The sequence below is a fragment of the Sporosarcina sp. Y1011 genome, assembly GCF_057669885.1.
Window position 1 is genome coordinate 1 of record NZ_JBYHFP010000015.1, and the last position, 57,671, is coordinate 57,671.

The following is a 57,671-nucleotide window of genomic DNA, read 5'->3' on the forward strand; positions in this document are numbered from 1 at the left end:
CCACCTATGGAGGTGAGAGTCTTCTGCTGAATAAAGATAAAAAGGCTCTCAACTTTAATACTAGTTGAGAGCCTTCGGTTAACCGATTAGCCACTTTTGTTACCTATTAAGTTCAGAAAGAGATACATATGCATGCTGTTTAACCAATCGATATGGACCTCTTTCAATAACCAAGTAACTTGATATGTTTTGTTTGATTAATTGGATTATAGCGCATCATTTCTTTTCTGTCTAGAGGTTTTTAGAAAAAATAATTCCTTTTGTCTTTGTTTTCAGTTTTTCTATTAAATCTTGAAACTGCCATTTCACTAGGTTGGTTTCGGTCTGCTATTGGTGAATTAATCGCGACAGTTTTACCGAGAGGCAAGAATGTCCAGAAGTGACTTCGTCACTTCTAGCCATATCCTTTTCGGAAATCCTGTTGTGATTAATTACCTGTCGCAGACCTACACTATTCAAGTGAAAAATGCGGTTGCTTTAATAGAAAAGAATAGAACACTTTCTATAAAGGGTGTAAGTGCCCGAAGATGCAATTTCGGGCACATTAGCACGTTTTACATAGCATTCTTTGATTACAATTAGCTTAGAATATGTGATGTTATGTAAAAAAGTTACATTTCTCTAAAATAAAAATAGAGAAACTATAGAAGAAGATTTGAGCGGTCAAAATTGTATCTTTGACCGCTTTTCTCTGTGTGAGAAGAGAGTTATTCTATCGTCCCGAAAAGCTTCGGCACTACTTGTAGCTGTGTTTTGGGAAAGTGACGAATGAATAACCACCATACGATTATAGAAAAAATAAGTAGGGATGCGACTTCGTCGCATCCCTACTTATTAAGACATCTCGATAATGGTATAGAAGTCGTTCAATCCAAAGCAAACCAAAACAAACGATACATGTAGTGTCCAATTTGTGATCAAGTTATCCACTGGTTATTTTTAGTTAATCACCTAGTTAACGCAAAAAGATAATAACTGAAAAATTTCTACCTGCGGTATTTCCGTCCTGGGAAATCGCCTCTTTATGTTTACTCAAACGGAAAAGCATAAACAGTATTCCCTTTCCGCCCGGTTGTCGTTACTGCCTGTGACAATGAATTCAGGATTGCTTCTTCTGTAACTTCAGCTGCACCCAGGAAAAAATCATTCATGATTGGATGATCGTCTCTCATTTGTTGTCTGGTTTCAACAGTTCCGGTTGAGAAATGCGGGATTTTATTAGCGGTTGAAAAAGCGATGACAATGTCGCCACTGCCATTACTGAAATGGCTGCCCGTTCTTCCGAGCCCGATGCCACATCTTTTTGCTAGTCTGCGCAATTGTCTACTGCTGAGCGGTGCATCTGTAGCTAACACAATCATGATGGACCCGTCAGCCGGTTTCGGATAGCTAGGAAATTCCTGATTATCATTCAGTTTATATTTTTCATATTGAAAATCTTCTTTTCTCCCAAAGTTACTTAGAACTAAACAGCCGAGTATATAGGACTCCCCACTTTCGTCGTCATAGATAATTCGTGAAGACGAACCAATGCCACCTTTATATCCGAAACAAATCATGCCTTTTCCAGCTCCGACTGCCCCTTCCAATGTAGCATCAGTGGAAGCTCCTTTGATAGATGCAATCGCTTGGCTTGGTTGAACCGGCAACTCGCGGATTGAGTTCAACCTGCTGTCATTACATTCCCCCACAACCAGATTAATGGTGCCAGTTGTATCCCCAATCACCGGATTTTCATCTAACATATACTGTAGCGTCCCTTGTGAAACCGCGGGAACGCCAAACGTATTTGTCAGCATAATCGGTGACTCAATCTGACCTAACTCATCTACTTGGACAAGCCCCGATGTTTTTCCAAAACCGTTCAGTACATAGCTTGCAGCCACTACTTTATGCATAAATAAATTGTCGCCATGCGGTAATATAGCAGTCACGCCCGTAGCTGCGTATTCGTCCCCATCCAATGGATTATCCAGCGTTACATGTCCAACCTTTACACCTTCCACATCCGTAATACAATTCTTCATGCCTACCGGAAGACGACCGATTATAATTCCTCTATCTCTGATTTTTTTGGGATTTTGTAGATTCAATTTACATCACTCCAAGTACGATTATTTTTACTATTTTTCTCAAATATCTATTGAATTTTTCCAGTCAGAATATACACATTACTATAAAGCTCATTTGTCGATAAGTGGTAAAAATAAACAGCTTTAAACCTACTCTAATTAACGTAAAATACAGACAGTATTTTAAGCATTTACGCGCCGTTTCTCTCTGTGGATAAAGTTACTAACAGAAAAGCAACCGTCTTTTCTATCATTTTGTGCATAATATCGCTGTTATACACAACTTATCCACCACAAATGTTGATAAGACAAAGAGTTGTGCACTAGTAATTAAATCCAATTAACCCTTGCTAGTTCCCGACTTTCTATCTATTATATAGAAAGAGAACAAAGAAAAAAGGGCATATTAACGATTGAAAAAATCCATTCTATTTTTATTACTATTCATCGCAATATTTCCTTCATTCACAGAAGCTTCTACAACGAAATCGATTAAAATCACCGAAGCAGCACCTGTATTTGATCGATACCAAAAGGTTGCAGTTTTCAATAAAGGCACTTCACACACGGTAATGAATGAATCAGAACTTTTTTATCACACGGTGCAGGCGCATAAAAGTGATAGCCGAAGCGTCTATTCTGGTTAATCCACATAATCGGGTAGTTTACTAATACGCCAACCGGACTTTTTCACGTATTCGTATGTGACTTCGAATTTATCGTAAGTACCCGTATAGCCTATCGGCACGCTTAACTCAAATATATACTTGTTTTTTTTCGATTTCACCAACACCGCTGTTGCTACTTCCCATTCAAGAAGTGATCCTCCATCCGACTCAATTTGCGCCAACTTCTTATTTTGTTTAATAAAACCATGCTCTTTTATATAGCGTTTAGCAACTTTTTTTGTTAGCCACTTTTCAAGTTCAGCCCGTAATTCCTTCTTTGTGTCCAATTGACTGGCCATATATCGATACGTCTTCCCTTTATCATTGAATCTCTGATATTCCCCCTCTTCATAGACGCCGCCTGCCTGCACTATACTTTCCGTCGCTGCCCACCCTGCGGCAATCTCCACCGCTTGCGCCGGAGGAACTTCAATTTTTGTGATTGCTTCATCACTCGATTGTTGGCAAGCAGTACACAAAAAAAGCAGAAGCGATATGCCAAGTATCCAACGTCTTTTCAACTTCATGAAGCCACTCCTCTTTTTTCATTCAATGAAATGGATGTACGGTTTTCCCAATGATGTTGCAGCGCTTGGATTAAAGTCCTATGATGATAAACTCAGACGATTATATATATGCGGGATAGTAGCTAGGTAATTTCAAAATGATTCGAATCTAGCGGATAAACGGTGAAAACAAAAAACGCAGCGCGCTTTATATATGCGCATTGCGTTTTACTCTCCAAAATGAAGTAGCAATTCGTAAAATTAACGAATTACATGAATGTTTCTCCATTGTCATAATTAACTTGCCATTCAATTCCAAACTTATCCGTTACCATACCGTAGCTTTTGCTCCAGAACGTTTCTTGAAGTTCCATGCCTACGTTGCCGCCTTCCTTCAGTTTACCAAATATGGCGTTAATCTCATCCTGGTCTTTACTGACTACCGCAAGGCTTATATTGTTCCCCGCAACAAAGGGCGTATTGGGAAAAACATCTGAGAACATAACATTGCTCCCTTGAATATTCAAACGAGTGTGCATAACCATGTTTTTCGCTTCTTCCGGAAGGGGATATTCCGGATTAGGTGGTGCTTCTGCAAAAGTCATTATTTTGGGTTCTTCTGTTCCAAAAACCTCCGCGTAAAACAATACCGCTTCACGACAATTTCCGTTAAAATTTAGGTAAACATCAATAGCCATTCCATTCACTCCTTCGATTTACATTACATTTATTTGTCACACTATTATAACACTTCGATGATGTGGATGTCCTGTGGGTTGTCTAGAACTGGTGAGTGAGAGCGTCGCGGTTTATCAGGAGTGATTGGTCCTTAGGACTACATGAATCTGGCTGAAGGTGGATGGTCAACCGAAGAAACTTAAACTGATTAAAGCGGAATATTCTAATTCGGGTTTTGATTAATACATAATCACAAAAAGCAACATTCACAAACCGTCGATAAGTTTGTGGATGTTGCGCTTTCAATAAGAAAATTACAGCAAATTAGATTTGCTTGATGCCAAATGGACTATCCCGGAATTCGACTGATTCCAGGAATCCATTTGATTTCATTTTATCCAAAAACGCCATCAGTTCTATTTTCATTTCATATAAATCTATGTCTTTTAAGTCAACTTCAATTTTGTCATTTGGTGTCTCCATGGGCATAATCTCACTCCCTTCGAAAGAATGATAAGCTAGAAAACATGCGTTTCACCATACAGGAAATCACTTTTGGGCTGCGAACTCGTATTTCTTTATTCCTAAGTTGGATAGCAGCTTTTCCACTTTTCTTTCGCATAACAGCTTCATCAAAATAAATGTCCTCAATTCGCATGCGTACTATCCCTCACTCTCTTACTCAACAATATCATTCACATGGCTAGAATAACATTCAATTAAGTTGGGACATTTTTTTCGGAATTATGCATTTTTTGAGTGTTTCTCTAATTTATTTCCCACATTAAAATGGTATGATTAATGCTACGTATGAACTATGATTTAAAAGAGAGGGATTCGCTAATGAAAGTTGGACATTTAATAAGGGCAGAAAGAATCAGACAACAAATGAAACAATTAGTTTTAGCAAAAGGGATCTGCACGCCTTCTTACTTATCCAAAATCGAACGGAATTTAATAATCCCTAGTGAAGAGGTCGTTACGTTATTATTTAATCGATTAGGTATAGATCCTTCGAAGTTACAAAAAAATGATTTGCAAACTGAGCTAGATTTTGAAAAAATGCTCAATGAGACCTATAAAGAAGTAATTACGAGTCGAGACGTGAGCTTGACTAAACAGAAACTGGATTATCTACTGAATTGTAGTCCACTATTTGAAAACCAATCGCTCTACCACACTTACCTTCTAATTGTTTTACGGTTCCGAATCATTTCAGGTTCGGATTTTGATGAATTCAAAAAGGAAATAGACTACTTAGAAGAATTATGTAAGGACTTTAATCCACGGCAAATTTACTTATTTACTGTAAATAAAGCAATCTATAATTATTCAACAGAAAATCGCAATAAATCGATTGAGTATTTCGAAAATGTGTTATTATTAATTGATAATATTTTACTAGAAGATTGGGAAAAAGCAGAAATGAATTATATGATTGGGGTAGTCTTTACGGCGGATGGCCGTATTTTTACCTCCATTGAATATATTAGAAATGCACTCGAATACTTTAGAGAAAATTTTTTAATGAAGAGAGTATTAGAGTGCTATATACTAATTGGAATCACCAAAAAGAAAAATGAACAATTTCAAGAAGCATATGAATCCTATCTAAAGGCAATGCAAATATGTGATGAATTTAATTTGAACCATGAAAAAGGAATTGTTTACCACAATCTCGGTGCACTTTCCAGTATAATAGGTAACAGTGAAGATGCTATAAGTAACTATAAAAAAAGTATTGAATTTAAAACCGATGATGAAGATCCGCTACTTTCAATACTATGTTTAGTAATTGAGTATTCGAAGTTAGATAACAAGAAGCTTGTAAATGAGTGGTGTAATGAAGGTATGCTTTTGATGTCCCGTTTGGAAGACAATTACTCCATTTCGTATTACCACCATTTTAATATATTCAAATCAATTTACAGTGAAAAAGGTTTGTCCGAAAAAATTACCGAAACAGCGATTGAGTACTTCAAGGAGATACAAGATTATCAATATGTTCATAAATACTGTATTGCACTCGCCGAATGGTATTACCGTAATCGAAAATATAAACTATCATCTATTTACTACCAAGAAGCAAATAGATATGGATATTTATATAGAAAAATACAAACATGGGAGGATTTATGATGAAGAAAATTTTAGCAACACTATCACTTGTATTGATTTTGAGTGGTGTTATGGGCAGCCAAGCTTTTGCATCTATTGACAAAGTACCTAAGCTATTCAAAACATCAAGCTTCACAGTCGACCAAAGAGTATAAAAACAACAAAAGGAACAACTCTTAACGAGTTGTTCCTTTTGTTGTTTTATTTGCTTTACTAAAACAAAACCAATCGGCTCATCATGCTCCCTATTGCGTAGTCACCTAAAAGGATATACAAAATGGAAAAAGCAATCCCAATAATGATGATATAAACAGCTACGCAATAGAGTGGATCCACTGCCGATAAATCTTGACCCACGAACTTGATAAGAATGTACAATGGCACAATAAGAAATGCAATTAGAAGTGCGAAGGATAGTAATACGTTTCCGAATGCATACGCTTTTAACAGGAGGAAAATAAGTGCGATTAGAATCAGGAATGTCGATGGGATTAGCTGTGTTCCGTAAATGCCTGCAATGTTTTTTAAGGACTGATTGGGCCCAAGGAATTTAAGCGTGATAAACAATGAACCGATGGAAATCGCCGTACATCCAAAGCTAAGTAATAACGATTTTCCCATAACCTCACCAAATGAGGCTTCGTACGGAAACCCATAAATAAAAATTGGTATATTATTCATGAAAGTGAACAAGAAAAGCCCTATTAATATTAATTGAATGACGATAGTGACAATGCCGTTTCTTAATTCCTTTTCCCCCTGGTCCATTGCATCAGAAGGACGCTTCAAATGGTTTACAAAATAGACCCAGTACGCTTTCATGGCCACTTTGACCAATTCAATCTTTTCTTTCGACTTTATGTCAGGTTTCGTTGCCGTTCTGCTCATTGTTTGCTGAACTTCGATGACTTCGGTGCTTAATGCGTTTCCGCACGTTGCACAAAATTTCCCTTCACTTTGTTTATGTCCACAATTTATGCAGTGCAATCCGATTCCCCTTCACTTTTTACTTTTCCCCCTACTCGCTACACTTTACCTCCCCCTACAGGCACACTATTTTCTAACTATCTAACACACGCATTACACCAATCTATTCTTCACCGCCCCCCTTATATGATTAACAAGCTAATTCGATTCGTATGTAGACAAAAAAAAATTCCTTCAATTCGCGGAATGGACTCAAAAGGATTTATTAACTAATCAATTACGCCTCGGCGTAATTGCGTCCAGATTTTGAATCGAGCTTGCTCGATTGACTCCTTTCAAAATCTGTGACATCCGCCGGAGGCTTTATTTTTTCAGCTGGCGTTTGGAGACCACTGAACAGGAAAACTAAACCGCATTCATCTTCCACCTTTGGAGTTGAGGGATGAATGCTGAATAAAAATAAAATGTTTCGACAAATTTCGCAATTCCAACAACTGTGGATAAGGTTATTAACCTTATACCCATGGCTAGCAATGCTTTGCCACTCATTACGAACATGTTTTGAACAGCTTATCCACCACCACCTGTGGATAAGAGAACGGTTGTTCTTGGTCCTAATCTTTGGTAGATTTAGAGTACAGCTTAGTTCTGCCCTATTCTCCAATCTATGTCTCAACATTTCAGTTTAGTACACATATCTTAAAAAAATCGGAGGTGCAATCCCAGTTGAAAAAATTACCTAATGACTTATTGATTAAATCTTACTTCAAAGCAAAAGACATTAAGTTAAATCCTCACTTTATCGAATTGTTGGAAGAAGAAATTCATCGGCGTTCTTTAAAGATCTAATTTGACTTTTATCTGAATGGAAGAGGATAGCCCCTACAAAAAAGCACCAGGATTTCTACCATCTCATTATTAAATGAGATTGCCGAAAACCCGGTGCTATCTTATTTTACGGATACATCCAAATAGACGCCTTGTTTCATCCTTTTATCTTGTGTGTTTTTATAAACTGGATGAATCACAAGTAGATAGGTACCCCCTGCTAGTAAAGACTTTTTCGGAACGACTGTAACTGTTCTATCATCTATAGCCCCTACGACTACTTCAATCTCTTCTCCACCTAGTTGGAGAAGTTGAATCGCTGTTTTATCACTATTTTTCCAATTCATTTTCGTGTTCATCTCTACCTTAAACGATTTCTTGACCGGCACATTTGTAAGTGCAGGAAGCTGTTTATATCCTTTCATCTTTAACAGCAACTGATCTCGATGGGCTACTTCAAGTTCTGTCCCTATCTTCGTTACGATGTTTGGCTTCACACCTACTTCATCCACAGCCTGACCGCCCGGCGAATAAAACCTTGCTGTCGTCATTTTCATGACACTGCTGTCATCGAATCCATACATCGATTGCATCGTGCCCTTGCCGTAACTCGTCTGTCCGTAGAGTGTTGCCGCCTTGTTCTCCTTTACAGCTGCAGAGACCATTTCAGAAGCACTGGCGCTGTATTCATTAATGAGAACGTGAGTCGGCCCTTTGAACTTTTGTTTTTGAACAGTAGATGGATAGACCATTGGCTTCCTGTTCTTTTCTCGTAACTGAAAGGCACTGGGTGTATTCGGAAAGAACCCTGCAATGTCCTGTGCAGCCGTGATATAACCGCCGCCATTATTGCGTAAATCAACAATATACCCGTTTGCACCGGTTAATGATTGAATCGCTTTGTCCATTTCTTTCGAGGATTCGGTTGCAAAGCTGTTGAGCCGAATGTAAGCAATATTGCCACCAAGCATTTCGGATTCAACATTCGGCAATATAATCTCTTCTCGCGTAATCGTTTTAATGAGAGGAGCTTGGATTCCTGTACGTACAATCGTCAAAGTGATCGTCGTTTTGTCTATCCCGCTAATTAACGATACAGCGGTCTGAATGGACTTGCCAACGACGCTTTTTCCATCCACATGCGTAATGACGTCACCCGATTGGATGTCCGCTCGTGATGCCGGTCCTGTTGAAATGACCGAAATTACTTTGATCCCTTTCAAATCTTCTTCAAGGACAACACCAATACCTACAATTCGTTGTTCGATTGCATTGACGAATCCCGCGTATTCCTTCGCACTCATATAAACAGAATGAGGATCGAGTTGCTCTGTAATTTCCTGAATGGAGCCTTTCGATAACACAGCTTCAGGCACGTCATCGACATAATAATCACGCACCAATTGCCGAATTTCATCGAGCGGTTCTGATGCAGCTAACGTTTCTAATGGAAAGAAGACAAATGACATTGCGAATAGTAATAGGAACGATCTGATAACCTTTTTCACCAAGTTTGCACCCCTCTCCCCTGTTTTTAGTTGTTGTTAGTGACTAGTGTTTTAAAAAGATATGTAGTTGATCAATTAGGTAGTATTTCACGGATGACTGCCGATAAACACTAACTACCTGTTATGAGTAATTTCATTATAACAAATAGTTTTAAAGTTGCATTGAGTTTCTTTTGATAGACTAATAGACACGCTATTAAAATGGAAATCACTTAAGGGAGGAGAGATTGATGTGAAAGTTTTCGACATCCATTCAGATCTTTTTACGGACATCGCATGGAGAAGGAGCAAAGGAGAAACTGATGTATTCGACCGAATTCATTATCCGCAATTGAAAAAAGGCGGTGTCGATTCAATTTGTTGTGTGATTTGGGTTGAACCCGCCTTCCGTCAAGATCCTTTCACACGTTTTCAGACGATTTTAACGCATGTGTTGGATGATTTGCGTTCGTCTAAACATGCTAATGTTTGCCTAATTACCGATGACATGAAAGACGCGACGCGTTCGGGGAAGATTAATCTCTTTTTAGGGATTGAAGGAATGCGTTTTCTTGAACACTGGGGACAAGATTCATTCGAAAGTAATATCAATGCCGCTTTCGAAGAATTACATGCTAACAAATTCAGACAGTCCATTTTCGTATGGAATGAATGGAATCTTCTTGCAAGCGGTACGGGTTCAGTAGACGAACCTGCGAAGAGAGGACTGTCAGCTTTAGGTGAGCTCGCAGTGCGGAAAGCGAATGAGCTAAATTGGATCCTCGATGCTTCCCATTTGGACGAAAAGTCTTTCTGGAATATGCATGCGATTTCCAATCAGCCGATCATTGCATCGCATAGCAATGCAATTGCCCTATGCCCGCATGAAAGGAATTTGACGGATGCTCAAATGAAAGCAATTGCCGAGGGCGGCGGAATCATTGGATTGAATGCGTTCAGTGGTTTTATCGACAAAGTGAATCCTACGCTGGACCGTTTTGTCGACCATGCGGTGTACATAGCGGACCTTGTTGGACCTCAACACATCGCGCTTGGTTTTGACTTTCTCGATTATTTATCTGCGTATGATTTAGTATCCAAATCACCGCGTACAGTCGGACTGGAGGACTGCACCAAAATTCCCGATTTGCTGGAACGCATGGCAGTGAGAGGTTTTTCCAAAAATGAGCTGGATGGGATTAGCTTCGATAATGCTTTTAACTTTATGAGTAAGAGGTTGAAATGATGAGGTAATGTGTTGCGGACTTCTACTTGGCCACTTTCGGTTCGCTTTAGACAACGTGACCGATACAGGATTATCGATAGACCAAGGGCTAAGAGTTGTGACTTCGTCACTACTCTTAGCCCTCTTTTCGGTAATCTTGTACCCGTTAGTTGTCCGTCGCTCCCTTAAAATGGGCTAGGTAAAAGGGTGTTTACTTTTTAGAATGAAAGAATAGATGCTTCTCAATCTATTTTCAAAGCGCCCGAAGATACAATTTCGGGCGCTACCGCCACTTCTCTGGTTTCCCCATCGCCAAGAAATAACCAGCGCAGGCGCGTAAAAGTGGTAGCCGAATCCTATTTTAACGGGATTTCTAATGTCTGGCTTTATTCCCCGAATTTAAAATCTACACTCCCCCTTCCTCTTTATGAAATTGCTTCCATCTTTCTTTCAATCCTGAGTCAATCGTGTTACATCACGTTTCTGACTACGAATTGGTAGTACAATGGAATCAGGTCATTTTTATGAGGAGTATGATTATGAATAAGAAACGTTTATCCTGGGTGGATGTCACGAAAGGATTTTTAATGATTCTTGTCGTCATTGGTCATTATCCCGGTCAACTCGATTTCCCGCTCGCAAAATATATATACTGGTTCCACATGCCGGCTTTTTTCATTTTGAGTGGTTTGTTTTTCAAACCCGCGTTAGAAAAAGGGCTTATGAAACTAACGATTCACAAACGCTTTATGCAATTAATTGTACCCTATTTGTTTTTCCTGCTAGCAATCACGACAATCCGTTATGGAATCGAAATTGGTTCAGGCAATATGGAACTGGCTTGGTATGCAAATGACTTTTGGACACTTGTAGTAGGCGGTCGTTTTGCACGTGGCGCATACGGTGTTTTCTGGTTTGTAACTACACTATTCTTTACGTACCTATTCTTCTTATGGATGACAAAATACTTTAACCGCACAAAACAGATCGTTATCTTATCGATTTTCTATATCGTTGCCCATTTTGAAAGTATTTTTGCCATGCAAGTCATAGGTGGTGCCCCGGATACAGCTTCTCAAGCGATTCCGATGATTTGGAACATTGATGTTGCGCTTATGGCGGTCGTCTATTTTGCACTTGGTTATTATTTGAAGTCGATTTGGATGAATGTCACGAAGTGGTGGTTACTCGCTGGATTGACTGTTAGTATATCAGCCTATTTCCTAGATGAATTCCATGTAATTGACTATCATTTGAGTATGAAATTTCTACGTTATGAACATTTTGTGTTAGATTTGATCATTCCCTTGTCATTCACGCTCGTTCTGGTGGGCGTAGTTCAACTCATTGCCGCTCGCTTGTCACTCAACTGGCTACAATGGATTGAGAAACACTCACTGACGATTATGTACTTGCACATCTTTACAGATATTTTGTTAAATGATTACTTTACGTATGGCATTGTTGGATTCACAGCATTTGGATTAATCGTCCCAATCTTTGTTTCCATCATCATTCAGAAATTGCTGCCACACGGAAAACTGCTCCTCGGTGGATTTACACCGAAAAAGCGTACGCCTTCCGTAACCACATGAAAAAAGCTGAACCTATATTTACAAAGCTCAGTTGAGTGGTATAAAATATAGCACGAAAAAGACCGCTAATTCACATATGAATTAGCGGTCTTTAAAATGCCTATATATCAACATTTAAGCACAAATAACACCTATTTCAACAATTAAATTGACACACGTTTAATCAAACGTTCGACATTGTTTTTCGATTTCTTCTTGCGAAATATGTTTCTTTATTTTTACGTTTGTCACTTGTAACCCAGTTAGGTTAGAATCACTTATAGAAAAAGTAAGTTTATCGAAATCTCCACCGTGGTGTCCTGAATAGTTTAAAGCACTAGCAAAAATGAGATGTCTTCTAGGATCCCCATCAATCGGTTCAATTTTGATTTTTGGACACATGAAAAATTCCGAATAAGATGGGCCCAACTGATATAAATAACGTGTAAACAATGCTTCTTCAAGTAACTCTTCTTTAGTAAGTCCGTCCACTTCTTTTCTCCACCCTACCATGAGCCAATCATAGAGAGATTGTGATTTTAATCGCACTTTTTGTCTATTTTCCGAAACGATTAATTCCCCTTCTTTAGCTGTGCAGGTTTTGCGTTTATTTTCAACTACACATGTATAAGCGGGTTCTATAATGTTCACTTCACCATTTGCCATTTTCAACGTCAATTTATTGGATGGATTATCTACGGGTACCTCGGTTGTTCCCTTCACTCGGGCAGAGTTATTAAGCCAGAACACCACTTTTCTGAGTACACGTTCTTGAAAACCATCATTGATACTGAATACACGCTGAAGTCCGGAATTATTTTCAACTTTAATGTTTTCAATATCATTATGCTCTAATGAATGTGCCTTCAATTGTTCCATAAAAGGTTGATTGGTATCCTTCTTTGCTTCAGCCACTTGGCTATCTGAATTAATTAAATTGACATCAAAAAAATACTTATTAATATCTTGGTTAGGTGCAGCTTGCTTCGCAAAAACACCCGTATTATTTGCGAGAAATAGGATACAAAAAAGGACGTAAAGTGTTTTCTTCAAAAGTGTCCACCTACCTTTTCTTTAAAGGTATCTTTCCCGAATAATCTTCAACTTTTCTGCCCATTAAAATTGCGCCTCTACTTGTTGTAGAAACGCACCCGTTTACTTAATAGCAAATGATCACAACCCGCTATTTCTCCCAAAGCTCGATAAGTCGACCTTCAGGATCTTTAATCCAAATAAACTTTCCGTATTCACTAACCTCTTTTTTCTTTTCAAGAAGTACACCAATATGTTCAAGATGCTTAATAGTCTCGTTTAGATCATGTACTTCGAAATTTAACATCACTTGTTGTTCTGTTGGAAAATAACTATCATTCTCGGTAAAGAAAGAAAAGATAGTCTCATTTCCTAATTGGGGTTTAATCACAGTCCCATTCCAATTTTCTATTTCAGTCTTCAACACTTCACTGTACCATTTTTTCACAACATCCATATTCTTAGTTCTCCAAAATATTCCTCCGAAACCTTTTATCATCGTATCTATCTCCTGTCTGTCTTTTAATCTATAGTTTTCGATTTAATGTAAAGTTTCTTCTTCTACTGCCACTAGGTTGGAACAAGAACAGTACTTTGTTCTTTATTCGGCCCCCATAATACGAATACCTTTTTATTAAACAAATGGAAATGGTTGAATCATTTACTTTTAAAAGGGAAAGTCATGTCCATTGTCGAATAGATACTGATTGAGTAAATGAATGATTTAAACTTTTCTGAAGTGAATGATGTGGTTGTGTGAATTTCATACAAAATATGTTATTAGGGGTGCATGAATGATGAATAAACAAGTGAATGGAGCAAGTCTTAATGATGCTGTATACATCGGGATCACAGAAGCTGAAGCACTTACAGGCATACCAAACGCCACTCTGAAACGCTATATCCTAAATCACCCGCAATTCATCCACTTTAAGAAGATTGGAAGAGAATACAGAATCAGAATTACTGAAATAGAAAAGCTGAAGATTATCAGGAAGCTGTATAACGACGGTCATAAATTGGATGTCGTCAATGAGAAGCTGGAAACTGAAGGACTGCCCATCACCATAACGTCCAATTCAGAAGATGGTTTGAACCTGATTTCAGTTAATGAAGAAGTTGCCGAATTGAAATCTATGCTTGTATTACAGAATCAGCTACTTCAGCAAGTTGTTTTGAAGCTAGATGATGTTGAAAAAGAAAGAGTTGAAAGGGAACGGCTTTTGCTTCAGGAACTCCAAGAATCAAATCAGCTTTACCAGCAAAATATAGGGGAATTAAAGCTTTTGTTAAACCGTCACGAATCGGAAAGGGTTTCTAATTTACGATTAAGCATGGAAGAAGTTTCTGCAACCGTGGAAGGTATCAAAAAAGAAGTAGAATTGAAGGAGGAAGCTGCACGGAATAAAAGTTGGTGGCAAAAAATTTCAAGAAGGTAAAATAGGGAATTTCTTTACTTTCCGGATACGATTCCACTAACGGATTTATGTAAAATTCCTTTTGCCCCTCTCAGCTGAACGCGTTATCCATTTACGACGTTCAGCTTTTATGGTTTGAATTTATAAATTCTACGATCCGCCTTCCTAAGATTGCGGAACCTTCTTTACCTGGATGCAACCCATCTGCTGTAAGACGAAAAACCCCTTGCAAGTAGTCTGTCTCTAAATCCAAATCAGTCACTTCATGTAAATGAAAACATGTTATCGCATGTTCTTTACATCTATCAAGAATTGCATCGTTATATTGCTCAATGGTGAGTGGATGGGTTTTCGTCGGTTTTGGAACGCGATTCAAAAGTGTACTGACAATGATAACTGCATTTGGAAATTTGTATTTGAGACCACTTAGTACAATGTTAAACGAGCCATAAAAATTGGTCGTCAATGTACTGTCTCTGTCTCCAAGGGGAACTTGTGCTGCATAATCATTCGTTCCTATCAACATGAAAACAATATCCGCATCCGTATTCATCGTTTGCCAACGCGACACAACAGGAGGTAATCTGTCATCCAGTCCCTCTCCCGGGTATAAGTGATCCCGGCTTGCAATCGTTCCGCCACTAATCCCATAGTTACGCGCAGTTCCAAGCTCTAAGGATTGATCGACAGTGGTCACATAAGTCACAAAGTTTCTTTTAGCGGTACCGCTCGTAATGCTATCTCCGAGAAAGTTAACTTTCTTACCTGCCCAACGACTTTCGATAGGTTGTTGTTGTTGTTGTTGTTGTTTTGTGAAGTATTTTTTTATTATAGAACGAATGATTGGCATTCTTTTCAACCCCTCGGATTAATAAATGTCTAATGTCTAACGTCTAGTTTAACTTGAGCAAAAGAGGTCCAGCAACTTTCATCTGAATATAGTTCATTTCCTCAACATTGTCACTGGAAACGACAGCTGATTTATAGGTTAATACAAAAAAACTCAGCCCTTTACTTACAAGGCTGAGTACAATTCTTCACGCTGTCATTTCAATGAAAATTCTATAAAAAGTTAGTAAGCGTACTTACAATTTCATCAATTTAGCACTTTAATTTTAACGGTTTTACGGCCCCAATTAAGCGCATCTTGTTCATTTTCCATAAAGACATCAATGGTATTTCCTTTAATCGCACTGCCTTTATCTCCAGCGATGGCTTCTCCATATCCTTCAACCCATACACGCGTTCCAAGTGCGATTACTGAAGGGTCAACTGCGATAACCTTTTGGTTGGGATTTGAACGCAAATCAATTCCCGTCGCCGTCACGCCTGAGCATCCGTCACAATAAGCTGTATACGCGGTCGCTGTCACAGTCATCTCTTTTGCTGCCGGTGAAGCTGCAGCTACTTTTGTTGTCTGTGCAACAGATTTAGATGATGCAGGCGCTTTTGATCCTCCAAAGACTAACTTGTCGCCCGGACGAATTAAATCACTTGAAAGATTATTGCTCGTCATTAAAGCATCCACTGAGACATTGTGAGCCCCTGCGATTTTGAACAATGTATCGCCTTTTACGACGACGTATGTTTTCACCCTGTCTTCTACCTTGTCTTCTATTTTAAGACGTTGTGACGGATAGATAAGAGTAGACTCTAATCCGTTCCATGCCTGTAATTTTTCGACGCTGACATTAGCATCTTGTGAAATAGACCATAATGTCTCTCCTGATTCTACCGTGTGGACGCTAGATGCAGATGCTTGACCTGCCGAACCTACTGCTAATGTTGCAATTGCCGCTAGTGCAATGATGTGTTTTTTCATAAATTGAATTTCCTCCTTTTCATTACCAAAACAAAGCATAACACCCAAAGATTTCATGGACATTGCAGCTATGTGTGTAGAAGATATCAATTGTGTGACACAATTCGGCCCCTTGATTTATTTGCAATACTCTGTATAACTGTCAGTTATTTTGCATATACTACTAGTCACAGAGACGCGGCACTTCTCTGTCCCGCGATAGGGGCACCTTCGACGGAAGCTGAAAAACAATACTACGCCAAATCCGACTGGGGATTACCCAGTAGTGCCGCAAAATACATAGTATAGAAAAGCCTAGGGCGCCGCCCAGCTCCGATAGGCATAAGGCGGACCAACGGAGCGGTGAACTTCCGCATAGTTGGGCCGACTTATGACTCGAGGAGTTGGCGCCCGGAGCTAGATCACATGAAAAGTGGAGGGCGCCGCAATCTCCTATTCACCATTTCAGGTTCGCTTTGGACAAAGTTAACGCTACACGATAAACGACAAACAAAGCGCTACGAGTAGTGACTTCGTCACTACTCGTAGCGCTCTTTTCGGTAATCCTTTTTCCGTTATTTGTCCGTCTCTCTCCTAAAATGGTCAAGGTAAAAGTGCGCTTGCTTTTTATAATGAAAGAATAGATGCTTCTCTATCCAGTTCCAAAGCGCCCGAAGATACAATTTCGAGCGCTACTCCCACTTCTATGGTTTGCCCATTACTCATTAAATGAAAGCAGCAGCCGAAATTGTATCTTCGGCTGCTTACATTTTTATAAAGTGGGCGTTTATTCTTTCATTATCCAAAACTTAATCATTTAAAATACGATTATTTTTGGAGAACACTGGATAGGCTTCAGCTGCACGTTTTCTGAAAAGAAGAAGAGCCGAGAAAGTGACAAAGTCGCTTTCCCGGCTCTACTCTTTCTATCAGCAAAAATGTAAGCGGAAGTACTGTCCAAAGCAATCCTAAAAGAAAATACACACACATATTACATTTACTTAATCACTGTACATGTTCTCTCTACTCAGTCTATACGGTCAGTAGTTTAGATTTCATTTTCAACCTATCCATTCTCAGTCACGATGCAATTCGTACATCTTCTGCAACAACCTGTGGCCAAATGAGCTCTACCCATTCAGGATGGTCAATGAATGGATTACGATTCCCCTGCCATTGCTCGATAACTTCGTTGCGGTTTCGTTCAAATTCATCGATTGGATCTGATTCATGCCATTCCAGCAGAACTGAAAGTTTCCCGTGATATGGATTGCTTCCATTGTTAAGCTTTTCATTTAACTCAAGATCGACACGGTCTCCTTGCTCATAGCGAGTAGCCATGTAAAACAGGATACGAGCGACATCACCTTTTACTGCATCGGGCGGCTCCCAAGAATTCGCTGTTTTGTAACATCCGCTACATCCTTTTACACTACTCCCGCCGTTATCAAAATCCAAGTTTCCGCGTAAACTGTTCACTTGGACATCTGTGGGACGCAAATGATGGATATCGGTTCCCGGTCCTCTGCTCGTACCAAAATTGCCGTGGGATTTCGCCCACACATGCTCGCGGTTCCAGTCTCCAACGTTTCCTCCGTTGCGATCTTTAGAACGTGAGTCTCCAGAATAGAACAAAATTACGTTGTTCGGATTGTTTGGATCTTTATCCGTCTCCCGCAGCGCCGCCCACACTTCAGAGTAGTCTAACTGCTTTTGCACCGAAATAATGTCATGAAGTGCCGTTTTCAATGCCTGCCCTTCTTTTCCAATGGCGTCCTTATAGTAGCCATCAGCAGGAATCTCTACAGCTGTTACTGTCACACTGAAACTTGTCGTAACCGTTTTGTCGCCATCGCTAGCTGTGACACCCACAATATGGCTACCTTTTTCAAGTGAAAGTGATAATATTTCTGCATTTACTTCGCCCTTTGTTGATGAAAACGTTAGTTCATCTCCATCAGGATCCGAGAAGTGCTCAGTAAGTACAACTGAGACACTCTCTCCTTCTGTCACTGTTTTACTTGAAATTGCTTTGGTGACGATAGGTGCTTTGTTCTCTACTATCGTTGGGTCGCCAATTCTTTTCCCATTTGAATTGTAAAACTCGATTGCATCCGGATTTGCACCATTGATGAATTCGATATTTTTCACATTTTCAGCGCCTCTAATTTCAAGGTGATGTGGACCATCGATAACGATATCCCCCATGACAGTGCCTTTCAAATCGACAATTGCTCCTTTTTTCTTCGGCTGAAGGATTAATTTATTTGTCTTAAAGCCTTCTCCGCTAACTTCCAAATAATCCCCTTTGAAAAGGATTCCTTCATCTAGAGACGAGTTCGCATCCATTTTCACTGCGACACTAGGTTCTGCAATGTTCAACTTTTTCTTATTAAAGTTCACTAAGTCATACACTTTTTTTACTTTAATCGGTTCCCAAACAACCGGCTCTTCAAATCCGATTTGGACGAGGACTGGGTCATGGTCGCTTGCACGGCCTGCCATATCTGTAAAGTCTGCATTGATATGAAGAATATCAATTTCGGTTTGATCGACTAAGTGATTTGAAACTAAAATATGATCGAGCACTTGCGAATTACCTTGGTAGAGGTATGTGTAGCGATCAGCCGTTTCAACTTTGTTAATCATATTTGTCATGAGGTTTCCTTCATGAATCTTTAAGCTATCCGAGAATTGGAAGTCGTTAAAATCGCCTAGAGATACGACGTTCGCATCTGGATTATCCGTTTTTACGTCTTCAATGAAATCATAAACGATTGTTGCAATTTGTTTACGTTGTACTTCACTACCATAGACAGGAGGCTGTGTTGAACCAAATAATGGCGTATCACCTGATTTTGAATTCCAATGATTCGCGATAACAATTACGCTTTCACCTTGGAAGTCAAATTGTGCAGCAAGTGGCTTACGGCTGCTAGCGAATGCCGCGTTCTGCGGGTCAATGCGCCCTGGATTTAGTGTTAACTTTCCATTATAGTAAGCTACCGAAGTAGTTGCATCACCTACAGGGCTGCCTTCCGTCAATGATACACGTTCCGGATTGTATAGGAATCCGACACGAATATTCGCATTCGGTGCTCCACCGTCTTGATTCGAAACCGGATCGATGTTGACGTATTTATAATTCACGCCGCCCGCTTTCACGATTTCAGCAATCAATCTTTCATAACTTTCATTTGCTTTTGAATCCCCGGCATCTTCGCCGTTATTATCTTGGACTTCCGTCACACCGATAATATCAGGACTCTGCATATCTTCCGCAAACGCTCTTGCTAATTTTCGAGCTTTGTCTGCAGAAGACGACTTTGTATTGTTCGAGAAGTTTTCCAAGTTATACGATGCAATTGCTAACCTATCGTCTGCTTTGACAAGCGTCGTTTTTTCAGGTGTTGCATTGCCTTTTGTATGTGCCGCCTGCATTTCATCCAAAGCCACATAGATTTTATAATTTTGGAATGAATAGCCAACTACACCTGTAATCGGACCTTTAAATGTATCGCCAGTAGCCACCTCGAAATTTCGAGCTGCACTATTCGGCTCTAATCGGAACTGGACACGATTTGCGTTTTGATTGTCTTTTTCTAACAATAAACCACCGTGCAATGTATTCGTCGGTGCCTGTTCAAGTACTGTGATTAAATCACCATGTTCTTGCGGAGATACAGCTTTGACATTGCCGACTTGGACGCGCATTCCTTCCAAGCTCTCCCAATAGTCAATTGCGTCAACGTCAGGATTGAATACGGACAAACCGTCGCTATCAATCTGTTCACTTGGAATACTTTCTTCATCTATCAGAATAGGTGCAGGTAATTGCACACCTCTTTTTAAGACTTTTACGTTTCCACCTTGATCATCACGGACATTGATTTGTGTAGCTTTCATATCAGTCCCTTGACGATCTGCAAATCCGTCAATTGCATATTCACTAACTTTACCGGAGACAGTTACTAAATCCCCAACCTGAATCGGCCAAGCATTCCGTCCACTGTAAAGAATGATTCCTTCCGAAGTCTTTGCATTGTCATCTGCCGCTGCATCGGGCGTTTGGATATGGTAGTATGTCGAACCACTTAGTGTAAATGAATAAGTGACAATGCCTTCAATACCTTCAACCGTCTGATTGTCAAATGGAGAAGTGTGGCTTTCCCCTTGGATATCATGAATTTGAAGACTGTCGGTAATTGTATAGTCGAAAGTATTCGCTTCACTAACTTGACCATCTTCCGTTTTCACTATTGCTTTAATGGTTGTATTTTCTGTAATGTTGATAGGTGCTTCATATTTCACACCAAATTCAAGGGGATTTGTTCCGTCTAACGTATAATAAATAGCTGCTTGTTTTGTACTTGTTGACAGTGTAACCGTAGTCCCTCCTACGAATGTACCGCTTGCAGGATTCGCAGTAACAGGTTGGACAATTGAGCTATCTACGATGATGTCTTCTTTAAAGCGTGGAAGCAGTTGATAATCAGCATCGAATTGCTGCACGATGCCTGAAATAGATTCATACTGCGTTCCAACAGCTAAGCCCAATCCATTGTTTTCATCGCGAATGATAAATTCCGTTGTACCATCTGTCGCAACGTAATTGGCCCAACCTGCGCCAGTTTGCACATCAATGATTTCAATATTTTCTGTCAGTACGAGTTGCGATTCGTTTTCTTCCGCAACATTGGCACCTGTAATTGTTTTAGCAACCGGTGCGCCTACATTTGCAGTTTTCACTGCGATTGTCGCGCTGTCTAATTGAAGCAAACCGCGGTAATCGGCAAGTGTCCCAGTTAAGGTAACTTCATCACCAACCACGGCATTCAAACTTGTTGGACGCACGGCAATACCGCCCGTAGGATCTTGGACAGAAATCGTATTTTTCAAATTTGCCGCTACGATTCCTTTAATGGTTACCGTTTCCCCTATATTCAAAGATCGCGCTTCAGCGATTGAAATGAGAGTTACAGGTTCTTCAGGGTCTTCAGGATCTACCGGTGTTCCACCTTCGAAGTCATGGAATCCTAAATAATCGAATGTGTCTTTAGGATAAACAATCCACTCGGCGCTACGATCAAAAGCATCATTTGGACTCGAATCGCCTGTTGTTATCCCGGCACCACGGACCAATGTCACATCGGTTCCCCAGTTACTTGTAGCCCCAACTTGTCCAATTGAGTCAATCACTTCGCCAGACTTTTTCAAAACAAGTGCGTCATTACCATTAAAGTTAATGACAGTTGTGTTTTCCAATTGGCCCTTGCTCTTAATCGCATCATTGGCATCTCTATGGTATAAAACATACGTTTCTTCATTACTCAAGGTCCCCGTTAAAGCGATTTTAGCAGTAGCTCCCGTCGCTCCATTTGCATAGAGTTCCAACGTATAATTGCTTAAATCAATTGCAGTCCCTGTCTCGTTGTAAAGTTCCACTGCTTTATTATAGCCGCTTCCCTCCACGTATTCAGATATCAGTAAATCTGAAGCAACAGCAGCTTTTACCGTCGCCGGGTATGCAGGTCCTAGCAAACTAGCTACTAAAGCAATCGATAAAAAGGTATTCAAAGGCTTTTTCCATTTTCCTTTATGCATGTAATAATTCCCCTTTCTGATTGAAAACTAGTATTTATACGATAGCCTTGCAAAAAGCGCAAAATCGCTCCCTTTCAAGTCAATTATTTGAATAATTATCTCCATATTCAGCATATCACCGCATGTGTGAGATCACCTAGTGACCTTTTGTAATGTTTTGTAAATTCTATGTAAAGCTTTTGATGTGTATAAAAACTAATTATTTCGACCAATCTATATATCCACTAATATCCATGCATATTTTACTAGTTATATGAGATGAAAAAACCCGGTTTTTAGAGACTGATTCCATAATAGATGCTTCGGCTTTTTGTGAATGCCTCTCACGCTGTTTTTTTCTCTGCAATGGGGAAACCATAGAAATGGGAGTAGCGCCCGAAATTGCATCTTCGGGCGCTTTGAAAATTGATAGAGAAGAGTCTATTCTTTTATTATAAAAAGTAAGCGCATTTTTACTTTGGCCATTATAAGGGAGCGACGGACAAACAATAGTAACCGGATTGCCGATAAGAAACCGCGCCACCTTTATCCTACACGCTTCAGCTCGGATCGGTATTTTACAAAAAAAATCAGACAGCATATAACTGTCTGATTTCACATTGCACTCACGTAACGATTTCAGGAAACGTGATAATCATTTCTCCATCAATATTTACAACCTCGATAAGCTCTTCATTGAAAAGATACGGGGTATCGTTTTTGTCTTGGGGTGTTACGGCTTCGTAACTATTCTTTGCGGACAAAACCTGAAAAGTCACAGGTACATAGCTGCCCTTGCTCAACATTTTTGTATTTCCCATCAAAAATATATCCTTACTGGACACGGCAAAACTGAGATGCCCTATCTGTTTATTCAATGAACCTGAAACTAATTTAATATCCTGTAATAATGATATCGTGCATAGAATGAAATCATTAATGAGTTCATTTGATAATTTGTCATAGCCATTTTGTTGAAACAACGTATTAAAGCCGTTTCTAATTTCTTTAAATGAAAAGACATCTTCAATCTTCTTGGTTTTGATGCCATTGCCCACGTTATTAATAATATGCTTACACTCTTCGAGATACTCACTAACATACCCCATACTCTTTTCTCGTTCTGCCATAAAATCACTTAGTTTTTTAACGCTATCTATACCTTGTGCTTCATCATTTACGAGCATCATAAAAGCATAAAAGTCCTTCTCATCAAAACGTCTTTCAGCAAACTTTGAATAATAATGCGCAAATAACTGTTGTTCTTTCTTATCCACAGCGTTTCCTCCCTTAAATCTATACTTACATCATAACACGCACTGATTAACGGGAGGTCTGTCAATACACAAAAACCAACCTTTGATGAATCTTTGGTTTTTTCAATGGGGACGTTATGCAGAGTGAGGACATTTTCCAACAAGCAATGTATCCGAAATTAGCTGTTGTTCTTTCATGAACTGAATGGCGATATGATTGAACTCGGTATGTTTTCAATGTTACATAAATGTGGGTTACGAACCTACGGAGAAGCATCCAATTCCCAAAATGTACATCATGGGTGATCAAGCTTATATGTTCCTCGGTCCTGTTAAGGAAGATACAGTGCATGACCCGTCTGCTATGCTACATATTATTAAGCACTGTGAATTTACAACTAGTAAATCCACAGCCCTCCTTTATTTCGTTACAAAGTGCACATTCCGAACATTTATTTTATATTATTCTTGATAAAATGATTTAAAAAAGAGTAGACATTTAACATACATGTCTACTCTTTTTCGTATTCAATTCCACTCTTAAATTTTAATTTTATTAAAAGCATATTGACTTTTTATAAAAATGATTCTATTATTCAAATAGAACATTGCAACAATTAATACACTTGAGAGGAATTGAGAACTTATGACTACAAACATTTATGGAAATACACCTTGCTTCCTAGGTGCTAAAAATATCTCTGCTGATAAAAACACAGACGGAATCGACGCTGTTGTTTACGGTGTACCGTGGGAAGGTGCTGTTACGTGGGGCGATTACACAGGTTGTGAACTCGGACCGAAAGTAATGCGTCTTACATCTGCAAGATATAGTGGCTATTTACCAGAGCTAGATCATATCGACGTATTTGAACATATTAAACTCGGTGATATCGGTGATGTAGATGTCTTACCTGCTGATGTAGATGAAACAATGAAAAGAATCACGAACTTCACTAGCGAGCTATGGAAAAGCGGTAAATTCCTAATCGGACTTGGCGGAGATCATGGTATTACATTCCCAATCGTGAAAGCGCTTACGGAACAAGGCAAAAAGGTCGGCATTATTCATCTTGATGCACATTATGACAACCTCCCTTCCCATAACGGCGATCAGTACGCACGATGCAGTCCTTTCGCAAGATTGTATGAGCAAGAAGGCGTACGAAATGAAAGCATAATCCATACAGGTATTCACGGGCCACGAAATGAACCACAATCTGGACGCAACGCAAAAGAAGCAGGTGCGGTAACGGTAACGATTAACGACATCCGTGGCCATAAAGACTTAAAACAACTTGGTGCTGAACTGCATGCAATGGCAAGCGTTGATGTGGACTGCGTATATTTGAGCATTTGTAGCGATGTCTTGGACTTTGCTTTTAATCCAGGAGGTCCAGTTGATGGAAACGGACTGACATCTTATGAATTACTGACGCTCGTTCATGAAATTTGTAAGCAAGGCGTTGTCGGTATGGACTTCGTGGAAATTTATCCACAACAAGATGCAAACCAAAATTCAGCCCATTTCGCATCTTCAATCATTTTATATGCACTTGCTGGGCACATTGCCAGCAAAAAATAAAAATGAGTTTGATTGGACGCGATGAATGTCGCGTCCAATACTTAGGAAACGGGTGAAACGATGACCAACAATAACCGTGAAAAACGAGACGTCCTGCTAACTTATATTCCTGTAGCAGATATGATTGCCGCAACGTTTGGTAGCAATTGCGAAGTCGTTATTCATGACTTGGAAAACGTTCAATCGTCGCTAATCTATATCAAAGGTTCCGTAACAGGAAGAACAATCGGTGCGCCAACAACCGAAGTTATTTTAAAAGAATTGCAAATGCATGGCGATTCAGTAAAGGATATGCTCGGGTTTACAACGAGGACTCAAGACGGAAAGTCCCTTAAAACATCTACTTCATTCATTCGTGATGAAAATGGAAAAGTGATTGGCTTTTTAGGCATCAACTTTGACATTACCGCCTTCTCAATGGTCAACCAGATTATTAAAGACTTTTCAACAACAATCGATGTGAATCAGCCTGAATCTCATATGAATGAATCCTATGCACAAAACATTGAAGAAGTTTTTGAAAGTATAATCAATGACGTATTATTGGAAATTGCGATTCCTATTTCAAACATGACACGAAAAGACAAAATTCACTTCGTCCATCAATTAGAAGAAAGAGGTACATTCCTCATTCAAGGTTCAGCTGATCGGATAGCAGAAGTGCTCGGAGTCTCGAAGCAGACAATATACAATTACCTGGAAATTGCTCGTCCTTCTTCATGATTTTCAGGGTTTTCCACCCATATTAGATTGAATATTCGGATTTAAATAAGTTATAAATCACTTGTAGAAAAGGATGGTGTAAAAGCTATGGCCATACTCGATGAAGAAAAAAAACAAACATCTGGGAGAAAATCCTTGAAAGATAAGTTAAAAATTATTGGACCAGGCGCTATTATTACTGCCTCCTTTATTGGACCAGGTACAGTAACAACTGCAACACGTGCAGGCGCATCCTTCGGTTATGCAATTTTATGGGCGGTCGTTTTTTCCATAATTGCTACAATTGTTTTACAAGAAATGGCGGCTCGTCTAGGAATCATAACGCAAAAAGGGCTAGGAGAAGCGATTAGCGAGCAGTTTGCCAATCCAATTTTAAAATACGGTTCAATGTGGCTTATTATGATTGCAATTAGTGTCGGCTGCTCAGCTTACATCGCCGGCGACCTTCTCGGTACGTCACTCGGGGTTTCAACACTTACAGGCACCTCACCAAATGTGCTTGGACCGATTATTGGTGTCATCATATTAATACTCGGCTTGAGTGGCAGCTATAAACTGATTGAGCGCGTAATGATTGTTCTCATCGCCATTATGAGTGTTACATTTATCACGACGATGATTGTCGCAAAACCAGATCTGGGAGAAGTATTTCAAGGGGCATTCATCCCTACGATTCCCTCAGGATCAATCATTATGATCATTGCGTTAATCGGGACAACGGTTGTTCCTTATAACTTCTTCATTCACTCAACAATGGTGCAGGAACGTTGGAGTAAACCATCTGATTTAAAAGAAGCTCGCTGGGATACAATTATCTCTATCAGTGTGGGTGGTCTGATTACTGCAGCTATTTTAATTACAGCAGGTGCTATGATTCGCGGAACGGAAGTCAACAGTATTGCCGATTTAGCAATACAACTTGAGCCTATTTTTGGATCATGGTCAAAAGTATTCATTAGTATCGGGTTGTTTGCGGCGGGGTTCTCTTCTGCTATCGCTTCACCATTAGGGGCAGCAATTACAATCGGTAGTGTTTTGAAATGGAAAGGCGGAATGAAAGACAAACGATTCAAAGCTGTATTTGTTGTCGTTATGGTCATCGGTATTTTTTCATCTGGACTCGGCTTCGAACCACTGGATGTCTTGCTTTTCGCACAGGCCCTAAACGGTATTTTACTGCCAGTCATTACGATTATGCTATTAATTATTATGAATAACAAAAAACGCCTCGGTGAATTTACTAACTCAGTCAAATTAAATATCATCGGCGGTCTCGTCGCATTAACATGTACAGGTCTTGGTATCTATAGCATCGTAGACGCCATTAGAATGTTTACTTCATGAAAAGCGGAAGGCGCCGCTCAGCTCCGAAAGGCATAAGAAGGGTCGGCGGAGCGGCGTTCTTTGCCGCATAGCCGAACCGAATTATGACCCGAGGAGTTGGCGCCTGAAGCTGGATCACAAGAAAGGCGGAGGGCGACGCACAGCTCCGACAGGCATAAGACGGGTCGGCGGAGCGGCGAACTTTGCCGCATAGTCGAACCGACTTATGACCCGAGGAGTTGGCGCCCGAAGCTGGATCACATGAAAAGTGGAAGGCGTTGCGGTTTCCTACTGAGCATTATCGGTTCGCTTTGGACAAAGTGAACGCTACACCATTACCGGCAAAACAAGCGCTAAGATTAGTGACTTCGTCACTAATCTTAGCGCTCTTTTCGGTAATCCTGTAACGTTAGTTGCCCGTCGCTCCCCTATAATGGTCAAGTTAAAGGGGCTCATGCTTTTTCAAATGAAAGAATAGATGCTTCTCTATCTATTTTCAATGCGCCCGAAGATACAATTTCGGGCGCTGCCTCCACTTCACTGGTTTTTTCGTTGCTCATTAAAATGAAAAAACAATTGTAACAACGTGATAGTAGGAGATATACTCTTCCTAGGATTCTCTATAAAAACTAGAAAAGAAATCACTATATAAGTTACGAGCAAGCAGCCGAAATTTTATCTTCGGCTGCTTACATTTTAATAAAGTAGGTGTTTATTCTTTCATTACCAAAACCTCAATCATTTGTAATACGGTCGTTTTTGGAGATTGTTGGATAGGCTTCAGCTGCAGGGTTTCTGAAAAGAGGAATAGCCGAGAAAGTGACGAGGTCGCTTTCTCGGCTATTCTTTATCTTCCAGTAAAAATGTAAGCGGAAGTACTGTACAAAGCGATTCTGAAAAATTAGTATGCACACATGTCACTTTTGTTTGTACTTAAACACTGTTGAGGAAATTAGCCTTCTTGAGAGTCATTCGATATAGCCTCTGATTTCATCTGCCCAAACCATGTAGGCTTTACCATTTAAATGGAGTCCATCTTCAGTATATGTAGGCTCCAGCACGCCGCTTTCATTTTTAAATTTATGGTGGATGTCTATGTATGCAACTTGATGAGTAGCTGCCAACGCTTGAATTTGTTCATTTAATGCATTAATCGTTTTGTTTTCCAAATCACGTGTACCTTCTTTAACGGGTAAAACACTTTGTATGAATAGCTTAGCGTCGGGAGCTTGTTCCTGTAATTTCAAAATAATTTGTTCGTAATTCTCAATCGTGTCTTTTGTTTTCTTATCATAAATCAGGTCATTTACACCAATCAGTAAGAAAATTTGTTTTGGCTTCAAATCAATGATACCGTCTAGCCTCTTGAGTAAACCCTTCGTCGTATCTCTTTCAATTCCCCGATTAACAATCAATTTCCCGGGAAAGAGTTCGTTCCATAGGCTTCTTTCAGTTATGCTGTCCCCTACAAAAACAGTATCTACATTTTGGGTTTCTACTTGTTCGAATAAGGAAACCCGCTCACTGTACTTCGTCTTGGCCGTGGTATGTCCATTGCCGGTCGATTGTGGGTCTTTGTTGGTAACAACTAGAAATACGGCAAGGATTCCTATATTTAACGCTATGGATAATAGTAACCATTTATTCTTTTTCAAATCGTGTACCCCTTTTTCCCTAGTAAATATGTTGAAATAAAATATCCCATTGAGCCCGCTATGGCTACCACGAAGTCGCGCCTTCGCTGGATAGTCTTGTTAGAAAGTGTATTTCGTTATCAGGGATAAGATTTGCATCTTTAGTGTCAAAATCTGAGTGAAAGCATTTTACAACGGTAGCAATAGATGGAATGAATCAGAAATCCCCCTAATACCGCTTCGACGCTTTGTGGATGCCTCCCGCGATAAGCCAGAAAGGAGATCACTTTCAGTCTTATCACTCCGGCTACCACGAAGACGCGCCTTCGCTGGATGGTCTCTATGTAAGAAAACTCATTTCGTTATTCGGGATTAGGCTTGCAATGTATAGTGCGTCGTTCTTTAATAAAATTAAAATCAAATAGTAATCACATTATAATCTCAGTGCATACATCTCAGAATTACTTTCAATAATGGAACACTCCAGCGCAGGCGCGGCAAAGGGGTAGCCGAAGCCCTGAGACTGGATGCGAAGCGCTAATCCAGGCTCATGGCGAGAGGCATCCCCAAAGCGCCAAGCGATCAATAATCCACACACCGAATTACAACTCACTCTCAACAATATGCACCCTAGCGCAAGCGCGACAGGGGGTAGCCGAAGCCATGAGACAGGATGCGAAGCGCTAATCCAGGCTCAGGGCGAAAGGCATCCCCAAAGCGCCAAGCGATCTAAACTCTACACTCCGAACCAAAACGGCTATCGTATTAATATATATAATTGCGAGAAGCATGTCGAACAATAGAACAACAAACTAGTCGTCTTTTCCATAATCGTATTGCGCGTGTATTGAAATTATATCAAAGTTTTTTCCTTTCTCTACCTTTGAAATGATGTAAATCCCTTTGGTTTCGTTGGCGTTCGTCGGTGCACTCTTCTCTGTCGTCTTCAATGTGGTCTTCGTTCTGGCCTCAATCAATCCCTTTAGATTGTAAGCTTTCTGTATTTTTTTATCAAACGATGCTTTGCTCATCTCGACAATGATAATACTACCATCACTCATGACTACCTTTGTGCGTATATTTGGCAGCTTAATGGTTTTCTTAATATGATGCAGCGCAAACCAGATGCAGTCTTCTTTTGCTGGTGATTTGCTTGGAAACCAATAAAGGTCGAGTTTTTCGTTTATAATAACAGGATACATTCTGCCATCCCCTAAAATCATATTTGCGCCTTCTCTAGCACCTTTTAGACTAGACCCGTAGTACTTTAAGTTAAAATCGATAAGTTCAGTCGGCCCAGCCTTTACGTCAAATGAAGACGTATCATTCAAAACGAATGTATATAGTTCGCCAAACTCATTTGTCTTTGGTAAAAATAAAATCGTATTATAATCCATCACATAGTCAGTAAGTTTCTCCATTTCTCTTCCCCCGTATCAAATATAGTATATTTTCATTAAAAAAGAGTATACTAGCTACAGGATGGAATAATTCCCCTTTATACTCCTTATGATTTTCTCCCTAACTTTTCTCACCCCCTCTACGACGTAGCCATGCAGTCCATAATTCTCTTTCAACTCTACTTTTTCATCAAATAAAATAGCACTAGATGTAACCGCTTCCATTTGATTGCGTGTATTTACGACTAGTAAAACTCGTCACATATAGTACTTTTATTTACCAAAACGGAACAATCACCTATAAAACTAGTCATATCATATCATGAACATTTAGATCATACAGTGCAGTTTCGACAAATAAACCAATATACCTTCTTTTAATTTGAAAAGTTTAAATAAACACACTATTTGTCGTATCTCCTAACACACATTTATAGATGTCTCCGTTGTGAAGTCAACAATTCAAACGAATACCTCCAAAAATAATATATCTTAAAATGGGTACAAAAATTGGAGAGACACCAGGATAGGCTCCTGTGTCTCTCCAACGTTTCAATCTATTCTAAGCCAAATTTGACTGGCTTTGATTAGGCATTACACAATTGCGTTGATCAACTTACTGTTGTTTTGCCAATACAGGTGCTAGTGCTTCTTTATCGTGCGAAGCATGTAATTTCACCATCGTGTTTATTCTCCAAGGATGCTCCTTCAGCTTTTCAAGCCAGTCAAAAGAAGTCTGAAATAATTCATTTTCGTACGTGTAGCTTGAAAAGGTATGATCCGCACCTTCGATATAATGTGTGTTTATTGGTTTTGGGATAGGTCGTTGTTGCAATGAAGCGAAATAACGGGCAGTATGTTCTTTCGGAATGTCCTCGTCACTTTTTGCATGAATGACCAATGCTGCCTCTTTAAAAGAACGAACGGATTCAAGAGGATGATGATTTTTCAAATCAGTTAAAAATGCCTGACTCACGTAAAAACCATGATAATCTACTCCCCCATTTGTGCCTGCGGTTTTAATAGCACGTTCACCCAAAATTTGCGAAATATCTTCATACGGTCTACCCACCGGCGACCATAAAATAAGCCTGCGAATACGACGGTCTAGAGAAGCAATTATCGAAGCGACAGCACCCCCAAGGCTGTGGCCAATCAAAATAATATTGTTTGCATCCACTTCTTTAATAGTCGACACATAACGGAGTACAGCTTGAACCTCGCTTAACTGCTTCGTGACTGTGACATCTCCATAATCGCCGTCACTTTCCCCACAACCGCTAAAGTCAAAACGAAATACACCATACCCCCGAGCCGTAAAATACCTGGCCGCTTTAACAAATAACCGATGTTCGCCCACTTTGCTCCCAACAAATCCGTGTAGTAAAACAATGAGTGGAACTTTTCTATGATGAACATTCTCTGGGAGATGAAGCACTCCGGAAAGTTGTAATTTATTCGCATAAATTGAAATTGATTTATTCATAGAATCAACCTACTTCCTCTATTTTATAAACTACATTAAGTATACCTGTTTACTTGGTATTATACATATGGAACATTCAGAAGTCAATGTAGATCGTAAAGGAGAAGGCTACAAGCAAATTAGACAATTTAAGAATTTAATATTTGAGGAATATTTCTAAAAGGTACAGCGCTCAGATATCTGAAAATTCCGCCTAGCTATGTTAGACTGAGTGGGGTCATCTAGGTGACAGCAAATGGGTCCATTAACTACAACTCGATTGAAAGAGGTGCAGTTTACATGGGAAAATTAACATTGGAAACAGCGAAAAAACTAATTGAAGCGGCAGAGCAAGAAGCAACCAATTTAGGAGTGGCTATGGTCATTTCTGTAGTGGATGAGGGCGGTAACTTGAGAGCCGTTCATCGCATGGACGACGCTTGGATTGCCAGCATCGACATCTCACAAAACAAAGCATGGACATCCGTCGCATTAAAAATGCCAACGAGCAATTTGGAACAGGCAACAGTCCCTGCAGCTGAACTCTACGGTTTGAACACTACAAATAACGGCCGTTTGGTCATTTTTGGCGGCGGTTTCCCATTGATGAAAGACGGCAAAGTTTTAGGCGCAGTAGGTGCAAGCGGCAGTGCTGTGGCGAATGATGTCAAAGTTGCTGAAGCAGCAGTTCAGGCATTCGAGAAATTGTAAAACGGTTTTGTATATAGATAGACAAAAGCCTTCCACAGAATCCATTGATTCTTTGGAAGGCTTTTGTATTAAAATGCAATTCAATTTAAATACATAGGTTCTTTTTCAACCTACTGAAACAGCAAGCGTGCCGATTATCTTCTCTAAGTTTTCTTTACCTAGTAATTCGACAGTCCTCGCATTCTCCCTAAAATCCGTCGCAAGAGCAGCAGACGCGATGTTGATCAAACCTGTGCACGTAGGCGTTTTGACGTCTAACATCTGCCCCAAAGATTCCAACAATACGAGACCTTCAGGAACGTCTTCCGTAATAAATCTTGAATCCGCTACAAATGGACCTTCTGGTGAACTGTTTTTAGCATATGTTAAAAATGCTTCTTTCGCATCGATTGTTCGATTTTCAAAATTACGGAATTTGCAGGCTTCCACGTAAGGCAATCGTTTCGCCCCTACTTTCTCCAGCACATCCATTTTTTCTTTATCAAGGCTTTCTACCATATTCCAGACGTGGGGTGTGAACACTTCTTTGTACATCCAATAGTCGCCTTCCGTATATTCAATTCGAGGAATACTCATAATTCCTCCGATCGTATGGACAATTAAATTGGGGTTGTGGAGAGCAGCTTCGATGACTGAATCGAGGTAAACAAAATGATAGTGTAGCGTATCTAACTTTTCTTGAATAACTTTTTTGTCTTTTTCCGTATAAATTGCAATCGGATTTCTAACATTTTTAAACAAAATCTTCACTTTACCAGGTTCAATAATTCTACAGTCAATTGGTGAGCTTTGTGCTTCAACAATTGTAAATCGCTTTTTCTTTTCATGTTTCAAGAAATAGGCTGTTGATAAATAACCCGGCTCAAGCAACACGATTTGGTCTTCATTCATGAAAGGTATTATACGCTTAATAACTTGTTCATGGTAATTTGTTTGGACATAAATAATAATCATTTCAGCATTTTTGATTGCCACTTCAACATCCGTCGTCACTACATCTAGATGGACTGTATTTTCTTCCTTACCATCCACAATAGTGATTTGACCTTTATGATTCGTTAGGTAATCAAAATTTTCGTTATGCAAACTCTTTGAAGTCTTTAACAAAGTGACTAGATGACCCTTACGTTTCAAATCAGCAGCGATTGTTGTTCCACCATGTCCTGCTCCTACAACTGTGATTTTCATAAAAATCCCCCCAGTAATTTGATAAATTCTATGCAACTCTATGAACGTTACTTTTTCCAGAAGTTTCCTCTCTAGTTATCTACTATACCACTGTTTTCATTATTTTTCATTAATTCTGAAAACAATAACACCCTTAACGTCTCGTGTTGATGTGAAGGTGTTCATATACTGACGCGTGTAAGTTACTCGATTATACAAACACCGCAATGTGATCACCGGAAACTCCTGGAGGTTTTGTTGGACACTTTTTGGAGTTGAATGGGCACTTAGATAGGTTCGTTTGATACTCCGCCAAGTTGGTTGGACACTTGGATAGGTTCGTTGGACACTTCACGGGACTGGTCGGAAACTCCACCAACGTTGTGTGTAAGATACACCATTTCCCTCCTGAATAAAAAAAGCGGAAAGTTACGGAATATTTATCCGTAACTTTCCGCTTTTCTAGTGATCCAGCTGCAGGCGCCAACTCCTCGGGTCATAGGGCGGTTCGGCTATGCGGCAAAGAACGCCGCTCCGCCGACCCGTCTTACGCCTGTCGGAGGCCTACAGGATGTAGGTCATGCAGTAGGGAAGGATTGAACTGCATCCTTCCTTATTGCCGCAGGACGCGGCGAACTTTGACTGTCATCCTTTTTCCAGGCGCCTTCCGCTTTTCTATAGCAACTCTTTAACAACTTTACTAATCAAAGCGCCTTCTGTTTTGCCTTTTAGCTCTGACATGGCGAGGCCCATTACTTTGCCCATGTCTTGCTTGCCGGAGAAACCATTTGCTTCGATGATGTTTTTTACGATTGATTTGACTTCCTCTTCGCTGAGTTGCTCGGGTAGATACGATGTGAGCATTTGTATGCGGTTTTCAAGATTGGTGATCATTTCGCTTTTGTCGGATTGCTTCGCGTACATTAGGGACTCTTGCGTTTGCTTGATTTCTGTTTGGATGATTTGCATCACTTCTTCGTCGGCAAGCTCATTGCCGTCGTTTTTATCGATTTCCTTTTTTTGAATCGTGCTTAATACCAAACGAATGCTTGTTAGTTCTTCTTTGTTCTTGGCTTTCATGGCTTCTTTCATCGAATCCTTCAATTTTTGCTTAAGTGTCATTTAAATAACTCCCTTTCCTTACTATTAGTATAACCTAGGTTGATTCCATTTAAGAAACGAACGATTTATATTTTATCGGTGTGGTGTAATACTCGCCCTAACACTCCTGCGAAGCATCGCACATATAGTAGCTTCAAGGGGGTGTTTAACTATGCCAAGTTTTAAAAGTGATGTATCACTATTTCTTTATTGTATTTTAGCAGCTTATGCAATTCTCGGACTGATACTCCTTGTTCCGACATTACTCACTGGACCATTTACTTTATCGCTCATTGGGATCGGGGTTATTGTCGTGATCGTTGTCGTTGTCTTGTTTGCGCTTGCAATTATTTTAAAAGGTCTCGCACACCTTTTAAAAAGTTTCAAACACTAAAATTCCATTAAAAAAAGACAGCAGCTTGTATGAATAAGCTGCTGTCTTTTATAGGTACCTGAAATCTTACTTCGACTCGGCTTCTTTGATTGCCTCTTGAGCTAATTTAGAAATCGTCATATCGTCCATCGGTGGATTATGTAGACCGGCTCGTACATCACGATAATACCTTTGCAATGGATTAGACATTTGAAGACTCTTGGCTCCGACCAATCGCATCGCTTTATCGACAATTGTAATTGCTGAATTTGTCACGATATGCTTAGCAGCAGCCAGCTCATTCGTTAGTTGTTCACGACGCGCGTCATTATCTACAGCATCTGCCACGCTGTAAAGGAAGTGTCTTGCTTTCATCAGTTCTAAGTCCATTTGGCCAATTAAACTCTGGACATTTGGCAATTGACTAATTGACCCTTGTAAACTATTCGGGGAATATTCGACTGCAAATTTCACCGCATAGTCACGAGCTGCTTGTGCAATGCCGAGGTAACAAGCGGGAATGTGCAGAATCCACGGGTTCAACGTATTGCCCCTAGGACCTTGGTTGAATTCTACAAATTGCTCTTCCGAAACTTCAACGTTGTCTAGCACTAAGTCATGGCTCTCTGTTCCCCTCATCGCCACAACGTCCCATGTTTCTTTGATGGACAAGCCTTGTGAATCTCGTTCAACTAAGAAGAAACCGATGCCCTCTTTCTCTTCAATCCATGCAGACACTAGAAAATGTGTTAACACGGGTGACATCGTCGTAAAGTTTTTTTGACCCGTAATCACCCATTTACCATCTCGTTTCACGGCATTTGTCCCAGGACGTCCACCACGAGTTGGACTACCCGTTTGTGCTTCACTCACTGCGCGATTCACTAAAGCCCCGTCCAAAATCTCTTGTGCAAATGAAGTTAATAGATCTTCACTCCATAATTTGTTCTCATATAATTCTCCGACGACACCTTGGTGCCAGCCAATTGCTAACCCTGTAGCGCCGTCAAAACTAGCAATCGTTTCTTGGAATAAAACCATGTCACGCACACTGATACCCTCGCCACCATATTCTTTCGGTAACGTTAGTTTCGTATAACCGAGGTCAACAAGTGCTTTTATATTTTCTTTCGGAAATCGAGTCTGTTCATCGTTTTCTTTCGAATGACTTTTAAAAGCTTCCTCATGGTTCATGAGTTTTTCAAGCCATTCTTTTTGAAATGCATTTTCAATAAATACCTTTTTCGACATATAGGACACTTCCTTATTAGTTTGTTAAATCTATAACGTAAGTAGTATGTCTGCGCCTTACAAGGAACAGCGGATTCATTGGGATTCTTTTTTCAACATAACTAGTATATCCGCATAATGTCTACTTTACAACTAGGAATACTTATGCTATTGTATGTACTGTTATGATGCATTCAGTAAATCGTGGGAGGGGTGGGAAATTGATAACCTTAAAGAATATTAAAAAGAGTTTCAATAAGAATTCGGTGCTTCATGGCATTGATGTAACTGTGAACAAAGGAGATGTCTTGGTGATTGTTGGACCAAGTGGATCTGGTAAAACAACCCTCCTTCGTTGCATAAATTATTTAGAAAAGCCTGATGAAGGTAGCATTTCAATCGATGATTTTTCCATAGATGAAAAAAGTGCCACGAAAAAAAACATCCTAACGTTAAGAAGAAAAACGGCTATGGTTTTTCAACATTATAATTTATTTAAAAATAAAACTGTGATTGAAAACATTATGGAAGGCCTTCTCGTTGCGAAGAAAATCAACGTAGATGAGGCACGTCAGATTAGCATGGAACTTCTTCAAAAAGTGGGTCTTGAAGATAAAGCAAATGACTACCCAACGCAACTTTCAGGCGGACAGCAACAGCGCGTAGGAATTGCTCGCGCACTGGCATTGAAGCCTTCTGTATTATTATTCGACGAACCAACATCTGCACTCGATCCCGAAATGGTTGGAGAAGTTCTTTCTATTATAAAGAAAATTGCGGATGAAGGAATTACGATGATAATTGTAACACATGAAATTGACTTTGCCCGAGATGTGGCTACTGAAGTTATTTTCATGGCGGATGGGCTTGTTGTTGAACAAGGTACACCGAAAGATGTATTGGTCCATCCAAAACACGATCGTACGAAACAGTTTTTGAAAAGACTTACACCAGAACCAGAATATGAAATTTAAGAAAGAAGGCATACACATGAAACGTAAATGGCTAGTACTATTAGGAGTAACGATGTTCCTGGCTATTCTCGCAGGTTGTTCAAATGAAAGAAGTACAACAACGGAAGACGGAAAAAAGGTCATTAAAGTCGCATTAAGCGATGAAGTCAATCCTCCCTTCCTATTTACAGACGATGAAAACAACCCGATTGGCTACGACATGGACTATTTAGCAGAAGTTGAAAAAAGATTGCCAGACTACAAATTCGAATACGTCTTTGGTGAAGAAGAATCCAATTTAGTAGGTCTTGATACAGGTAAAGTTGACATGGCAATTAACTGGTTTTTCAAAAATCCAGATAGAGAAGAGAAGTTTCATTATCCAAAAACTGAATACGGCTATTCTCTTACTTCACTAATTACGAAAACAGACACAGATGATATAAAAACATTAGATGACATGGTTGGCAAAAAGTTCACGCCTATGTCAGCTGGCGGTGGGCTCCGTTCAATATTAAACGGGTACAACACAAGTAACCCTGATAATCCTTTAACAATTGAAAGCATGGAACACCCTTCAAATGCAGATAACTTAAAGCGCGTTGATGAAGGAAAAGCAGATGCGATTTTCCTCAACAAATCGACATTTGATGCTGTTCAAGAATCACTTAACTTGGATTTAAAAGTAGCTGGAATCGTTTCAAAAGAACCTGTTTTTGTTGTTTATAATAAAAACAACACTGAATTAGCCGATCAAATCGAAGCAATTACAATCGAATTGACTGAAGACGGAACACTCTCGAAACTATCCGAAAAGTGGTTTTCGACGGACTTCTTCCAAGACCTCGACTACATCAATGAAAAAGGGTTCAGCTACAACTAATACTGGAAATCGCATTGGATGTAAAACACCAATGCGATTTCCACATATTTCTTAGGTGGTGTGAAAGATGAGCTCGAGTTTGCAAGATTGGATTGACATATTCGTTAGAGTACTGGATAAACTCCCGCTAACACTACTGATGACAGTAATATCCTTATTCTTCGCGTTACTCATAGGTTTAGGTATTGCGATTATACGAATTCAGAAATACCGGTTTCTCTATGGAATTGCAACAATATATTTATCATTCACAAGAAGTACACCTTTGTTGGTACAACTGTTTCTAGTCTATTTTGGACTCCCCCAATTACTACTGGTCATTAACGTAGATATTAATCATTGGGATCGGCTGTTCTTTGCCATAATGGCCTTCTCATTTCATACAGGTGCATTTATGTCAGAGGTTATCCGTTCAGCCTATTTAGCCGTTGGAAAGGACCAATTCGAAGCAGCCTATAGTGTTGGAATGAGCTATTCACAAGCGTTACGAAGAATTATACTGCCGCAAGCCTTTCTGATTTCATTGCCTAACTTAGGTAACAACATTATCGAATTATTGAAAGACACATCTCTCGCCTTTACAATCGGCATCATTGATATTATGGGGCAAGTTCGAATCATCTTAGGCAATAATCACGGCATCGGCATGTTTCAGATTTACGTTGTGATTTCGCTTGTTTACTGGGCAACTTGCATTATTATTGAAAGTCTTGTCGGCTATGCTGAAAAGGTCTTCAAGAAAGGGCATGTTGGTCTATCGAAGTAATAACTTGTTGAGGATAGTGATAAATTATGGCTATTGTAGATTTTAAATTTGCGTTAGAGCAAGTACCCGCAGTGTTAAAAGGAGTACCTTGGACAATAACGATAGCCATTGTCGCGATGCTTTTCGGGCTCATTTTTGGTTTACTCATTGCTCTTTGCAGAATATATAAAATACCTGTATTAAATCAGTTATCCATTTTGTATATCTCGTTCATTCGAGGAACGCCCTTGATTGTTCAGCTATATGTCTTTTTCTACGGTGTGCCCGTACTCATCGATTACCTGAACCCACGCCTGGGTTTACAAATAGATGCTGATGAAATTCCGCCACTGCTATACGCGCTTGTTGCTTATACGATAAACACAGCCGCTTATCAGGCAGAAATCTTCCGTTCATCCATTAATGCCACAAATGCAGGACAGATGGAAGCTGCCTATTCGGTTGGGATGACAACGAGACAAGGTTTAACACGGATTATTTTGCCACAAGCGTTATTAATCGCATTGCCTAATCTAGGAAACGTATTTATCGGGCTCATTAAAGCAACCTCTTTAGCATTCGCTGTAAAGGTAGTAGAAGTATTAGCCATTTCCAAAATTATTGCGAACGATGGATACCGTTTCATCGAAATGTATTTAGTCGCATCCATTATCTATTGGATCCTTTGCCTCATCTGTGAATTTATCTTGTTTAAACTCGAGAAGAGAATGAGCCGTTCTGAAGTAAGAATGGGTCTGAATGCAACAGTTTGATAAAGGAATTTATGGAAGCCCCGTTTCTCATGGTTTGAGAGATGGGGCTTTTTTTGGTTGGAGACTTGCTGGGGTTCGTTGGATACGTTGATAGTTTGGTTGAAGACTTTACTGTTTGTTGGACACTCGTCGAGGTTCGTTGGACACGTTCTAGATTTAATTGGACACTTTGATGGTTTGATTGGAGTCTTCCCGGTTTGTTGGATACTTTCCTGAGTTGGTTGGACACTTGCTGGGGTTCGTTGGATAGTTTAGATAAAAAGTTATTGTCCGCAACATATTGATTATTCTTTTTTTTGAAAATTGTAAGCGTTTTCCTATTGTCGAATTGAGTATTATTATGTTAAACTTTCATTAGGATATTATTTTGCAATTGTTTGATACTTAAAACTTTCACAATTCAAACATCCTAGAAAAAGCAGAGAGTGGGAAATGTCATGCAAGAACAAGAATTGTCGAGGGGTCTAAAAAACAGGCACGTACAACTAATTGCCATCGGGGGGGCAATCGGTACCGGATTATTCCTTGGGGCAGGAAAATCCATTCATTTAGCAGGGCCGTCAATTTTATTTGCATATTTGATTACAGGTATAATTTGCTTTTTAATCATGCGCGCACTTGGAGAACTACTTCTAACCAATTTGAACTATAATTCATTTGTTGACTTTGTACAAGACTATATGGGTAATATGGCGGCGTTTGTTACCGGATGGACCTATTGGTTCTGCTGGATTTCAATTGCAATGGCCGATTTAACCGCAGTTGGGCTTTATACGCAGTTTTGGTTTCCGAACGTACCGCAGTGGATGCCAGGTTTAATTGCGCTTGTCATTTTGCTATTTATGAACCTTGCAACTGTAAAACTTTTTGGAGAAATGGAATTCTGGTTTGCATTAATTAAAATCATAGCGATTCTAGCACTTATTGTTATTGGTGTTTTCATGATCTTCAAGGGCTTTTCTACCGATGCTGGCCCAGCTAGTTTTACTAATCTATGGAGCCATGGTGGTATGTTCCCTAATGGTATTAATGGCTTTATTCTCTCATTCCAGATGGTTGTATTTGCGTTTGTCGGCATTGAACTAGTGGGCCTGACAGCAGGTGAAACAGAAAATCCGGAAAAAGTGATCCCGAGAGCCATTAATAATATCCCTATTCGGATTTTGATATTTTATATTGGCGCTCTTATTGTTATTATGAGTATTTATCCGTGGAACGCTATTAACCCACTGGAAAGCCCGTTTGTCCAGGTCTTCGTTGCAGTAGGTATTGCTGCAGCTGCTGGTATCGTCAATTTTGTTGTCTTAACATCCGCAGCTTCGGCATGTAACAGCGCCGTATTCAGTACAAGCCGGATGATTTACTCACTTGCCAAAGATAATAATGCACCTGTACCATTTACAAAACTGACTGCCAATAAAGTCCCTTCCAATGCATTGTTCTTTTCAACGATCATCATTCTCATCGCCGTTGTTCTGAACTATATAATGCCAGAAGGTGTATTTACACTGATTACAAGTATTTCTACAGTATGCTTTATCTTTATTTGGGGAATTACGGTCATCTGCCATTTGAAATATCGCAAAACGAGACCCGACCTTGCGAAAGTGAATACATTTAAAATGCCGCTTCATCCGTTTTCCAATTACCTAATCCTTGTTTTCCTAGCATTCGTTCTTGTCGTACTAGGACTAGCGGAAGATACTCGTGTTGCTTTGTTCGTAACGCCTGTTTGGTTCATTTTACTCATTGCGATTTATCTGATACGAAAAAACAAAAACCAGAGGAAAATACAAGTCGTTTGATATTTTAATCAGAATTTTAAGGTACCTGGTACTTACACAGTATAGAGCTGTGTAAGTACCAGGTATCTTTTTCATCGGGCTCACTAATGCAACCTCTTAGCATTCACTTAAAATGTTGGAGAAGCATTAGCCTTTTCCAACATTATCGCAAACGACGGATACCCTTTCATCGAACGCAAGAAAAAGGCAACCAAATTTTGTCAAGGTTGCCGTTCACATTATGCAATTACATTGTATTATGTGAATAACTTCATGTAAAGATCCCTAAATTTCCACAGAACTCTTAAGAACCTCCTGCATATCCAATTCTTCAAAAGTGAAAATTTGCGGTTTAGCTACAAGTAACAAATCATTTAATACTTCTTCTATCTTTTCAATTTCAAACATAACTACATCAAAGTTTTCATTTGGCATCCCTTGCTTGCTTAATTGTGTGAACCCTTTAATGGCTGTTAAGGAATTTCGTATTTCATGCGCAATACTTGCCGCAAGTTGGCCAACAACATAATGTTGGTCTGTACTTTGTATCAAATCTTTAGTTTTAGTTCGCTCCAATAAATCCCTGATTTCTACGTTGTTATGCATTTATTTTCATCCCCTTTTATTATGTCCATTACACATTAATAAAGGAGATTGTTGTGGAGGCTCCCCGGGAGGAGCATGAGCCCATTTAACCATTGCGTACTCATTCATAGATATCCACTTTCCCCCGCTTGAAGATTGTAGAATGTACACATCAACGATTCCCCAACTTAACTCACTTTGTCCCCCCGTTTCTAAAGTTGGGGATGTTGTAGCCGGTGTAGTTTTCATAATGATAGCCACCGGTAGACGATCCCACTTTTTACTAGGTTCAGTTGGAAGATTAGGATTACCAGCTTTTTTATTTTCTAACACGATATTTTTAGATTTTCCAAATGGGTCAATCAAACCATTCGTCTGTTCAAGCACTTTTAATTCCATTACAATCGAATGTCGGTCTACGGTAGTTGCTCCTAAAATAGAATCTAGGTCGAGGTTCCCCTCGCCATTCATACTGACTTCAATTCCATCATCCAAGCCGATATCACTATGTTTCTTCAGTTCGCTAGTATCGACTTGTTTATACAATACATTTGTCCCAATTTCAGGTGCTAAAGGTGTAATAGGATCCCTTTTCGGCACAGAACCGACATCTCGATTATGCTCTTTTGGGTTAGTGAAGACATTTCCATTCCCACTATTGGTCTTTTCATCCTCCTTATAAATTTCCTGTGGCATTTTTGCTACTTTAGCAACTGTTCTAACAGATTCAATGACCATTTCTAAAGGAACGTCGATTGTAGATTTCAGAGTTTCATTAGAAAATTCCCCTGTGTTTTCTACGACGATTTGACCATAAGGAGTTGTTTTCTTAACTGTTTCACTTACATCCTTGACGAACGGGGTGACGACAGGAACGGTTGGCAATCCATTTGCGACCGAATTTGTTGTGTCATTGACCGCATTCGTCACTTCAGAAGTTGTTTTCTCCACTGTATCGGTAACTGTCGTAATTAGTAAATTCCCTGTAGCCTCAACTCTGGAAGTGACAGGCTTACTTTCCGATGGTTTAGATACATTTGTTTCCGTTTGATACTGTCCATTAACTGTATCTTGTAGAACTGTTTTAATAGACTCTGTTTTCTCTTTCAACACATTGTCTACTTTCTTTACATTACCAAACAAAATGCTTCGAGATTTCCCAACTTTCTCGCCACTTGGAGGATCCATAGAAGCTCCCGTATTTTCACCATGAACGATAGTAGGTACGATTAAGAATAAACCGAAGCAAGTCATCAAAATAAGGAATATCCTCCTCAATTAATTCACCCCCTCCCTCGTCAATTATTGGAAATATTATACCATTCACCCATTTATAGTGCTAGTCTTATATAACATTCAAATATGAAGTTTGGGTTATTTTAATGATGGAAGTGAAAATTACTGCGTCACACTACGATTGCGTTTCCTGAATAGGTACATTTTGGTTGGATATTTCCTGGATTTTGATGGATGCTTCGGGGTTTTCGTTGGAGGCTCCATCGTTTGTTGGACACTTTCCAGGGGTGGTTGGACAGTTGCTGAGGTTTGTTGGACCCTCGGCAGACATTCATTCGACAAAACACAAAAAAGCCGTTCAATAAACACTTATTGAACGGCTTCTACCACCTTATTCCTGCATACTACAAACAACTTGTCCAACGGCTTTTGCTGCAACTAAGAGTGCATCTTCGTCGATATCAAACTTTGGATGGTGGTTGAAAAAGGGTTTTTCAACGCCTTTGGGTGAACACGCAATATAAAAGAAACAGGCCGGGAATTTTTCAGCATAGTAAGCGAAATCTTCGGAAGGTGCCATTGGGGGCAGTTCCTTTACCTCTGTAATTTCTTTTATATTTGCATTTTTAAGCGCTTCGGCCACTTTTTCTGTAAGCTCAGGATTGTTGTATAAGGGTGGATAATCTGGTGTATAGGTAAGTTCGCAACTGACATCGAACTCTGTTTCAAGCCCTTTGACTAATCGTTTAACTTCTCGTTCAATCGTTTCTTTCGTTTTAACAGTCATATAACGGATATCGCCTTCCAGCTCCACACTGTCTTTAATCACATTAAACGTCCCAGCTCCATCAAATGAGCCAATCGTAATGACTCCAACGTCGAATGGACTTAATCTGCGACTGATGATGGTTTGAACTGCGGTTACAAAATGAGCACCCGCGACAATTGCATCATTTGCTAAGTGAGGTGATGATCCATGTCCACCTCTGCCTTGAATTTTCAATTTCATGTATGCCCGTCCATTGAATGCATAGCCTTTATTGTAACCAACCACTCCAACAGGGGCAATTGGTAATAAGTGAATTCCAAACACTTCATCCAAATCATCCAGCAGTCCCGATTCGATAATACTTTTCGCTCCGCCTGGTGGAACCTCTTCAGCATGCTGATGAATGATTGTAATGGTTCCGGATAGTTCAGATTTCAGTTGTATTAAACAATCCGCAAGTACTAACAAATAAGCTGTATGACCGTCATGTCCACAGGCATGCATGATACCTTCATTTTTCGACTTGAACGGCACGGGCGTTTCTTCCACAATGGGAAGAGCGTCAAAGTCTGCGCGCAATCCAATTGTTTTTCCAGGTTTTCCACCTACTATTTTCACAATAATGCCGTAACCATTCCCGACATTTGTTTTTATTTCGACGTCTTTTCCTTTATAAAAGTCAGCAATATACTGAGCCGTTTTTTGTTCTTCAAATGATAATTCAGGATGTTCATGTAAAAAACGACGAATTTGAATCATTTCATCTTTACGTTCATCCAACATGTCCATTAATTTTTCTCTCATACCTTAAACACCCCTTATTTACCTACGCTCTTACCTGCATTATTTGGAACCATGAAGATAATTGATAACAACGCGATAACCGCGAAAATCACATTGGCAATAATACCTCCAGTTGCCGCTGCATCTACCCCACTATTGGCTGCAATCATCGCATAGACAGTCGCAGATATCGCAACCCCGAATGCAGAACCGAGAGAACTTGCCATTTTATAAATACCCGATGCTGCTCCAATTTTATCGTCAGGTGCATTCGAAACCGCGGTGTCTGTAGATGGTGTTGCATAGATCCCTAACCCTAAACCAAACAAAGCGAATCCTATAAATACAACGACTGTGTAAGCAACGTCTGGTAAGAAGGTTAAGCCCATCACCCCAACTCCGATAAGCGTCAAAATTGTACCCCAAAGCATTGGTTTTTTCGCACCAATTTTTTGAAGAATCTTTTCTCCAACACGAATCATTGCAAGTACGGCAATTAGATATCCTATGGACAGCATACCCGATTGAAACGATGTAAAACCCCTTCCTTCTTGGACATACGTATTCGCAACAACCAGCGTTCCGGCAACAGCATTGAGCAAGAAGTTTGAAACAGTTGCACCCGTGTATGGCGCGTTTTTAAATAACCCAAAATCGATAAGCGCATTCGATTTACCCTTTTCAACTTTTATAAAGCCAATTGCACCAATGACTGTAACAACTAACAGTACGACCGTAACCCAGTTTGTCCAACCAATTTCAGCACCTTGTGTAATGAAAATATTCAATGCTAACAGTGTGACAACGAAAACAATTAGACCACTGACATCAAATTTAGTATTACCCGTTTGCTTCGCTTTACTTTCAGGCGTGTCTTTTATTAACCACAATGCAATAATTGCAAAGATAATGGAGAAGATGAAAATCCACTTCCATCCCATATACGTTGCAATCGCTCCGCCAAATAACGAACAAGCACCAGAACCACCCCACGAACCAATTGACCAGTAACTAAGTGCTCGTTGACGTTCCGCCCCTTCAAAGTAATCTTTTATGAGGGCAATCGTTGAAGGCATAATACAAGCAGCCGATAAACCTTGAATGACCCGCCCCAGAATGAGTAATATCGAACCATTTGCTAACACTAAACAAAGTGAACCAATGATACTTAATAGCAGACCGATATTCGTTATTTTCTTCCGACCAATTTTATCGGCAAGTCCACCTGCAGCGACGATAAAAATACCCGAGAAAAGTGCTGTTAAACTAATCGCAATGTTGACCGTCCCGGAAGAAACGCCTAAATCCTCCTGAACTGCAGGAACTACATTGACCATCGCTTGAGCAAAAAGCCAAAATGTTAGGACCCCAAATACAATCCCTGTAATCAATTTATTGGTCCCTTTATATGCAGTTGTCATAATTTGCACTCCCTCATTTTCATTCATTACTTCATTGTTTACAGAACGAGTACTTCTATGCATGACTACAGTTTGTTGGAGACTTTACGAGGTTGGTTGGACAGTTGCTGAGGATTAAAATGGTGAAACAAACTTTTTTAAACGCTAAAAACAAAACGGCTGTCAAACGAATTTTCGTTTGACAGCGTATAGTTTTTTATGGTCATTCTAAGTTATAGATAAATAAGCAAAAGAATTGCAACCAATTATTGACAGGTCGCCTTCCTCCATCACTTTATACAATTAACCGAGTAGCCTCATGCACAGCTATCTAATATTAAAGACATTACAATTCCCTAAAGTATTTTCCCACACTGTCTGTTATGAAAGGATGACCTGGTAAGAGTGGGTCCTTTTTCAACTGTAATTGGAATTGATTGAAATGCTTTATTAAGTATTCTCTTTGCTTCTCATCAACCATAAAGCTTATACCGTAACAATAGAGGTTTTCATGTTCTGCATCATACGCAATTGTCCCATAAAAAGTCATATCTACGTTCATTATTTTTAGTTGAAACTTCAATATAATATCCGATCTCACAGGAAGTTTGATGTTCGAAATAAAACGTAATCCGCCCGGTCCTATGTTTTCAACGACTATTTTTGTATTTCCCAATTGAACTTTTTTCCCATTCAATTCGGACACCGTCATTAATGCTTCGAGTGGGTACTTCAGATCAATTCTAAAATGCTTTCTTCTTTCTTTAATTGGCACTGATTCAATTTCAGGATTCAATTTCCCGGTTAATAACTTCATAATATTATCTTCTGAAACAGGCCTACTATATAAATACCCTTGAATCCAATCGCATTGTAGCGTAGATATAAATCCCTGCTGTTCTATCGTTTCGACACCTTCCGCTACGACTTTTATGGAGAGCCTTTTGGCTAACTGAATAATTGAAGTTACAATTTCAGCGCTATCCTTATCGGAAGGAACGTCCTTTATCAAGTCTCGATCTATTTTCAATATGTCCGGTTTTATATCTCGTAAACTTTTAAATGACGAGTAGCCTGTACCAAAATCATCAAGCGAAATTTGTATACCCAATGCTTGCAATCTCTTTATTTTCCCCAACACTTTTTCTTCTTGATCCATCAACGTACTTTCGGTAATTTCAATGTTAAGCCATTTTGGATCTAACTTATTTTCTTGTAAAACACTAGTAATCATATCCACCAAACCCGTTTGTAAAAACTGCACAAGTGACAAATTAACCGAAACCTGAATGAAATGTCCAGCATTATGCCACAAGCATACATTTTTACATGCCGTCCGCAATACCCATTCGCCGATTTGAGTGATCAATCCAGACTCTTCGGCCAGCGGAATAAATTCGTCCGGAGTAACGATTCCCCAATCGGGATGATTCCAGCGAATTAGCGCTTCTACACTACCTATTTGATTCGTCTGCGCATGAACAATCGGTTGGTAATAGACTAGAAATTGATTGTCATCTAATGCATACTTGAGCTCATTTCTTAAAGAAAAAGTCTTGTATGTCGCGACATCGGCTGTTGGTGAAAAAAGTTGATACTTATTATTTCCCGCTTTTTTCGCTAGGTATAATGCTAGACCCGCATTTTTCAGTAGTGAAACGGTGTCATCTCCGGATTCAGGATACATACTAATCCCAATACTCGTCGTAATGAAAAGAGTATAGTCCTTAATGTCAAATGATTGCTCAAAAACTTGCAGAACCTCGTTAGCAATTTGTTCAATTGAATGAACATCTAGAAGGTTTGTCGTTAAAATCGCGAATTCGTCTCCGCTTATTCTCGCTATCATTTTCACGTTTTTAGTAAGCGTATTTTTTAATTTTCTTGCGATTTCAATTAATAAAAGATCACCTATATCATGACCTAATGAATCATTTAAAAATTTAAATCCATCTAAATTAAGGAACAATACGGCGAACTTTCTCTTATCGACATTCGCTAGTCGAATTTCAAGATCCAACCCATTTTCAAAAGCTCTTCGATTTGGTAATTCAGTTAAATAATCATGGTAAGCCATATAGTGAATTTCGCGCTGTTGCTCTTTTAGTTCAGAAATGTCATGGACATTGAAAATAATTCCATTCACACTTGGTGTAGTAAGAAGATTCGTATAGATGACCTCAACGTCACGCCATTCTCCATTTTTATGCTTTAATTGAAGCTCTACCGTGAACGGAGTGTTAGGTCGGTTAAGAACTTCTTTGAATTTACCCTTTTTCAATTGAAGGTCATCAGGATGCATCAAATCAAAAAAGTTTTTCCCGGTAATCTCTTCTACTTTATAACCAAGGACAGCCTCAATTGATGGACTTTCAAAGACGATTGTTCCATCTGAATCAAGGATGCCAATAATTTCATGAGAATAATGAATTAATGATTGTAGTTTTTCTTGCATTTCTTGTTTATCGGAAATATTATGTGTTAATCCATAAAAACCGATTACTTCATCATTTTCTAGTTGAATGGGTGTCAGCGTAACATCAACGTGAATGATTTTACCTTTTTTATTTAAGACTCTATAATTTACATATTGGGCTTCTCCGTTTAACACGTTGGTGAAATAACCTTCTACCCTTTCTACATCTTCTTTATAAATAAAGCTGCTATACTTTTTTCCAGTAATTTCTTCAACGTTAATTCCGGATAATTGGTTATTATCCCCACGGACATTCACAATTACTCCTTTTAGATCAATAACAACGAGAAGAATATCAGGAGAATTTTCAAAGATTTGAGGATAAGAACTTTTTTCCTTATCCAAATAAGCCATTAACTGTTTCTTTTTATTTATTCTTGAAAGCAATTTTACCCCTCCTTACCGAACATTTATTTATAATATGTAAATTAGTATATTCCTATCATATTGAAAGGCACCTGTGTATGGTTGACTTCCTCTTCCGGCAATCAATCTTAATTACTCTATTACTGTAATTTTTCTGAATTATACAATCATCATATCATATTACACTTGTAGTAGTAGGGATTAAGGTACAGAGAGTGTGGAGTCTCCAACCAACTCCGGAAAGCGTCCAACAAACGGCCGATTTTCCAACGATATCATCAACCAGTCAATTCGCTTTCTATACTAAGTCATTCACTTCTTATATACTGAGGGTTGGTAAAATAAAGATTTTAGGAGCGATATGATGTTTAAAAATGCATTGGGCCGTTTTCGTTTCATGGGTTTCCTCGAAGGTAGCTCGCTGCTACTCTTATTGTTCATTGCGATGCCCCTTAAATATGGGTTCGGTATGCCAAGTGCCGTGACTATTGTTGGAACGCTTCATGGTTATATATTCCTAGCTTATATGGTTGCCATTGTGTATGCAATGATTGCGGTAAAATGGCCTTTCAAATTTACAATTGGCGCTGTTCTTTCCGCCTTTATTCCATTCGGTAATTTCATTTTGGACAGCCGTCTCAAAACGCTAGAAAATCCGAGCGGGACGCCTCTTTAAATTTGAGTGCCTGATTCTAATACAACTCTGAATAAGTAGTGAGCAGCACCTGTGCTTGACACAAAGACATAGTAAAAGGTGCCAGTGTATGAAATAAAGACAATCGACTCACATGTTTGGAAAAACATATAGAAAGAATCGTGCACATACACAACTATCTGAATTTTAACAACACAAAAAAGGTCACCCGTCGATGAATCATCGATGGGTGGCCTTTTTTAAAATATAGTTTCTCTACTACATTGTCTAGCCGTTTCTCCGAACATATCCACAACGACTGCAACTATCAGAGTTGTAACTCATCCGATGATACCCTGACAGCTTACACTTCCATTTCCCAAACCATTTTCCGATGAGAATCCCCCCTCATATAAATATGAAAATCTGTAATCTATTTGTCTCTACTTCCTTTATTATACACTAAGCATGCTTTTTTACCTACTACTTCATTAAACTTAATTATATTAAATTTCAGAGTACATATTTCGACCTATATCGACACAAAACAATGGTAACATCTCACGCACCTGATTCGCTCATTAGTTTTTCATCAATCTACTAGTCAATTCGATTTCTATAGATAATCCATTTCTTCTTATAAAATGGGGTTTGGTAAAATGAAGATTTTAGGAGCGATATCATGTTTAAAAATACACTGGGATGTTTTCGTTTAATGGGTTTCCTGGAAGGTAGGTAGCTCACTGCTACTCTTGTTGTTCATTGCGATGCCCCCTCGCGTATATGGTTGCCATTGTGTATACGATGATTGCGATAAAATGGCCTTTCAAATTTACAATTGGCACTGTTCTTTCCGCCTTCATCCCATTCGGTAATTTCATTTTGGACAGCCGTCTCAAAACATTAGAAAACCCGCGCCTCTTTAAAAGGTCGCGCTTGATACCAAGGCCTTTACAACAACTTGCATAAATTCAAAAAAGTAACGCCAGTTTTTACTCTGGCGTTACTTTTTTGAATTTATGCAACACGTACTTAATTCAACAATTCTATTCCCTTTATTACATCCAAACTTTCCAAAGCTTCCTGTAACGACTTCTTCAAAGCTTGCGCTAATGTTTTTGCGTACTGTACAGTAAGTTGGTTATTATCGCGGCGATACAAAAGTTTATCGATAACACTTGTATGGGCAGGCTTTATAATAACTACTTCATTCGCAATTCATTTTACAAAATCGGCTTTCCAGCTTTACCCCAATGCGTTTTAGGTATCTCTGTGACAAGCACTCTAATATTTTCTACTGGCGCATCTAATGTTTCAGAAACCGTTTGCGTAATATTTCCAATCAATTCGGCAACTTTCTCTTTCGGTCTGCCTTCAATAATACTTACCTGGATTAACGGCATACGTAATCTCCTCTCTTGCACTAGAATTTATTCGGTTACCGTAAATGACACTTCACCAAGTCCATCGAATTTACCGCTGACTACATCGCCTTTTTCAAGTAACACGGCGCCAGTGAGTGCACCTGATAAAATGACGTCTCCTTTACGGACCTTGTCGCCTTTTTTCGCAAGCATATTGGCGAGCATTGCAATTGCATTTGCAGGATGACCAAGTACAGCCGCTCCCGTTCCTGACTCCTTCAACTCCTTATTAATCGTTATTGTAGCGCCTACTAAATCGAGTTCGAATTGATCAGGGTTTTTAAATGTTGTACCAAATACGACTCTCGACGTGGAAGCATTGTCCGCCACAACATCAGGTAGTGTGAAATTGAAGTTTTCATAACGGCTATCAATGATTTCCAGCGCAGGAACAACCGATTCAGTTTTTGCCAACACTTGTTCACCTGTCACACCAGGTCCTACAATGTCTTCCCCAATCACAAAGGCGATTTCCGCTTCCACTTTCGGGTGGATTAAATCACTAAGAGAAACTTCACCTCCGTTATCAATCAACATATAATCAAAAACGTAACCATAAATGGGTTCATCGACATTCATTTGCTGCATTTTAGCTTGAGACGTCAATCCCATTTTGGGCCCAACAATCTTGCGACCTTCAGCCAACTTCATAGAAACCAGCTCTTGTTGAACGAGATACCCTTCTTCAACTGTTAAATCGGGCTTCAAACGGGCTGTCACTTTTTCTATTTCACGCTTTTCTACTTCTCCTGCAACTAAATAGGTAGCAATTTCTTTTATTTGATTTGCATTCATAGATATTTCCTCCTTTTTACAACGTACTAGTTTCTTGTTTGGAGCGCTCAGCTTTCACGTCCATAATGCATTACTATGTAAGCAACCTAGTTCAACGTATTGTTTCAGTGAGCCAGCGACTTAGATCGTTTTTATTAGCCACTCCAATTTTATGGCCCGTCGGATAGGTTTTATAATCTACAGTAGCACCTGCACCTTTAAAATAAGCATCATTCTTTTTCCCGACTTCCGGTGGAAAGATAGTGTCTGTTTCACCGTCCGATAAATAAACTAACAGATGATCGACGTGTTTTATCGGGTACTCCTCCACTACGAAATCTGGAATATAACCATTCATGGAGACGATGCCTTTAATTTTATCTCCTAGTACTAACGCAAGCGAATTGGATAATATAGCGCCTTGACTAAAGCCACCTAAGTATATTTGTCCACGGTCAATCGGATAGGTTGCGCATGCATATTCAATAAAGCTTTCCAAGCCTTTCATGCTTTCGTCGAAAAGGTCCCGATCCGGATTTCCGTATCCTTTCAAACGGTAATACGCAAATCCTTTTTCATGCTCCAAATGACCTCGGATGCCAATTAAAATAAAATCCTCTTTTACATCTTCAAAAACACTTAGCATATGCTGTTCATTGTAGCCAATGCCATGTAGAGCAAATAACACAGGTAGATTTTTTCCTGGTTCAATCTTTGATGGAATCATCACTTCGTACTCAAATTTATTCACCATTTTGTCCCTCCTGGATACATTTACTGTAGCATTCAGATTTTTATTTTGTACTATGATATTCCCCAAATTAATCATACCAACTATCAAATTCCAATTGCACATAATGGTCGTACTATGTTTTAATTACCTTTAAATTTTTTCACGAAATAGTACATATTTGAATATATTAAACACAGTACGTGAAAGTGATTGGAGGTTAACAGTTTGAATAATAGTAATTTATTCTTTTCCAATCAAAATCAAGATAGTCAAAATCAAACAGACAGTGAAAGCGCTAAACTTGCTGTCATTGCAGGCGTAATAACTACATTTGGGGATGCCCTATCCACTTTGGCAGCAGTCCTAGCATTAGAAGAAGCACGGCAAGAACAAAATAATGCTGGAGATAGTAAAAATATGCAAAAACAGATTGATTATTTAACCTCTGAAATAGAAAAAATTAAAAGACAGATGAATTCACCTTGGAGATAGAAATCTACTCCCTATTCATACATTTGTGCTAAACATCTTTCGAGATGTTTTTTTATTAAAATTCTTTATTGTTAGTTACTTTTTTCCATGACTGCAAAGTAATTTTCTTCATTATCTGCAAAATTAAAAACTCTACCAGAAGGCATCTCTACAATTTCTCCAATTGTGATATTTTTATTTGAAAAGTCATCATATAATTTATCGAGGTTTTCTGTAAAAAACATCAAAGAAGGTGTTCCAAGATTCATTTGAGGCTCCATTTTCGAAATTAATTCCTTATTGTGGAGTACGAAACTTGTTTCAGCTTCCTTTGCCGGAGCAATCTCAAACCATCTCATTCCTTGACCATTATCTACTTCAGAAATTACACTAAACCCGACATTCTCTGTCCAAAATTCCACTGCTTCTTCTTGATAATTTACATACAACATAATTTGACCGACTTTAGTAATCATCGATTTCACTCCTTTATGTTATTGAAATTGTTATTTACAGAGCTATGAATCCTACTTTATATAGTTCGATAAAACCTGATCATTATCCTTGTTGAACACTCCCTCAAACAAATACCCATGCCATTCCAGTGCATTCCCCAATTAGTTTGGCCAACAAACGCCTAAGAGATCCTACAATTCCTTAAAGTATTTCCCCACACTGCCTGTTATAAATGAATGACCGGGTAGGAGCGGGTCATTTTTCAACTGCAGTTGAAATTGATTGAAATGCTTGATAAAGTATTCTCTTTCCTTCTCATCAACCATGAATTTAATACCATATTGGTTGAGGTTTTCCTGTTCTGCATCATACACAATTGTTCCATAAAAAGTCATTTCTTCGTACATTATGGTTAGTTGAAACTTCAATATAATATCCGACCTTACGGGAAGTTTAATGTTCGATAAAAAACGTAATCCGCCCGGCCCTATGTTTTCAACTACTATTTTTGTATTTCCCAATTGAACCTTTTTTCCATTCAATTCGGAGATCGTCATAAGTGCTTCGAGTGGATACTTAAAATCAATTCTAAAATACTTTCTTCTTTCTTTAAATGGTATAGATTCAATTTCAGGATTCAATTGCCCTGTTAATAACTTGATGATATTTTCTTCTGAAACTGGCCTACTAAATAAATAACCTTGAATCCAATCGCATTGTAAATCAGCTACAAATTCCTTCTGTTCTATCGTTTCGACACCTTCCGCTACCACTTTTATGGACAACCTATTGGCTAACTGAATAATTGAAGTTACAATTTCGGCGCTATCTTTATCTGAAGGTATGTCCTTAATCAACTCTCGATCTATTTTCAATACGTCCGGTTTCATATCTCGTAAACTTTTAAAAGACGCGTAGCCTGTACCGAAATCATCAAGGGAGATTTGTATACCCATCTCTTGCAATCTCTTTATTTTCCTCAACACTTTTTCTTCTTGATCCATCAACGTACTTTCAGTAATTTCAATGTTAAGCCACTTTGGATCTAGATTATTTTCTTGTAAGACACTAGAAATCATATCCACCAAATCCGTTTGTAAAAACTGAACAAGTGACAAATTAACTGAGACTTGAATAAAATGTCCGGCTTTGTGCCATGCGCATACGTTTTTGCAAGCTGTCCTCAATACCCATTCACCGATTGGAGTGATTAACCCCGACTCTTCAGCCATTGGAATAAATTCATCAGGCGGAACGATTCCCCAATCGGGATGATTCCAGCGAATTAGTGCTTCTACGCTTCCTACTTGATTCGTTCCTGCATGCACAATCGGTTGGTAATAGACGAGAAATTGATTGTCTTCTAACGCTCGCTTGAGCTCATTTCTTAAGGTAAAAGTCTTATATGTGGCGACGTTGGCTGTTGGTGAAAAAATTTTATATTTATTGTTTCCCGCTTCTTCCGCAAGGTACAATGCTAAACTCGCATTTTTCATCAGCGAAACGGTGTCCTCCCCAGATTCAGGGTAAATACTAATACCAATACTCGTTGTAATGGAAAGAGTGTAGTCCTTAATGTCAAATGATTGCTCAAAAACCTGCAGTACCTCCTTGGCAATTTGTTCAATTGAATGAACCTCTTGAAGGTTTGTCGTTAAAATCGCGAATTCGTCTCCGCTGATTCTCGCTATCATTTTCACATTTTTAGTAAGCGTAATTTTTAATTGTCTTGCAATTTCAATTAACAAAAGATCACCAATATCATGGCCTAAAGAATCATTTAAAAATTTAAATCCATCTAAATTTAAGTTTAATACGGCGAACTTTCGCTGATCAACATTCGCTAGTCGAATTTCTAGATCCAACGCATTTTCAAAAGCTCGTCGATTTGGTAATTCAGTTAAATAATCATGATAAGCCATATAGTGAATTTCGCGCTGCTGCTCTTTTATTTCAGTAATGTCATGGATATTGCAAATGATCCCATTCACACTTGGTGTATTGAGGAGATTCGTATAAATGACCTCAACGTCACGCCATTCTCCATTTTTATGCTTTAATTGAAGCTCTACCGTAAAAGGTGTATTAGCCCGATTGAGAACTTCTTTGAATTTACCCTTTTTCGATTGAAGTTCATCAGGATGAATCAAATCAAAAAAGTTTTTCCCGGTAATCTCCTCCACTTTATAACCAAGAACTGCTTCAATTGATGGACTCTCAAAAACGATTGTTCCATCTTTGTCGAGGATGCCGATAATTTCATGAGAATAGTGGATTAATGAATGAAGTTTTTCGCGCATTTCTTGAATATCCTGCTTCAATTCTAGTTTATCGGAAATATTATGTGTTAATCCATATAAACCGATTACTTCGTCATTCTCTAGTTGAATGGGTGTCAGCGTAACATCAATATGAATAATTTCCCCCTTTTTATTAAGGACCCTATAGTTTACATATTGAGCTTCTCCGTTTAACACGTTGGCGAAATAGCCTTCCACCCTTTCTACATCTTCTTTATAAATGAAGTTGCTATACTTTTTTCCAATGATTTCTTCAACGTTAATTCCCGTTAATTGGTTATTATCCCCACGGACATTCACAATTACTCCCTTAAGATCAATAACGAAGAGAAGAATATCAGGTGAATTTTCAAAAATTTGAGGATATGATTTTTTTTCCTCGTCCAAATAAGCCATTAATTTCTTCTTTTTATTCATTCTTGAAAACAAGACTACCCCTCCTTACTAGACGTGAATTTGTACTATTCAAATTGGCTTTATTATTTCATAATGAAAGGCTCTAAAAATTAGAATATTTAATTTCCCTACTACCATTTGAGCCATTCATTGGTATATGTAAAATTTAAAAGTAGTTTAGTAAACTCTAAGACTCTTACATAAAGCTACCGTCCTTCTCAGATTAAGTCAACGAACCTTATGCTGATATACCTGTTTTTAAACCACCTATTTCCATAGAAATAAATTCTCGAAAGCAGCATTTAAGTTTGTTGGTGCAAGTACTTGAATTTAACTAAGCGAATAGCTGGACCCCTATATCTAATTTCCGTTCATGGATACATTTAATTCAAAACACTCTTTCAATTCAAGTCGAATAGGGCGATACTAATAGTAGTAAACTACTGGAGGTATGGCCATGTTTTGTCAGAAGTGTGGGGGTAAAAACGAAGCGACTTCACTGTTTTGTGGCAGTTGCGGTACTTCTATGAAGAAATCCGGAAAAAAGTGGTTGTGGATAGGCATCGTCTTTACTGTTTTCTTATTGGCAGGAGTCGGATATGTGCTTGTTCAAGTGTTAAACGACAAGAAGCCCAGCGAAATGGTTCAGAGCGTGGCTGTGGAAAAACCAAAAGAAGTGGAACAGGTTGTGCAGCCTGTTGTTAAGAAAGTGGAACGTGTACAAAGTCTTGAAAAAGAAAAAACGGCAGTTATTAAAGAGTCGTTGCCAAAGGTCTTTACGATTTTCACGCAAGAGGGACTCGGATCCGGTTTTCTATATAAAAAAGGCGGATTGGTCGTAACGAATGCGCATGTTGTCGTCGGTTACACGGAGGTGATTGTCCGAGATTCGAGCGGCAAGGATACACCCGGGCAAGTCATCGGCATATCAAATCTTTATGACGTTGCATTGATACAGGTTGCGGACTATGTAAACGCAGAACCGCTCTCTGTCGAAATGGAAGAATCCGCGATTGGAACCGAAGTGATTGCACTCGGCAGCCCCCAAGGATTGGAAAACTCCGCTTCTGTCGGCTATTTGACAGGCATTAATCGAACAATTGATTTTGAATTCAGCTACGACAATGTCTATCAAGTGGATGCACAAATTGATCAAGGAAGCAGTGGCGGTCCGCTGTTGGATGCAAAATCCGGAAAAGTAATTGGCATTAATTCACTTCTTTATACAAATAAAAACAATTTCGCTTTCTCGATACCCATGTACAGCATGGTCGACCTTCTGGATTCCTGGGCTAAATCCCCTATGACGCATCAACAAGTTGCCGGGGTATTTGGTTTCTATGATGAGTACGCCGATGTTAGTGCCACGACGGAAGCGGAAAACAATTATGAGGAGTATGTCGAAGAGTATGTCGAAGAGGAAGTCGTGGATGAAGAAGTCCCTGTCACCCCCACAGTCTATTTCGATGAAAGTGAATTGGAAAGTTTCATCCTCGCGTTTCGTGACAATTATGCAATGGCCTTGCAAGATGAAGACTTTTACTGGATTCAAGACATGGTGTTGCCCGGTAGTGCGGCGTATCGCGAACTGGAAGACTATGTAGCAGAGATTGCGGGTCAAGGGATGACATTTAACTTCACAAACAATACAGTCACCGGGATTGAGATCCTCCACGAAATAGCTTATGTATCGACACTTGAACAATTCGACTTTACCACAGCAACAGGAGAACTCATCTACTACGAGCGTGAGAAAGACTATACAATCATTGTTGATGAATACGGGTCCTACCAGATCACGGATATTTTCATTTATCAATAACAAGTTTCTAAGACGCAGATTAA

Annotated in this window: 49 protein-coding genes; 21 read left to right on the forward strand and 28 right to left on the reverse strand. The window is 39.2% G+C overall.

What is annotated here, in order from left to right:
- Positions 1-1,028: 1,028 nt before the first annotated feature.
- Positions 1,029-2,027 carry a DmpA family aminopeptidase gene (locus tag AC25Y5_RS14375; RefSeq protein ID WP_488140948.1) on the reverse strand — a complete coding sequence of 333 codons (999 nt, stop codon included), beginning with the start codon at positions 2,025-2,027 and terminating at the stop codon, positions 1,029-1,031.
- A gap of 458 nt (positions 2,028-2,485) precedes the next feature.
- On the opposite strand from AC25Y5_RS14375, the gene AC25Y5_RS14380 reads away from it, so the two are divergent.
- Positions 2,486-2,719: a hypothetical protein gene (locus AC25Y5_RS14380; protein ID WP_488140884.1), complete on the forward strand. Its 234-nt coding sequence runs from the start codon at positions 2,486-2,488 to the stop codon at positions 2,717-2,719.
- Here AC25Y5_RS14380 and AC25Y5_RS14385 read toward each other — a convergent pair.
- The 3 genes from AC25Y5_RS14385 to AC25Y5_RS14395 all read right to left on the reverse strand — a co-directional run bounded on the left by AC25Y5_RS14385 (position 2,716) and on the right by AC25Y5_RS14395 (position 4,413).
- Positions 2,716-3,267 carry a DL-endopeptidase inhibitor IseA family protein gene (locus tag AC25Y5_RS14385; protein WP_488140885.1) on the reverse strand — a complete coding sequence of 184 codons (552 nt, stop codon included), beginning with the start codon at positions 3,265-3,267 and terminating at the stop codon, positions 2,716-2,718. The genes AC25Y5_RS14380 and AC25Y5_RS14385 overlap by 4 nt on opposite strands.
- A gap of 248 nt (positions 3,268-3,515) precedes the next feature.
- Positions 3,516-3,944, reverse strand: a complete 429-nt coding sequence (locus AC25Y5_RS14390) for a VOC family protein (RefSeq protein ID WP_488140886.1) — start codon at positions 3,942-3,944, stop codon at positions 3,516-3,518.
- A 304-nt stretch (positions 3,945-4,248) separates the two neighbouring features.
- Positions 4,249-4,413 (reverse strand): hypothetical protein, encoded by a 165-nt coding sequence (locus tag AC25Y5_RS14395; protein WP_488140887.1) that lies wholly within the window; start codon positions 4,411-4,413, stop codon positions 4,249-4,251.
- Between the two features lie 354 nt (positions 4,414-4,767).
- On the opposite strand from AC25Y5_RS14395, the gene AC25Y5_RS14400 reads away from it, so the two are divergent.
- Complete coding sequence (locus AC25Y5_RS14400) at positions 4,768-6,063, forward strand: tetratricopeptide repeat protein (protein ID WP_488140888.1); 1,296 nt, start codon at positions 4,768-4,770, stop codon at positions 6,061-6,063.
- Positions 6,063-6,197, forward strand: a complete 135-nt coding sequence (locus AC25Y5_RS14405) for a hypothetical protein (RefSeq protein WP_488140889.1) — start codon at positions 6,063-6,065, stop codon at positions 6,195-6,197. Before AC25Y5_RS14400 ends, AC25Y5_RS14405 begins: the two co-directional genes overlap by 1 nt.
- Before the next feature lie 58 nt (positions 6,198-6,255).
- Here the strand turns inward: AC25Y5_RS14405 and AC25Y5_RS14410 are convergent, their stop codons facing one another.
- Positions 6,256-7,029 (reverse strand): hypothetical protein, encoded by a 774-nt coding sequence (locus tag AC25Y5_RS14410; protein ID WP_488140890.1) that lies wholly within the window; start codon positions 7,027-7,029, stop codon positions 6,256-6,258.
- 654 nt (positions 7,030-7,683) lie between these two features.
- Here AC25Y5_RS14410 and sda point away from each other — a divergent pair.
- Entirely contained in the window at positions 7,684-7,818 is a 135-nt protein-coding gene (gene sda / locus AC25Y5_RS14415; protein WP_482102127.1) for a sporulation histidine kinase inhibitor Sda, read from the forward strand.
- 101 nt (positions 7,819-7,919) lie between these two features.
- On the opposite strand, the gene AC25Y5_RS14420 is transcribed toward sda, so the two are convergent.
- The gene (locus AC25Y5_RS14420; RefSeq protein WP_488140891.1) at positions 7,920-9,305 is read right to left on the reverse strand and encodes a S41 family peptidase; all 1,386 of its coding nucleotides are present in this window, start codon (positions 9,303-9,305) and stop codon (positions 7,920-7,922) included.
- Between the two features lie 232 nt (positions 9,306-9,537).
- Between AC25Y5_RS14420 and AC25Y5_RS14425 the strand changes: the two genes are divergently transcribed.
- Both AC25Y5_RS14425 and AC25Y5_RS14430 read left to right on the forward strand, forming a co-directional pair.
- A complete protein-coding gene (locus AC25Y5_RS14425) occupies positions 9,538-10,530 on the forward strand; it encodes a dipeptidase (RefSeq protein WP_488140892.1) in 993 nt (330 codons plus the stop codon).
- Positions 10,531-11,048: 518 nt separating this feature from the next.
- The gene (locus AC25Y5_RS14430) at positions 11,049-12,104 is read left to right on the forward strand and encodes an acyltransferase family protein (protein ID WP_488140893.1); all 1,056 of its coding nucleotides are present in this window, start codon (positions 11,049-11,051) and stop codon (positions 12,102-12,104) included.
- 159 nt (positions 12,105-12,263) lie between these two features.
- Here the strand turns inward: AC25Y5_RS14430 and AC25Y5_RS14435 are convergent, their stop codons facing one another.
- Positions 12,264-13,136, reverse strand: a complete 873-nt coding sequence (locus AC25Y5_RS14435) for a hypothetical protein (protein ID WP_488140894.1) — start codon at positions 13,134-13,136, stop codon at positions 12,264-12,266.
- Positions 13,137-13,266: 130 nt separating this feature from the next.
- Complete coding sequence (locus AC25Y5_RS14440; protein WP_488140895.1) at positions 13,267-13,614, reverse strand: VOC family protein; 348 nt, start codon at positions 13,612-13,614, stop codon at positions 13,267-13,269.
- A gap of 295 nt (positions 13,615-13,909) precedes the next feature.
- On the opposite strand from AC25Y5_RS14440, the gene AC25Y5_RS14445 reads away from it, so the two are divergent.
- Positions 13,910-14,554: a hypothetical protein gene (locus AC25Y5_RS14445; protein ID WP_488140896.1), complete on the forward strand. Its 645-nt coding sequence runs from the start codon at positions 13,910-13,912 to the stop codon at positions 14,552-14,554.
- Between the two features lie 100 nt (positions 14,555-14,654).
- Here AC25Y5_RS14445 and AC25Y5_RS14450 read toward each other — a convergent pair whose 3' ends face one another.
- The 4 genes from AC25Y5_RS14450 to AC25Y5_RS14465 form a co-directional block, all read right to left on the reverse strand.
- Positions 14,655-15,383 (reverse strand): SGNH/GDSL hydrolase family protein, encoded by a 729-nt coding sequence (locus AC25Y5_RS14450; protein WP_488140897.1) that lies wholly within the window; start codon positions 15,381-15,383, stop codon positions 14,655-14,657.
- Between the two features lie 246 nt (positions 15,384-15,629).
- The gene (locus AC25Y5_RS14455; RefSeq protein WP_488140898.1) at positions 15,630-16,355 is read right to left on the reverse strand and encodes a 3D domain-containing protein; all 726 of its coding nucleotides are present in this window, start codon (positions 16,353-16,355) and stop codon (positions 15,630-15,632) included.
- Between the two features lie 1,059 nt (positions 16,356-17,414).
- Positions 17,415-21,938 (reverse strand): endonuclease, encoded by a 4,524-nt coding sequence (locus tag AC25Y5_RS14460; RefSeq protein ID WP_488140899.1) that lies wholly within the window; start codon positions 21,936-21,938, stop codon positions 17,415-17,417.
- Between the two features lie 605 nt (positions 21,939-22,543).
- A complete protein-coding gene (locus tag AC25Y5_RS14465) occupies positions 22,544-23,194 on the reverse strand; it encodes a hypothetical protein (RefSeq protein WP_488140900.1) in 651 nt (216 codons plus the stop codon).
- A 625-nt stretch (positions 23,195-23,819) separates the two neighbouring features.
- Between AC25Y5_RS14465 and AC25Y5_RS14470 the strand changes: the two genes are divergently transcribed.
- From AC25Y5_RS14470 to AC25Y5_RS14480, 3 genes are all read left to right on the forward strand, one after another.
- Complete coding sequence (locus AC25Y5_RS14470; protein ID WP_488140901.1) at positions 23,820-24,758, forward strand: agmatinase family protein; 939 nt, start codon at positions 23,820-23,822, stop codon at positions 24,756-24,758.
- Positions 24,759-24,818: 60 nt separating this feature from the next.
- A complete protein-coding gene (locus tag AC25Y5_RS14475) occupies positions 24,819-25,481 on the forward strand; it encodes a helix-turn-helix transcriptional regulator (protein WP_488140902.1) in 663 nt (220 codons plus the stop codon).
- A gap of 87 nt (positions 25,482-25,568) precedes the next feature.
- Positions 25,569-26,825 carry an Nramp family divalent metal transporter gene (locus AC25Y5_RS14480; RefSeq protein WP_488140903.1) on the forward strand — a complete coding sequence of 419 codons (1,257 nt, stop codon included), beginning with the start codon at positions 25,569-25,571 and terminating at the stop codon, positions 26,823-26,825.
- A 947-nt stretch (positions 26,826-27,772) separates the two neighbouring features.
- Here the strand turns inward: AC25Y5_RS14480 and AC25Y5_RS14485 are convergent.
- The 3 genes from AC25Y5_RS14485 to AC25Y5_RS14495 all read right to left on the reverse strand — a co-directional run bounded on the left by AC25Y5_RS14485 (position 27,773) and on the right by AC25Y5_RS14495 (position 31,324).
- Complete coding sequence (locus AC25Y5_RS14485) at positions 27,773-28,459, reverse strand: GDSL-type esterase/lipase family protein (RefSeq protein ID WP_488140904.1); 687 nt, start codon at positions 28,457-28,459, stop codon at positions 27,773-27,775.
- A gap of 791 nt (positions 28,460-29,250) precedes the next feature.
- Entirely contained in the window at positions 29,251-29,859 is a 609-nt protein-coding gene (locus tag AC25Y5_RS14490; RefSeq protein WP_488140905.1) for a competence protein ComK, read from the reverse strand.
- 595 nt (positions 29,860-30,454) lie between these two features.
- Positions 30,455-31,324 carry an alpha/beta hydrolase family protein gene (locus AC25Y5_RS14495; protein WP_488140906.1) on the reverse strand — a complete coding sequence of 290 codons (870 nt, stop codon included), beginning with the start codon at positions 31,322-31,324 and terminating at the stop codon, positions 30,455-30,457.
- 279 nt (positions 31,325-31,603) lie between these two features.
- On the opposite strand from AC25Y5_RS14495, the gene AC25Y5_RS14500 reads away from it, so the two are divergent.
- Entirely contained in the window at positions 31,604-32,014 is a 411-nt protein-coding gene (locus AC25Y5_RS14500) for a GlcG/HbpS family heme-binding protein (RefSeq protein WP_488140949.1), read from the forward strand.
- Between the two features lie 105 nt (positions 32,015-32,119).
- Here the strand turns inward: AC25Y5_RS14500 and AC25Y5_RS14505 are convergent, their stop codons facing one another.
- Positions 32,120-33,202 (reverse strand): NAD/NADP octopine/nopaline dehydrogenase family protein, encoded by a 1,083-nt coding sequence (locus tag AC25Y5_RS14505; RefSeq protein WP_488140907.1) that lies wholly within the window; start codon positions 33,200-33,202, stop codon positions 32,120-32,122.
- A 654-nt stretch (positions 33,203-33,856) separates the two neighbouring features.
- Positions 33,857-34,303, reverse strand: coding sequence for a GatB/YqeY domain-containing protein (locus AC25Y5_RS14510; protein ID WP_488140908.1), 447 nt, complete (start codon positions 34,301-34,303; stop codon positions 33,857-33,859).
- 151 nt (positions 34,304-34,454) lie between these two features.
- Here AC25Y5_RS14510 and AC25Y5_RS14515 point away from each other — a divergent pair, with 151 nt between their 5' ends.
- Positions 34,455-34,676 (forward strand): hypothetical protein, encoded by a 222-nt coding sequence (locus tag AC25Y5_RS14515; protein WP_488140909.1) that lies wholly within the window; start codon positions 34,455-34,457, stop codon positions 34,674-34,676.
- 66 nt (positions 34,677-34,742) lie between these two features.
- Here AC25Y5_RS14515 and AC25Y5_RS14520 read toward each other — a convergent pair whose 3' ends face one another.
- Positions 34,743-35,906, reverse strand: coding sequence for an acyl-CoA dehydrogenase family protein (locus AC25Y5_RS14520; RefSeq protein WP_488140910.1), 1,164 nt, complete (start codon positions 35,904-35,906; stop codon positions 34,743-34,745).
- A gap of 200 nt (positions 35,907-36,106) precedes the next feature.
- Between AC25Y5_RS14520 and AC25Y5_RS14525 the strand changes: the two genes are divergently transcribed.
- From AC25Y5_RS14525 to AC25Y5_RS14545, 5 genes are all read left to right on the forward strand, one after another.
- A complete protein-coding gene (locus AC25Y5_RS14525; protein ID WP_488140911.1) occupies positions 36,107-36,859 on the forward strand; it encodes an amino acid ABC transporter ATP-binding protein in 753 nt (250 codons plus the stop codon).
- 16 nt (positions 36,860-36,875) lie between these two features.
- Entirely contained in the window at positions 36,876-37,721 is an 846-nt protein-coding gene (locus AC25Y5_RS14530; protein ID WP_488140912.1) for a transporter substrate-binding domain-containing protein, read from the forward strand.
- 67 nt (positions 37,722-37,788) lie between these two features.
- The gene (locus tag AC25Y5_RS14535) at positions 37,789-38,487 is read left to right on the forward strand and encodes an amino acid ABC transporter permease (RefSeq protein ID WP_482102150.1); all 699 of its coding nucleotides are present in this window, start codon (positions 37,789-37,791) and stop codon (positions 38,485-38,487) included.
- Between the two features lie 26 nt (positions 38,488-38,513).
- Positions 38,514-39,239 carry an amino acid ABC transporter permease gene (locus AC25Y5_RS14540; RefSeq protein WP_488140913.1) on the forward strand — a complete coding sequence of 242 codons (726 nt, stop codon included), beginning with the start codon at positions 38,514-38,516 and terminating at the stop codon, positions 39,237-39,239.
- 437 nt (positions 39,240-39,676) lie between these two features.
- Positions 39,677-41,044: an amino acid permease gene (locus AC25Y5_RS14545; protein WP_488140914.1), complete on the forward strand. Its 1,368-nt coding sequence runs from the start codon at positions 39,677-39,679 to the stop codon at positions 41,042-41,044.
- Between the two features lie 264 nt (positions 41,045-41,308).
- Here the strand turns inward: AC25Y5_RS14545 and AC25Y5_RS14550 are convergent, their stop codons facing one another.
- The 5 genes from AC25Y5_RS14550 to AC25Y5_RS14570 all read right to left on the reverse strand — a co-directional run bounded on the left by AC25Y5_RS14550 (position 41,309) and on the right by AC25Y5_RS14570 (position 48,659).
- Positions 41,309-41,629, reverse strand: a complete 321-nt coding sequence (locus tag AC25Y5_RS14550; RefSeq protein ID WP_488140915.1) for a histidine kinase dimerization/phospho-acceptor domain-containing protein — start codon at positions 41,627-41,629, stop codon at positions 41,309-41,311.
- Positions 41,630-41,635: 6 nt separating this feature from the next.
- Positions 41,636-42,886, reverse strand: a complete 1,251-nt coding sequence (locus tag AC25Y5_RS14555; RefSeq protein ID WP_488140916.1) for a hypothetical protein — start codon at positions 42,884-42,886, stop codon at positions 41,636-41,638.
- Positions 42,887-43,235: 349 nt separating this feature from the next.
- Positions 43,236-44,417: an amidohydrolase gene (locus AC25Y5_RS14560; protein ID WP_488140917.1), complete on the reverse strand. Its 1,182-nt coding sequence runs from the start codon at positions 44,415-44,417 to the stop codon at positions 43,236-43,238.
- A gap of 14 nt (positions 44,418-44,431) precedes the next feature.
- Positions 44,432-45,820: an MFS transporter gene (locus AC25Y5_RS14565; protein ID WP_488140950.1), complete on the reverse strand. Its 1,389-nt coding sequence runs from the start codon at positions 45,818-45,820 to the stop codon at positions 44,432-44,434.
- A gap of 322 nt (positions 45,821-46,142) precedes the next feature.
- On the reverse strand, positions 46,143-48,659 hold the full coding sequence (locus AC25Y5_RS14570; RefSeq protein ID WP_488140918.1) for an EAL domain-containing protein: 2,517 nt from the start codon (positions 48,657-48,659) through the stop codon (positions 46,143-46,145).
- Positions 48,660-49,002: 343 nt separating this feature from the next.
- On the opposite strand from AC25Y5_RS14570, the gene AC25Y5_RS14575 reads away from it, so the two are divergent.
- A complete protein-coding gene (locus tag AC25Y5_RS14575) occupies positions 49,003-49,314 on the forward strand; it encodes a DUF3817 domain-containing protein (protein ID WP_488140919.1) in 312 nt (103 codons plus the stop codon).
- Between the two features lie 762 nt (positions 49,315-50,076).
- The gene (locus AC25Y5_RS14580) at positions 50,077-50,241 is read left to right on the forward strand and encodes a hypothetical protein (protein WP_488140951.1); all 165 of its coding nucleotides are present in this window, start codon (positions 50,077-50,079) and stop codon (positions 50,239-50,241) included.
- A 254-nt stretch (positions 50,242-50,495) separates the two neighbouring features.
- Here the strand turns inward: AC25Y5_RS14580 and AC25Y5_RS14585 are convergent, their stop codons facing one another.
- From AC25Y5_RS14585 to AC25Y5_RS14595, 3 genes are all read right to left on the reverse strand, one after another.
- Positions 50,496-50,696: a 4-oxalocrotonate tautomerase gene (locus tag AC25Y5_RS14585; protein WP_488140920.1), complete on the reverse strand. Its 201-nt coding sequence runs from the start codon at positions 50,694-50,696 to the stop codon at positions 50,496-50,498.
- Positions 50,697-50,702: 6 nt separating this feature from the next.
- Entirely contained in the window at positions 50,703-51,491 is a 789-nt protein-coding gene (locus tag AC25Y5_RS14590) for a 2-keto-4-pentenoate hydratase (protein WP_488140921.1), read from the reverse strand.
- A 91-nt stretch (positions 51,492-51,582) separates the two neighbouring features.
- On the reverse strand, positions 51,583-52,224 hold the full coding sequence (locus AC25Y5_RS14595) for an alpha/beta hydrolase (protein ID WP_488140922.1): 642 nt from the start codon (positions 52,222-52,224) through the stop codon (positions 51,583-51,585).
- Positions 52,225-52,428: 204 nt separating this feature from the next.
- Between AC25Y5_RS14595 and AC25Y5_RS14600 the strand changes: the two genes are divergently transcribed.
- Positions 52,429-52,695, forward strand: coding sequence for a hypothetical protein (locus AC25Y5_RS14600; protein WP_488140923.1), 267 nt, complete (start codon positions 52,429-52,431; stop codon positions 52,693-52,695).
- 71 nt (positions 52,696-52,766) lie between these two features.
- On the opposite strand, the gene AC25Y5_RS14605 is transcribed toward AC25Y5_RS14600, so the two are convergent.
- Together AC25Y5_RS14605 and AC25Y5_RS14610 are read right to left on the reverse strand one after the other, a co-directional pair.
- Positions 52,767-53,150 (reverse strand): VOC family protein, encoded by a 384-nt coding sequence (locus AC25Y5_RS14605; RefSeq protein ID WP_488140924.1) that lies wholly within the window; start codon positions 53,148-53,150, stop codon positions 52,767-52,769.
- A 171-nt stretch (positions 53,151-53,321) separates the two neighbouring features.
- Entirely contained in the window at positions 53,322-55,859 is a 2,538-nt protein-coding gene (locus AC25Y5_RS14610; RefSeq protein WP_488140925.1) for an EAL domain-containing protein, read from the reverse strand.
- Positions 55,860-56,283: 424 nt separating this feature from the next.
- Between AC25Y5_RS14610 and AC25Y5_RS14615 the strand changes: the two genes are divergently transcribed.
- The gene (locus AC25Y5_RS14615; RefSeq protein ID WP_488140926.1) at positions 56,284-57,648 is read left to right on the forward strand and encodes a trypsin-like peptidase domain-containing protein; all 1,365 of its coding nucleotides are present in this window, start codon (positions 56,284-56,286) and stop codon (positions 57,646-57,648) included.
- The last annotated feature ends 23 nt before the right edge of the window (positions 57,649-57,671 follow it).

Bases quoted from the DNA above. Each gene is read 5' to 3' on its own strand.
- AC25Y5_RS14375 (WP_488140948.1), bottom strand. From the start codon at position 2,027: ATGAAGAATTGTATTACGGATGTGGAAGGTGTAAAGGTTGGACATGTA.
- AC25Y5_RS14385 (WP_488140885.1), bottom strand. From the start codon at position 3,267: ATGAAGTTGAAAAGACGTTGGATACTTGGCATATCGCTTCTGCTTTTT.
- AC25Y5_RS14390 (WP_488140886.1), bottom strand. From the start codon at position 3,944: ATGGCTATTGATGTTTACCTAAATTTTAACGGAAATTGTCGTGAAGCG.
- AC25Y5_RS14395 (WP_488140887.1), bottom strand. From the start codon at position 4,413: ATGCCCATGGAGACACCAAATGACAAAATTGAAGTTGACTTAAAAGAC.
- AC25Y5_RS14400 (WP_488140888.1), top strand. From the start codon at position 4,768: ATGAAAGTTGGACATTTAATAAGGGCAGAAAGAATCAGACAACAAATG.
- AC25Y5_RS14405 (WP_488140889.1), top strand. From the start codon at position 6,063: ATGAAGAAAATTTTAGCAACACTATCACTTGTATTGATTTTGAGTGGT.
- AC25Y5_RS14430 (WP_488140893.1), top strand. From the start codon at position 11,049: ATGAATAAGAAACGTTTATCCTGGGTGGATGTCACGAAAGGATTTTTA.
- AC25Y5_RS14440 (WP_488140895.1), bottom strand. From the start codon at position 13,614: ATGATAAAAGGTTTCGGAGGAATATTTTGGAGAACTAAGAATATGGAT.
- AC25Y5_RS14445 (WP_488140896.1), top strand. From the start codon at position 13,910: ATGATGAATAAACAAGTGAATGGAGCAAGTCTTAATGATGCTGTATAC.
- AC25Y5_RS14450 (WP_488140897.1), bottom strand. From the start codon at position 15,383: ATGCCAATCATTCGTTCTATAATAAAAAAATACTTCACAAAACAACAA.
- AC25Y5_RS14455 (WP_488140898.1), bottom strand. From the start codon at position 16,355: ATGAAAAAACACATCATTGCACTAGCGGCAATTGCAACATTAGCAGTA.
- AC25Y5_RS14460 (WP_488140899.1), bottom strand. From the start codon at position 21,938: ATGCATAAAGGAAAATGGAAAAAGCCTTTGAATACCTTTTTATCGATT.
- AC25Y5_RS14470 (WP_488140901.1), top strand. From the start codon at position 23,820: ATGACTACAAACATTTATGGAAATACACCTTGCTTCCTAGGTGCTAAA.
- AC25Y5_RS14475 (WP_488140902.1), top strand. From the start codon at position 24,819: ATGACCAACAATAACCGTGAAAAACGAGACGTCCTGCTAACTTATATT.
- AC25Y5_RS14480 (WP_488140903.1), top strand. From the start codon at position 25,569: ATGGCCATACTCGATGAAGAAAAAAAACAAACATCTGGGAGAAAATCC.
- AC25Y5_RS14490 (WP_488140905.1), bottom strand. From the start codon at position 29,859: ATGGAGAAACTTACTGACTATGTGATGGATTATAATACGATTTTATTT.
- AC25Y5_RS14495 (WP_488140906.1), bottom strand. From the start codon at position 31,324: ATGAATAAATCAATTTCAATTTATGCGAATAAATTACAACTTTCCGGA.
- AC25Y5_RS14500 (WP_488140949.1), top strand. From the start codon at position 31,604: ATGGGAAAATTAACATTGGAAACAGCGAAAAAACTAATTGAAGCGGCA.
- AC25Y5_RS14505 (WP_488140907.1), bottom strand. From the start codon at position 33,202: ATGAAAATCACAGTTGTAGGAGCAGGACATGGTGGAACAACAATCGCT.
- AC25Y5_RS14510 (WP_488140908.1), bottom strand. From the start codon at position 34,303: ATGACACTTAAGCAAAAATTGAAGGATTCGATGAAAGAAGCCATGAAA.
- AC25Y5_RS14515 (WP_488140909.1), top strand. From the start codon at position 34,455: ATGCCAAGTTTTAAAAGTGATGTATCACTATTTCTTTATTGTATTTTA.
- AC25Y5_RS14520 (WP_488140910.1), bottom strand. From the start codon at position 35,906: ATGTCGAAAAAGGTATTTATTGAAAATGCATTTCAAAAAGAATGGCTT.
- AC25Y5_RS14530 (WP_488140912.1), top strand. From the start codon at position 36,876: ATGAAACGTAAATGGCTAGTACTATTAGGAGTAACGATGTTCCTGGCT.
- AC25Y5_RS14535 (WP_482102150.1), top strand. From the start codon at position 37,789: ATGAGCTCGAGTTTGCAAGATTGGATTGACATATTCGTTAGAGTACTG.
- AC25Y5_RS14540 (WP_488140913.1), top strand. From the start codon at position 38,514: ATGGCTATTGTAGATTTTAAATTTGCGTTAGAGCAAGTACCCGCAGTG.
- AC25Y5_RS14545 (WP_488140914.1), top strand. From the start codon at position 39,677: ATGCAAGAACAAGAATTGTCGAGGGGTCTAAAAAACAGGCACGTACAA.
- AC25Y5_RS14550 (WP_488140915.1), bottom strand. From the start codon at position 41,629: ATGCATAACAACGTAGAAATCAGGGATTTATTGGAGCGAACTAAAACT.
- AC25Y5_RS14560 (WP_488140917.1), bottom strand. From the start codon at position 44,417: ATGAGAGAAAAATTAATGGACATGTTGGATGAACGTAAAGATGAAATG.
- AC25Y5_RS14575 (WP_488140919.1), top strand. From the start codon at position 49,003: ATGTTTAAAAATGCATTGGGCCGTTTTCGTTTCATGGGTTTCCTCGAA.
- AC25Y5_RS14580 (WP_488140951.1), top strand. From the start codon at position 50,077: ATGATTGCGATAAAATGGCCTTTCAAATTTACAATTGGCACTGTTCTT.
- AC25Y5_RS14590 (WP_488140921.1), bottom strand. From the start codon at position 51,491: ATGAATGCAAATCAAATAAAAGAAATTGCTACCTATTTAGTTGCAGGA.
- AC25Y5_RS14595 (WP_488140922.1), bottom strand. From the start codon at position 52,224: ATGGTGAATAAATTTGAGTACGAAGTGATGATTCCATCAAAGATTGAA.
- AC25Y5_RS14605 (WP_488140924.1), bottom strand. From the start codon at position 53,150: ATGATTACTAAAGTCGGTCAAATTATGTTGTATGTAAATTATCAAGAA.
- AC25Y5_RS14615 (WP_488140926.1), top strand. From the start codon at position 56,284: ATGTTTTGTCAGAAGTGTGGGGGTAAAAACGAAGCGACTTCACTGTTT.